A 57,671-nucleotide genomic window follows, 5' to 3' on the forward strand; every position below is an offset into this window, starting at 1 on the left:
GGGGGCGGCCCCGGGCCGGAGCGGCCCCAGCCCCGCCCCCGCCCGGCGGGGGGGGCCCCCGGGGGGGCCCCCCCCCCCCCCCGCCCCCCGGGGGGGGGGGCGGGCGGCCGGGGGGGGGGGGGGCGGGCGGGCCGCCGGCCCCGGCGGGGTGAGGTCCGCCGGCCCGTTCCCCGAGGGGGCGGGCCGGTCGTGGGCGGGAGCCACGCGGACCGGGGTGCCGACCGGGGTCATCCCACCCTCACCGACTTGGAGGTGGCGCTGCCGTTGGTGTAGCCCGACCGCTTCGCGGTGATCTTGAGCGCGACGCGGTGCCCGCGGTCGGCCTTGGTCAGCACGTACGTGGAGTGCGTGGCGCCGCGGATCGCCTTGCCGTCGCGCCGCCACTCGTAGCTGTAGGACGTGGCCGAGGGCTTCCAGCTGCCGGCCTTGGCGGTGAGCCGCTTGCCGGTCCTGGCGGTGCCGCTGATCGTCGGCAGCTTGGTGTTCTTCAGGGCCGGGCCGACGCCCACGGTCACCGCGGGGCTCGTCGCCGCGGTGCTGCCGGTGGTGTTCTTCGCGGTCACCCGGCAGGCGACCTTGTGCTTGTAGTCGCCGGAGGTCAGGCCCCGGGTCTTCGCGGTCGCGCCGCTGACGACCTTGTTGTCGCGCAACCAGGCGTACGCGTACGAGGTCGCCCCGCCGAACGTGGCGGAGCAGGTCACCGCCCCGGCGACCTTCACGGTGCCGGTCACCTTCGGGGCCGTGACGACGACCGGGGGCTTGACCTTGACGGTGTACGGGAGCGCCGCGGAGACCGACGGCTTGTACGCCGCCGCGTCGTCCGGGGTGAACGCCGCGCTCAGCGCGTGGGTGCCGACGCCCAGGGCGGTGGTGGTCAGCGACGCCGCACCGTTCGACACCGCGACCGGGGAGCCGATCTGGGTCGCGCCGTCCAGGAAGCGGACCGAACCCGCGGCCGCGGCGGGGGCCACCGTCGCGGTGAGCTTCACCGCGGCGCCCTGGACCACCGGGCTCGCCGGGGAGGCGGCGAGGGTGGTCGTGGTGGCGAGCTGGGTGGGGGGCGGGGTGCTCTGGTACGTGGTGTTGGAGGTGAACCAGATGGCAGAGGTGAAGTCGCCGAAAGTGTCCGCCCCGAAGGCCTTGCGGCAGGTCAGGGTGAAGTCGTAGCGGCCCTTCAGCTCGGTGAAGCCCGCGTCCTTCGCGTAGTCGCGCATCGTCTGCATCAGCGGCACGGTGAACCCGCCGCCGGGCACCGCCGGGTAGATGGCGATCTCCGAGTTGCCCACCACGTTCTGGCCCTCGGCCGGGAAGCCGGCGCCCTTCACCTTGACGATGAGGTTGGTCGCCTCCTCGGGGCAGGGCCCCGACGTCGTGAGCGACATCCCCGACACGTCCGTGCCGGTGGCCGGGGCGACCTCCATGGAGCCGATGACGTCGGCCCTGGCGGTCCCGGCGGCGGCGACGGCGATGCCGCCCGCGGCGATCGCCGAGGCGAGCACGAGCGACAGTCGCCGGCGTACGGTGGTGATCTTCATGGTCGTCTCCCGCCGTCTCAGTCGTTCGAGGAGTCGGTGAAGGACAGCAGACCGCGGCGGCGGGCCTGCCGGACGGCGATCGTGCCGGCCGCGACCAGGGCGGCCGCGAGGGCGGCGAGCCAGCCCGCGTCGGCGCCGGTGGCCGCCAGCGAGTCGTCGTCACCGCCCGAGGCGCCGCCGTCGACCTCGGTGGAGATGTCCTGCGAGTCGCCGCCCGTCGTGTCGTCACCCGTGTCACCACCGGTGGTGTCCGTGGGCCCGTCGGTGTCCGTCGGCTCGCCGGTGTCGGTCGGCTCGCCGGTGTCGGTCGGGTCCGTCGTCGGCGTGGGGCTGTCCGTCGGCGTGGTGGTGTTCGTCGGGGTGGTGCTCGGGGTCGGCGTGGGCGTCGGGGTGCCGCCCGCGGGGTCGGTGTCCTGGTAGGTGGTGTTGGTGGTGAACCAGATGGCGGTGGTGAAGTCGCCGTACGTGTCGGCCCCGAAGGCGTTGCGGCAGGTCAGGGTGAAGTCGTAACGGCCCTTCAGCTCCTTGAAGCCCGCGTCCTTCGCGTAGTCGCGCATCGTCTGCATCAGCGGCACGGAGAAGCCGCCGCCGGGCGCCGGCTGGTAGATGGCGATCTCCGAGTTGCCCACCACGTTCTGGCCCTCGGCCGGGAAGCCCTCGCCCTGCACCTTGAGGATGACGTTGGCCGCCGCCGCGGGGCACGGCCCCGAGGTGTCGAACGCCATCCCGACGGTGTCCGAGCCGGTGGCCGGGGTCACCTTCAGCGTGCCGATGGTGGCCGCGTGCGCGGAGGTCGCGGCCATGATGCCCACCGCCCCGCCGGCCAGGACGAGCGAGCCGAGTGCGGCCGCGGTCGAGCGGTGCAGGCGTGTGAAGGACACTGTCTTTCTCCTCTTGTCTTGCTTGGTGAATGGACGGGGTGGCGGGTGCTCAGGCGGACGTGTCCGCCCGCGCGGCACGTCCCCTGCGCCCCCGCACCCACTGGGCGGCGCCCGCCAGGAGCACCAGGAAGGCGACCGCGAAGCCGCCGAGCGACCAGGCGATGAGGGAGCCGTGCGCGTCCCCGGCCGGGTCGGCCGAGGCGGCGTTCACGACCCCGGTGACACCGCCCTGGGCGGGCGCACCGGAGGCGTCCGGGGAGGCCGGGGGCACGAGGCCCTGACCGCCCTGGCCGTCGGCCGGGGCCGTCCGGCCCAACCCGCCGGGGGCGGACGACCGCCCCGGACGTGCGGTGCCGCCCGGCTGAGCGGAGGTTCCCGCCGTGGGCTTCTCGGGGGTGGCCCGGGTGCCGTCCGTGTAGGTGGTGCCGGAGGTGAAGCGGAGCGAACCGGTGAGGTCCCGCAGGCTCTTGAGGCCGAAGGGGGCCTCCAGGCAGCTGACGGTGAAGGTGTAGGTGCCGCGCAGGGTGCTGAAGCCGGCGTCGTGGGCGTAGTCCTGCATCGTGTAGGTCAGCGGGATCACCAGCCCGCCGCCCGGTGCCGAAGGGTAGGCGCCGATCTCGGAGTTGCCGACGACGATCTTGCCGTCGCGGGGGAATCCGGCGCCCTTGACCCGGGCGATGACGTTCCGCGTCCCGTCGGGGCAGGGACCGGCGGCGGTCAGGGTGATGGGCTCGGCGGCGCTGCCGTGCCGCGGCGCGACCGTGAGGTCGCCGGGCGCCGCGGCGTGGGCCGCGGGCGCGGCCGCCCACAGCGAGAGGGCGGCCAGCACCATGGCGACGGGAGCGGAGGCGCGCGAGACGGGGGCCGGCTTCTTCGGCGCGGTCCCGGCGGTGCGAGCGGCGTCCGGACGCGGTCCGCGGCGGCGGCGCCTGCGGCGGATCCACCATGCGACGGCCACCGCGGCGACGGCCGCCAGGACGGCGAACAGGGACCAGGGCACCGCCCAGAAGCCCTGGGAGCGGGTCAGGCTCGGCAGGTCGGGGATCGCGACGTCACCGCGCACCGAGACCGCGTCGACCGAGACGGTGGTGGTGTCCCGCACCGTCGGCAGGACGCCGGTGGCCGTGACGCTGATCCTCAGCGCGTTGCCCGGGAGGACCTCGGCGAGGTCGCGCGAGCCCTTCACCGTGGCGATGCCCCCGAACGCGTCGCGGACGCGGACCGTCTGCTCGGCGGCCAGTCGGACGTTGCCGGTGTTGCGCACGGTGTACGACACCGTCGCGGTGCCGGTCCCGAAGGGGTTGGCCGTGCCGTGGTAGTCGGTGTGCAGGTCCTCGACGGCGAGCAGCGGCCTGAGTTGGCCGGCCACCCGCAGGTACATCCGGGCGCCGACGCGCTGGTCGACCTGGACCCGGTCGCCCTTGGCGCCGGTGCGCACCGCGGACAGCGACGCGACGATGCCGGCGGGGTGGTCGCCGGGGGTGACCGTGCGCGGCACGGTCAGCGTGAAGGGGACGATGACGCGGGAACGGGCGGCCACGGTCACCCGGGACCTGCCGAGCTTGATCCAGGTGCCGGCGTCGCTGGACCTGGCGGCCCGGGCGAGCAGGTCGAAGCCGCCCTCGGCGGAGTTGATGGCGTCGGCGGCGTAGACGCTCAGCGTCAGGGGCTTGGCGCTGTAGTTCCAGATGGCGATGTGGTCCCGGATGACGGCACCCGGGGTCACGCCGTAGGAGTAGTTGGGCCGGCCGTCGGGCTTGTCGGCCGTGGACGGCTGGACGCCGAAGGTGGTGCGCCCGTTCGGGCCCGCGCCGGGTCGTGCGGCGGCCGCGTGCGGGGCGGCGGCCTGCGGGGCGGCGGCCGACGCCGTTTCGGCGGCCGGGAGTACGGCGAGGACGCAGGCGGCCAGGACGGCGGCGATACGGCGGGCTGATCGTGTGATCATGTCAGGTCGTCCGATCGGGCGCGGGTGGGACGGGGTGGTGCGGGACGTGCTTGCCGGGACGGGCATCGCTGCCCGTCCCGGCCCGGGCCGGACCCGGGGGCGTCACCGCCCCCGGGCCGTCCGCCGGCTCAGATCGCCGTGAGGGTGAGGGTCGCGGTGTAGGTGCCGGCCGCGGTCGAGGTCGGCACGTTCAGGGAGAGGCCCGCACCCAGGTGCGCGGTACCGAGGCCGGTACCGGTGGCGAGGGAGCGGGAGGACTTCAGGCCGCCCTGGCCGGCGTCGCCGGGGGCGACGCCCTGCGTCGCGGGGACCGCGGAGCCGGCGGTGACGGTCTGCGCCGGGGCGTGGTCGACCACGTCCGGCGTCCAGCCCAGGTTCTGGCCGTTGATGGCGTGCGTGCCGCCGTCGGAGAAGTCGGTCACCTGGCCGCTGACGCTCCAGCCGGGGTTGCCGGCGCGGGCGTCGGTCAGGGTGACCGTGTTGATCCCGCCCGTGGTGGTCAGCAGGTCGCCGTCGGCGTTCAGCACCGGCGACGGCAGCGTGACGTGCGGGTTGTCGACGCTGATGACCAGGGCGCCGGACTCGACGGTCGTGGTGATGTCCTGCGAGGCGGAGACGCCGGCGAAGTCACCGATCAGGTACGGGACCGCACCGGAGCCGGAACCGGTGTAGGCCGCGCTGTTCGCCGGGACGAAGGTCGCGGAGAAGCTGTGCTCGCCCTTCGCCAGGCTGCTGGTGGTGTAGGAGGCCTGGCCGCCCGAGACGGGGACGGTGGCCAGCGTGGTGGTGGCGCCGCCCACGGTGTCCTGGAACTTCACGGAACCGGCCGCGGCGGCGGGGGTGACCGTGGCGTTCATGGTGACCGGGCTGAACTGCGGCGTGGTGTCCGACGGCGAGATGGCCAGCGAGGTGGTCGTCGCGGTCGCCTGCGGTGCGTTCACCTTGTACGCCACCGCGGTGGAGGCGGACGGGTTGTAGGCGGCGCCGGCCGGGGTGAACTCGGCGGTCAGGTCGTGGTCGCCCGCGGCCAGGGCGTTCGTGGTGAGGACCGCGGTGCCGCCGGAGACGGCGACCGGGGAGCCGAGCGCGGTGCCGTTGTCCTTGAACTGCACCTTGCCCTCGGCGGCCGCCGGGGCCACGTCCGCGGTCAGCGTGACGGTCTCGCCCTCGATGACCGGGCCGGCCGGGGAGACCGCGAGGGCGGTGGAGGTGTCGGTCTTCACGCTCGGGTCGGTGTTCTGGTACGTCTCGTTGGACGTGAACCAGATCGATCCGGTGAAGTCGCCGAAGTTCGAGGAGCCGAAGGCCAGCCGGCAGGTGACCTTGAAGGAGTACTCGCCCTTGAGCTCGTTGAAGCCGGCGTCCTTGGCGTAGTCGCGCATGGTCTGCGTCAGCGGGACGATCATCCCGCCGTCACCGGAGATCGGGTAGATGTCCTTCGACGCGTTGCCGACGACGGTCTGGCCCTCGGACGGGAAGCCCGAACCGGTCACGGACACGATGACGTTGGTCGCCTCGTCGGGACACACGTCCGAGGTGGTCAGTGCGATGCCCGTGGTGTCGGTGCCGGTGGCCGGGTTGAAGGTCACGGTGCCGATCTCGGCGGCGTGCGCGGCCGGGGCCGCGATCAGGCCCGCCGCGCAGGCGGCGACCAGGCTCGCGAGACCGCCCGCCAGGGCCCGCGAGAGCTTGTTCTTGAACACGTTCGTGTTCTCCCTCTTCGGAGGTTGCGGAAGTGACGGAGACAGCAGGGCGTGGATCAGGGGGTCTGCTTGCTGGTGTCACCGCAGTTGGCGTTGGCGGCGAAGCCGTAGGTGTTGATCACGTCGGTCTTCTGGCAGATCAGCGAGTTGGAGCCGACGAAGACCGTGCTCCACGGCGCGGTGCCGACCTTGCTGGTCGGGATCACGTTGTAGACGTCGCGCTTCACACCGAAGCTGCTGTTCAGCACGGTCGGCGCGATGCCGTCGATGGTGCCGAGGACCGCCTTGCCGCGCAGGTCCGCGATGGTCTGCGTGGACTGCGAGTTGTACTGGGCGATGGAGAACGGCACGATCGACTTGTCGTCGAGGATGCGGCCGTCGTGCTCCTGCACCGGGTTGCCGCCCTTGGCGTCCTTGATGCAGGGGTAGACGCCGTTCTTCACGTCGGTGTCCGAGATGCCGACGGTGGACTCCCAGAAGTTGCGCGTGCCGGAGCCCGCCTGCGGGAGGTAGGCCGTCATGGTGAAGTTGGGGGCGGTGCCCACGTAGTCCTTGTTGCAGGTGTAGATCTGCTTCAGGTCGTTCAGCGTGAGCTTGCGCGGGATCTGGCTGGAGCCGGTGATCGCGTAGGTCACGCCGTCCACGGCGAACGGGACGTAGGTGAGGTCCGGGTCGACGGCGCCCAGGCTGAGGCTGGAGGACCGGGCGAAGTCCAGGCAGTTGTCGCCGGCCTGCAGGGAGGCGACCAGCGCGTTGCGGCCGGCACCCGAGCCGTTGGGGCGGTCGATGGTGCAGGTCGTGCCGCTCTTGGTGGTGATCTTCGCCGAACCGGTGGCGTCGTAGGAGCCGATCACCTTCTGGCCGCCGATCGTGATCGACTGGGCCATGCCGTTCATGACGTCCTGGGTGGTGTCGGAGCCCACACCGGACAGCTGGCGGAAGGCCGGGGCGCCGGAAGGGTCGGCGACGGCGACGCTGCCGCAGACGGTGCCGGTGAGCAGACCGGCGGCACCGATGACGGCCACTGCGAACTTGCGCTTGTTCACTTGCGTTTACCTCTCGGATAGGCTTGCGCCGGGTGGTGCCCGGCACGGTTGTTTCAGACAGTTCGTTGGCGCGGACCTGTCGTGGTCTCGGGTTCGGGCATCACCCCCTCGGCTCTCGGCCGGACGTGCCCTTGGCGCGCCAGGTCCGGAGACCTGCCGCGAGCCGCGGCGCCACCCTCGGCAGGAGGGGGCCGCAGACGGCTGCGACGAGCCCGGCGACCAGGGCGATCAGGAGGACGTAGCGCACGGCGCCCAGCGCCCACTCCGGCGTGCGGGACAGCGGGACGTCGGCCGCGACGGGGACCGGCGGCGGCGAGGCGGTCACCTGGGCCGCCGGCGGGTCCGACGGGGACGGCGTGGAGGACGGTGCGGTGCCGACGGTCTGCCCGCCACCACCACCCGTGCCGCCCGACGCGTTCCCGGCCTCCTCTTCCCCCTCGGGTGCGGAGGGTCCCGACCGGGACACGATGGCGTCGGCGGCGGACTCGGCCCGCTCGCGCAGCGACGCCGGCAGCGGGGCGTAGCCGTCGGGGAGAGTGCCGGCGGTCACTCCGGGCGCCTGGCCCTTGCCGACGGCGTACCGCAGCAGCGCGGCGTAGTCCCGGCCCTCCTGTTTGCTGAGCCGCTCGGGGACGGTGGCCGCGTAGGTGAGGAGCGTGAGCGGGTAGGCGTCCTTGGCCGCGGCCCTGGGGTCGCTCACCAGGACCCCGCTCACCGGGCCCGGCTTCATGGCCTTCTGCGCGGCGAGCATGCTCGCGTCGGTGGGCGCCACGAAACCGCCGGAGGCGTTCTGCAGCTTCGCCGTGACCAGTCCGTACCGCCGGGCGGTCGCGGTGTCGGTCACCGCGAGGATGGCCCGCCGGCCCGCCGGCTGCGGAGGGTCCTTCTTGTAGGCGGGCGGCAGGCTGGTCGGGTCCCAGTTGCCGCGGGCCAGCGTGTCGCCGCGGGCGGCGGAGCGGGCCGCGTTGTGCAGGTCGGTCGCGTAGGGGTGCTTGTCCAGGACGCACAGCGGCTGGTCCGGGTGGTCCGTGAACTGCTGGCAGTACGGGTCGCTCTTCGGGAAGCCGTCGACGGGCAGGTCCACGCTCTTGTAGTGCGGGTTGACCGTCATCCCCGAGAAACCCGGATCGCCGTGGCTGCCCTGGTCGTCGGGCGTGCCGTCGAGGAACTCCCGCGCGGCGGGATCGCCGTCGACCCACTGCCACAACTGCGAGGTCGCGTCGGAGAGCGGCTGCGGCACCAGCGCGTCACCGAGGGAGCCGAGGAAGTCCAGGTCCTCGTAGCTGGGGTTGTACTTGATGAACTCCGGGTCGTGCCCCAGGTTGTACGGGTTCTTCGCGGTGCTCTCGGCGAAGCGCGAGTTGCCGTCCTGGTACGACTCGGTGAGGAGTTTGGCGACCAGCCGTGGGGTGAGGTTGAGCGAGCTCAGCCGGTTGCCGTTGCGCGCGCGGACCTCCTCGGAGGCGGAGGACTTCGCGCGGCTCTCGATGAAGAAGCCGAGGGTCAGCCCGGACAGGGTCACCGGCGCGTAGACGGGCTTGGCGTCCGGGGCGAACGTGGACGGATCCGCCGCCTCGTTGAGGAACACCATGCCCGGCTCCTCCGTGGCCAGGTTCTCCCGGGCGCCGGCGTCGCCCGCCTGCGAGAAGCCGTAGATGGTCTTGTTGCCGGTCCTGCACAGGGTGGGCTGCCAGCGGTGCACGGCCTCGGCGGCGAGCTCGGTACCCAGGGTGGGACGCTCGGCGGCCCCGATCGGGCAGTAGGTGCCGGCCCGCTCGAAGCGCAGCGGGAAGACCAGGCGCTCCTTCCAGTTCGTCGCCGACAGCGGCGAGGACTGCAGCAGGCCGTCCGACTGCGACCGGTACGCAGTCCCGTCGACCTCCGTCTCACCGCGCGGGACGACGACGAGCCAGCACGAGCGCGCGCCCGTCTTCCCCTTCGGGACGTCGCCGCAGCCGAGACCCGGGGCCTCCGCCGCGGTCTGGACCTCGAAGTACACCTCCCCGGTGCCGTTGGAGCCGGTGCGTGCGTAGGGCACCTCGTTGGTGGTGTTCGAGTCGAAGAACTCGTTGGTGTTGCCCTTGTCGAACACGTCCCCGCTCACGGCGCGGAAGGGCGCGAACGAGATGTTGCTGCCCGGAGCGGGCGCCGGCAGCGTCTGCGCGGGGTCCTTGAGGCGTCCGTAGCTGAGCTGCCGTGTGTTGGTCCACGCGCCGGCCGCCTGCCCGCCGGTGCCCGCGCCGAGGTCGGCCGAACCGCCGAACTGGCACTGCTCGGGGCTCGGTCCGGAGGGGTCGTCGCCCCAGCACTGCATGATCTGCAGGTAGTCGGCGGGGTACTTGCTGTCGTCGACGGTGGGGACCGCGCCCTTCCAGGTGATCTTCACGACCTGGTTGACCAGGCTGCTCGTCTGGTCGACGGTCACCTTGAGGCCGGCGAAGTCCCCCTTGCCGGAGACGGTCATCGCGGAGCCGGAATCGGCCTGCGGGACGGTGGCCGGCGCGGCCGCCGCGGCCATCATCAGGGCGCAGGCGACGAGCACGGCACGGTGTGCCGCCCGGCGGAAGCGCGAGGGGATCACGACCGCCTCCGCTTCGTGTTCAGCAGCGACGTGAGCAGCGGGGGCGCGACCGTCAGCGCCAGCAGCAGCACCGCGGCGAGCACCATCAGGGCGGTGCGCGTACCACCGCCGATGCTGCTGGAGGTGGTGACCGACGTGGCGTACGCCCCGTCGTCGCCGGTGGCCGGAGCGTCGTTCGCGATCACCTGTCCCGTGTCCGGGTCGACCGAGGGCGAGGCGCTCGCGTCGGCGCCGCCGGACGACGTGCCGCCCGGGCTCCCCCCGTTCGCGCCTGCGGAGGAACCGCCCCCGCTGCCGTTCGTGCCGCCGTCGGTACCGCTGCCAGAACCGCCGGACCCCGAGCCGCCCGAGGAACCGGAGCCCCCGTGGACCGTGGTCGGGGTCTTGTTGCCACCGGTGCCGGTGGCGCACTGGCCGGCGCCCTGCTTGTCGCAGTCCGCCGGGTAGGGCGCCTTCTTGGCCAGGGTGTTGGTGCCGTCGGTGGAGAAGGTGGGGTTCTGGCAGTTCTTGACGTCGATGGACTCGACGTCGACCCCGGGGATCCTGCGCACCTGGGCGAGACCGGCCTTCACCAGGTTGATCGGCAGTGGGGAGAACCCGAGCTTGCCGACGCTCTTCTGGCCTTCGCACAGGAAGTAGTACGCGAACGCGCCGAGGGTCCTGCCCTTCAGCTCGCTGAAGTTGTTCTCGGCCCTGGTGGGAATGATCATGTAGCTGTAGCTGGACAGCGGATAGGTCCGGCGGTCGGTGTCGTTGTAGACGCCGTCCAGCTTCTGGGTGAGCGTCTTGTCGTCGATCTGCGCCTTCAGCAGCGCCACCGCCACGTTCTTGTCGGTCGGCTCGACGTAGTAGCCCGCCTTGTTGAGCACCTTGACCACCGGGAAGTGCGTGGTGACCTTCGCGTAGGAGTACTCGACGTAGGTGATCGTGCCGACGTTGCGCTGCGCGGCGACGTAGCCGGAGACGCCGTTGGAGCCCGCCTGGGCGACGACGGGGGATCCGGAGATCTTGGGGTAGATGGACGTCGTGCCGCACGGCGTGGTGCGGCCGGCCTTGCGGCAGTAGTCGTCCCACAGCCCGCCGTACTGCTTGGCCATCCAGGTCGTGAACTGCGCGGTGGTGCCGGAGCCGTCCGAGCGGACCACGGGGATGACCGGACGTGCGGGCAGCGAAGCCGCGAGCGCCGGGTTGTCCTTCTTGATCGCCGGGTCGTTCCAGGTCTTGATGACACCGGTGAAGATCTTGGTGATGACCTCGCCGGACAGCCGCAGGTTGGTCACCTGCCGGTTGCCGATCTTGAGGTTGTACATGAACGAGGTGCCGCCGGCCACGATCGGCATGTACGCGTACTTGCGGCGCGGCGGGGTGTCGACGACACCCGAGTCCTTGATGCCGTAGGGGATCTCGGAGACGGCGAAGTCGACGGTGCCGTTGCGGAACTGGTTGCGGCCGTCGGAGGAGCCGGTCCCGTTGTAGGTGACCTTCATGTTGTACTGCTGGACGTTGGCCGTCCACTGGTCCATGGCGTTCTGGCTCCATGTGGAGCCGGCGCCCGCGATCGGGACGTACGTCGCGGCGGACGCCTCCTCGGCGACCGGCAGCGACGCGCCGAACAGCAGCGCCGCCAGCATCACGGCGAGGGCGGTCAGGACTCTGACGCGGGGACGTTCGGAAGATGCCGGACGTGCTCCGGGCATGACGGGTGGCTCCTGATCGGTGCGGTCGGTGCCCTGCGTGCGGGCGGGGTGGGCGGTCACGGCTGGGTCCCGGCTGCGGCTGCGGCCTGCGCGAGCGGATCCGGACGGCGGCTCATGCGTTCCGCGTCACGGCGGGAGGCCAGCACCCGCCGGTGCTGCTGGCCGCGGGACAGCTCGCCCGGGCCGCGGCCGCCGAGGACGCGGGCCAGCAGGAACAGCAGCAGCACGAGTGCCATCAGCAGCGCGGCGCATCCGAACCCGCGGGCGATCATGTTGGGCTGGGGAGAGGCCACCAACTGGAAGGTGGCCAGCGGCAGCGAGACCTGGGGTCCGCTCAGCGGGTCGGCGTTGAGCGAGGGGTTGGCTCCGGCGGTGAGCAGCACCGGGGAGGTCTCACCGATACCGCGGGCGGTGCCCAGGATGACCGCCGTCGTGAGCCCGGAGCGGGAGGTCGGCAGCACCACGGTCCAGATCGTGCGCCACTGTCCCGAACCGAGCGCGTAGGAGGCCTCGCGCAGGGAGCTCGGCACCAGGCGGATGACCACGTCGGCCGCGCGGATGATGATGGGCAGCATCATCACGCTCAGCGCGAGCCCGGCGGCGAGGCCGGACTTCTCGAAGTGGAGGATGAGGATCAAGGTGGCGTAGATGAACAGGCCCGCCACGATCGACGGCAGTGCGGTCATCGCCTCGACGACGGTCCGCACGAAGCGGGCGTAGGTGCCGGGAACCTCGTTGAGGAACACCGCGCACATCAGGCCCAGCGGCACGGTGATCGCCAGCGCGATGCCGATCTGCTCCAGGGTGCCGACCATCGCGTGCAGCACACCGCCCTCGCTGAGCGGTGCCAGAGGGCCCGTGCCCCCCATGTTCCGGGTGAAGAAGTTGAGGTGCGTCAGCGCGGGTCTGCCGCGGTACAGGGCGTATCCGACCACGAAGAGCAGGGCCAGCAGGAGCACCGTCGCCAGGCTCTGCCAGATCACGGCGGCGACCCGGTCGCGCACCGCGACGCGGTTCTGGTCGAGGGAGACCAGCACCGCGTACAGGCCGACGAACAGGACGTAGGCGACGACCACGAAGCCCAGCAGCGAGTCGAACGGGGCGATCCAGCCGAACAGCACGAACGCCAGGGCCACGGAACCGGCCAGTGCGCCGGCCAGTGCCAGCCGGTCCTCCGCCGTCACGGGCGAGGTGTTGCGGCGCACCTCCGGCACCGCGTCGTCCTCGCGGGTCGGCGTCGTCGTCCGCGGTGTCTTGAGGAGATCGGTCATTTCAGGCCTCCGCCCCCGCGCCCGAGCGGCTGCGCGCCACGATCGAGGAGGCGATGAAGTTGACGATGAGGGTCATGACGAAGAGGGCGAGACCCGCGGCCATGAGGGCCGACATGCCGAGTTCGCTCGCGGATCCGTAGCGGAGGGCGATCAGCGACGACACGGAGATGGCGCCGTTCTGCAGGATGTGCGGCTGGATCTCGAAGACCGGCGAGATGATCATGTAGACCGCGATGGTCTCGCCCAGTGCCCGGCCGAGGCCGAGCATCGTCCCGCCGATCACGCCGCCGAGCCCGAAGGGCAGGACGACGGAGCGGATCATGCCCCACTTGGTGGCGCCGAGGGCGAACGCGCCCTCGCGCTCGCCGGGCGGTGCCTGGGAGAACGCCTCACGCATGACCGAGCAGGCGATCGGGGTGACCATGAGCGCCACGACCATGGCGGCGATGAAGGTGGAGGACGTATAGACGGTCATGCTCGCGAGCGGGTTGTCGGGTTCGGCCCCGTTCACCTTGAAGATCGGGATCCAGCCGAAGTAGGTGGAGATCCAGCGGGAGAGTCCGACGACGTGCCCCTGCAGGAAGAACGCACCCCACAGGCCGTAGACCACGCTCGGCACCGCCGCCATGAGGTCGACGAGGCTGACCAGGAACCGCTTCAGCCGCCGCGGGGCGTACTCCGAGATGTACAGCGCCGTGCCCAGCGCCAGGGGCAGCGCGAAGCAGATGGCGACCAGGCCGATCAGCACCGTGCCGGTGAGCACCGCCGCGATGCCGAAGAGGTGGGAGTCGGGCTCCCAGGCGGTGGTGGTGAGGAACGAGAAGCCGGCGACGCTCAGCGCCTCCCAGGCGCGGTAGGTGAGGAAGAAGCCGACCAGCAGCATGATCGCGAGCACCGCGGCACCGCTGCCCCGGGCGACGGAGCGGAAGACGCGGTCGGCCGGCTCGGCGGACGACCGGATGTCGCGCGGCACGTCCTCGGTGGCGGGACCGGGCTCCGTACCGGTGAGACCGGGAACGAGGGAGGTCATCGCGCCACCGCCCCGACCCGGGGTCCGGCGGGTGCGGTGGCCGCGGAGGCCGCGGAGGGTGCGAACGGCGGAGCCTGCACGGCGGTCTCCCGCCGGGCCCGCCCGCTGCGGGGTTCGTCCGGCGCTTCTCGCGTAGACCGCGCGGGCGCCGATGCGCGCAGGCCGCGCAGCCGCGGGCGGTGGGCCGTGCCCTCGGTCATCTCGGCGACCGTGACCGCGGCCAGGAAGAGGCCGAGGTTCTGCTGGCACTCGCGCAGGCGGTGGTACGTCCGCCCGGACACGGCGACGTTCCTGCCGCCGAGTTCGACGCGCCACGTCCAGGTGCCGCCTGTGTCGGCCATGGACAGCTGTGCCCGGACCTGGCCGATCTGCTCGCGGAGCAGGAGCACGGCGGCCTGGCACTCCGCGAGGGAGGCGTAGGTGCCCGCGCTGCGGCCCAGTTCGCGGTTGTTGGCGCCGACCAGCCGCCAGCCGACCGCGGCGACCGGCGCCCCGGCCCGGTCGTGCCGGTCGTGCCGGTCACCGCGGTCGTGCCGGTCACCGCGGTGGTCACGACCGCGGCGGTCCTGGCCGTCGGGTCCGGCTCCCCTGTCGGGTCTCGCCGTACGCGACGAGCCCTCCGAGGAGGGCCCGGGGTCCTCCGGGCTCCCCGGTCCCGCTAGCGATGAGGCCTGTGGCAGGTACCTGCCACCAACATGAGCCGACATGTACAGAACGCGTGGCCGGACCATGGCGGCCGACCTCCCTCCCCTTCGCGCTGTTGCGCCCCAGGCCGAAAGACGTCCTCAGGCGGCACTGACAGTCGCGGCCCATGAGGGGGCTGCGCTCACGGAAGAGTGAAGGCCGAACGGAGAGAAGATGAACGAAACGTGCAGGTCCACGCGAGGTAATCGGGATCAGGGCATCGGTGACGCTCCGCACCGGAAAGGGGGCGCCAGGCGGGCGGTCCGACACGGAACGCCCCCGCGCAACCGCCCAGGGCGACCGGGACGGTCCGTCAGATGAGGGGACCCACCCGGGGTCACCGCACGTACGTGACGCTTTTCCGCCATTTCGCCGCTACCTGGCGGGTGTCGGGGGCGTATGCGGAACCTTCACGGAATCCACTCCCGCCCGCACGGCGACGGCCTCGGCGCGAAGCGCTCCCGGGTGCACCGTCGTTAGCCGGGTCGGCGGGCAGACCCGCCACCTGCCGCCACCGGTCCCGGCCGGGCGCCTGCGGGCACTGCGCGCCGTCCCGCCGGACGGACCCCGCGGTCGCATGCCGCGGGGTCCGGGGAAGGCGAAACGGAGTCACCGGTCGCCGGAGGGGAAGGCGGAGCGTGCCACGCGCTCACCCTCGGCGGCAGGGCGGGCCAGCGGTCAACTCGCCTTGCGCAGGACCTCGGTGACCTTGCAGTCGATCTCACCGGAGGCCGGGTCGCTCCCCTGCGCGCTCGTCTGCGCCTCGTCCCCTGCGGTCAGGCCGGTCGCGGTCGCGACGGCCTGGGCGATGCGCCGTCCGCCGCCGTCCACGAACTCGATGCGCACCTCGTAGTCGGAGGTCTGCGAGCTGTGGTTGGTGAGGGTCACCTCGGCAGTGGGCAACTTGCTGAAGTCGGCGAGGCCGCACGAGGTGACCTTCGCGTCACCCGGGGCCGGCTTCCCGCCGCCGCCCTCGACCGGGGACGCGCTGACCGCGGAGGAGTCACCCCCCGAACCGCCCTTGTCGTCCCCGGTCTTGAGGGCGAAGGCGACGCTGCCCCCCACGACGATGACGATGGCGATGATTCCGAAACCGATAATCTTCCCCGCCCCCGTCTTCTTCGGCGGCCGGCTCCAGTCCGGCTCCTGGGGCGGCGGGTAGTGGCCCGGTGGCGATGCGTGCGACGGCTGAGACATGGTGAACCCCCTGAGGCTCGGTTGTGAAGACACCGTGACAGAGCTTCACCATGCGCGCAGAGACAAAAGCTGTCTGTAATGTTGCCGTGACCGATCCGGTATAGATCATTCCTGATAGGTCTGCGCCAAGGGTCCGATCGGGCGGCCCGGAGCACCTCGGGGGTCCGCGGTCCCGCCCGGCCGGGCCCCACCGCCGGCTGGCCGACGAGGCGTTGGGCCTCGCCGGCCACCGGCTCGGTGGGAAGCGGCGGGAAGCGGCGGGACGACGGAACGGACGCCGTCGCCGTCCTTCGGCCAGGGAGGGACCCCGGAGAGGTCAGCCGGTCAGCCGGTCAGACCGCGGCGCGTCAACAGCGGCTCGATGCGCGGCGCACGGCCCCGGAAGCCCTCGAACGCGGCCATCGGGTCGACGCTGCCCCCGCGGGAGAGCAGTTCGCGGCGGAAGGTGTCGCCGTTCTCGCGCCGCAGGCCGCCGTTCTCCTTGAACCACTCCACGGTGTCCGCGTCGAGCACCTCGCTCCAGATGTACGAGTAGTACCCGGCGCTGTAGCCGTGGGCGAAGATGTGCGCGAAGTAGGTGCTGCGGTAGCGCGGCGGGATCGCGGGCAGCGCGAGCCCGGCCTCCTTCAGGGCGGCGGCCTCGAACTCCTCAGCGTCGCCGGGGTCGTGGCCGGCCGGGATGGTGTGCCAGGCCCAGTCGAGGACCGCGGCCGCCAGGTACTCCACCGTGCGGAAGCCCTGCCCGAACCGCTCCGCGGCCTCCATCCGGGCCACGAGTTCGGCGGGCATGGGCTCGCCGGTCTCGTGGTGGCGGGCGTAGTGGGCCAGCACCTGCGGCCAGCTCACCCACATCTCGTTGACCTGGGAGGGGTACTCGACGAAGTCGCGCGGGACGGCCGTGCCGGAGAAGAAGGGGTGCCGGACGTCGGAGAACAGGCCGTGCAGGGCGTGGCCGAACTCGTGGAAGAGGGTGTTGACCTCGTCGTAGGTGAGCAGCGCGGGCTCGCCGGCGGCGGGCTTGGCGACGTTGAGGTTGTTGACCACGACGGGCTTGCGGCCGTAGAGCGCGGACTGGTCGACCAGGCTGTTCATCCAGGCGCCGCCGCGCTTGGAGGCGCGGGCGAAGTAGTCGCCCAGGTAGAGGCCGAGGGGCGAGCCGTCGGCGTTGAAAACCTCGAAGACCCGGACGTCGGGGTGGTAGCCGGCGAGGTCGGCGCGCTCGGTGAAGCTCAGACCGTAGACCTGGCCGGCGGCGAAGAAGACGCCGTCCTTGAGGACCCGGTCCAGCTCGAAGTAGGGGCGCATGGCGGCGGTGTCGATGTCGTACTCCGCCTTGCGGACCTTCTCCGACCAGTACGTCCAGTCCCAGGCGGAGAAGTCCTCCAGCCCGGAGGCGGCGGTCAGGGCGGCGGCCTCGCGCTCGGCGTTGGCGACGGCGGGCGGGACCAGACGGGCGAGCAGCGAGGTCACGGCCTCGGGGGTGCCGGCGGTCTGGTCGGCGACGACGTACGCGGCGTGGTTCTCGTAGCCGAGCAGGGCGGCGCGCTCGGCGCGCAGCCGGGCGATGCGGGCGGTGAGTTCGCGGTTGGAGGTCAGGCCGCGGCCGAGCGAGGCCTCCAGCAGACGGCGGCGCAGGGCACGGTCGTCGAGCGAGGCCAGTTCGGACTGGTTGGAGAAGTTCTTCAGGCTGAGGACGTACCGGCCGTCGTGGCCGAGGGCCGTGGCGTTGGCGGCCGCGGCGGCGACGGCGTCGGCGGAGAGCCCGGCCAGTTCGTCGGCGCCGTCGAGGACGAGGGCGGCGGCCTTGGTGTCGGCGAACAGGTTCTGCTCGAAGGCGGTGGAGGCTTCCGCGATCTCCGCGTTGAGCGCCCTCAGGCGCTCGCGGCCCTCCTCGGTGAGTTCGGCGCCCGCGCGGACGAAACGGGTGTGGTAGCGCTCCAGCAGCCGCAGCGCCTCGGCGTCCAGGCCGAGTTCCCGGCGGCTCTCGTACAGCGCCTTGACGCGGCCGTAGAGGACGGGGTCGAGGTGGATGGCGTCGGCGTGGGCGGCGAGGGCGGGGTTGATCCTCGCCTCGATCTCCTGGATGCCAGGACCGGTGTCGGCGCTCGCGCGGTTGAAGAAGACCTTCGACACGCGGTCCAGCAGGTCTCCGGAGCGCTCCAGGGCGACGATCGTGTTCTCGAAGCCCGGTGGTTCGGGGTTCGCGGCGACGGCCTCGGTCTCGGCGAGCTGCTCGGCCATCCCCTGCTCGAAGGCGGGGAGGTAGTGCTCCTCGCGGATGTCGGCGAAGGGCGGCAGCTCGTACGGGAGGGTGCTCGGGCTGAGGAAGGGATTCGTCGAGGTCACGCCACCGACCTTACGCCCGGTGCCTGCCGCCCGGACGTGGCCTTCCCTAGGATGCCCGGATGGCAGCTACGCGTACGGACGGCCGGGTGGAGCGCGGCAACCAGACCCGCCGGCTGGTGCTGGACCGCACCATGGCGATCGCCTCGGTCGAGGGTCTGGAAGGTCTGTCGCTGGGCCGGCTGGCGACCGAACTCGGGCTCAGCAAGAGCGGGGTGTTCGCCCTGTTCGGGTCGAAGGAGGAGCTGCAGCTCGCCACCGTGCGGGCGGCCCGCGAGGTGTACATCCGGCAGGTGGTGGAGCCGTCGCGGGAGCTGCCGGCGGGGCTGGCCCGGGTGTGGCGGCTGTGCGAGTCGTGGCTGGACTACTCGCGGCGGCGGGTGTTCCCGGGCGGCTGCTTCCTGCTGGCGGTGTCGGCGGAGTACGACGCGCGCAGCGGGCCGGTGCACGACGTGGTCGCCCAAGCCCGGCTGGAGTGGACGACCTACGTCGAGATCACCCTCGAGAAGGCCCGGCGGACGGGACAGCTGTGCGCCGACGCCGACATCCCGTTGCTGGCCTTCGAGCTGATCGCGCTGCTGGACACCGGCAACCTGCAGTCGGTGATCTTCGACGACGTCGCGGCCTACACCCGGGCGGGCACCGCCATCCTCAACCGTCTGAGGGCGGTGGCCGACGCGGACGCGGCCGAGGGGGAAGTCCCCCCGCTGCCCGCCCGGTTCGAGGGCTGAGGGGCACAGCTTCCCGCACCCGGACGGTTCCTCCGACAATCGGGGAGGCCGGTCATGCATCCGCCACGTTTGTCACCGTTACGCGGGCTTCGCGTCACAGATGATCAACAGCCCCTTCCGCCCTTGATCGCATGTCGTTGTCCCGGCGAGGCCGGCCACCCCCCGAGGCCGGCGCATGGGAGGTGCGTGGGAGATGACGGACCGGACCCTCTGGTCGTACGCCGAGATCGCCGCTCACATCCGGGTGCAGGTCGACACCGTGCGCTCGTACCGCAAGCACGGGCACTTGCCGCCCCCCGACATCGTGGAGGGCGGCAAGCCGTTCTGGTACGCGGACACCATCCGCCTGTGGAGCTCCCGGCGCCCCGGGAACCGCGGACGCCAGGAGTTCGGCTGACGTCGGCCCGGCCGCCGCTCAGCCCGAGCGGGCCGGCTCCGGCTCCGGGTCCGGTACGGGCTCCTCCCGTACAGGGGCCCGGCCGGGGCCCTCGCCCTCGCTCAGCCCGAACCGGTCGTGCAGCGCCCTCAGCGGCCGCGGCGCCCACCAGGTGGCCCGTCCGCTCAGCCGCATCACGGCGGGCACGAGCAGGGTGCGCACCACCATCGCGTCCATGAGGACGGCGAGTGCGATCCCGAGGCCCAGCATCTTGGTGTTGGCGATCCGCGAGGTGCCGATGGCCACCATCACCACCGCCAGGATGACCGCGGCCGCCGTGATGAGCCCGCCGGTGCGGCGCACCCCGAAGACGACCGCCGCACGGTGGTCACCGGTCCGGTCGTGCTCCTCCTTGATGCGCGACAGGAGGAAGACGCCGTAGTCCATCGAGAGCCCGAAGGCGACGCAGAACATCAGCACCGGCAGTGTGGTCTCGATGCTGCCCGTCGCGGTGAAGTCGAGCAGACCGGACAGGTGACCGTCCTGGAACACCCACACCACCGCCCCGAACATGGCGGTGAGGCTCAGCGCGTTGAGCAGCACGGCCTGCAGCGGGATGACCGCGCTGCCGGTGAGGAGGAAGACCAGCACCAAGGTCACCGCGGCGATCAGGGCGGCCGCCCACGGCAGGCGGTCGGCTATGACGTCCTTGGTGTCGACCAGCTGGGCCGCGGTGCCGGTGGCAGAGACCTTGAAGGGGGCGTCGACCGCCCGGATCCTGCCGACGAGGTCCTGGCTCGCCTCGTCCACCGACTCCGCCTCGGGCAGCACGGTGAGGTACGCCGCGCCGTCGGTGGCCCTGGCCGCCTCGGCCGGGCCGGGCTCGGCGGTCCGCCGGCCCTGCGCGTACTGGCCGGCCGGGCCGTCGACGACGACCACTCCGGGCAGCGCGGACAGCCTGCCGCTGTAGTCGCCGAGCTGGGCCTCGGTGGGACGGCCCTCGGCGAGCACGGTGATCTCTCCGCCGGGGTTGCCGGGGAACCCGTCGCGTATGTGCTGCTGCACGACGTGCGCCTCGGCCGTCGCGGGCAGCTGGCGGTCGTCGGCGGTGCCGAACTGCACCTGCAGGAAGGGCAGCCCGAGCAGGACCAGACCGGCGACCGTGCCGATCGCGAACAGCGGGGCACGGCGCATCACCAGGCGGGCGAGCCGCGCGTAGCCCGCGCCCGGCTCCCGTCCGGCCTTCCCGCTCCGCCGGCGCGACAGGAGACGGCGCAGGTCGAGGGAGTTGACCCGGTGGCCGAGCACCACCAGCGCGGCCGGCAGGATCACCAGCGCGGCGGCGGCCGCCAGCAGCACCACGGCGATGCCCGCGTACGCGAACGAGCGCAGGAAGTACTGCGGGAACAGGAACATCGCGGAGAGCGCGGCGGCCACGGTGAGGGCCGAGAAGAGCACCGTGCGCCCGGCCGTGCGCAGCGTGGCGCCCACGGCGGTCAGCGGGTCGGCCCCGGTGTCCAGCTCCTCCCGGAAGCGCCGCACGATGAACAGGGCGTAGTCGATGGCGAGTCCGAGGCCGAGGGCCGTCGTGAGGTTCTGCGCGAAGATCGAGACGTCCGTGAACGTCGTGATGCCCCGCAGCACGGCGTTGGTGCCCAGGATCGCCACGACGCCGACGCCCAGCGGCAGTACCGCCGCGACGGCGCTGCCGAACACCATGATGAGCAGCAGGAGGGTGATCGGCAGCGCGATGAGCTCGGCGCGGGCCAGGTCCTCCTGGATCGTGGTCTGCAGGTCGTGCCGGAACGCGGCCATGCCGCCGACCGTGACCTCCACCGCGCCGTGCCGTCCCCGGTATTCGGGGGCGATGCGCTCGACTGCCGCGGCGACGGCGTCGTCGTCGCCGCCGATCCGCGCGACGATCATGGCCTCGCGGCCGTCCTCGGCGCGCAGCGCGGAGGCCCGGGTCGTCCAGTACGAGGTGACGCCGGCGATGTCCTCGTCCGCCGCGAGCCGGCGACCGAGCTCCCGTCCCTCGGCCGCCACCTCCGGGGAGTCCACACCGGCGCCACGGCCGTCGACGAGGAGGATCAGATTGGGCTGCGAGTCCGGGAAGTACCTCTCCAGCGCGTCCGCCGCGTAGGCCGACTCCGAGCCGGGGGCTTCCCATCCGCCGCTGCGCAGCCGGTCCGCGACGCCGCTGCCCGCGACCACGGCGAGGGCGGTGAACAGCAGCGCCAGCAGCAGGGTGAGGCGAGGACGGGCGGTCATCGCCCGGGTCCAGCCCCCCGGCGGGCGCTCACGGTTGACATCCGACATGACAGAGGTGTCCCCTCCCCTGAGGAGCCGCCGTAAAATGGCGAACACGAGCGATCACTCGCGTTTCTCCAGAATGTGAGCGACCACTCGCGTTTGTCAAACATGATTGGGGATTACACGTGCCTGAGGAGCAGAAGCCTCGACGCCGGCAGGCCCGCGGCGAACGGCGCGTGGCGCAGCTGCTGGAGGCGGCGGCCGGCGTGTTCTGCAAGGTGGGCTACACCGCGGCCACCACGAACGCGATCGCCCGCGAGGCGGGCGTGTCCCCGGGCACGCTCTACCAGTTCTTCCCGAACAAGGAGGCCATCGCCATCGAGCTGGGCGGCATCCTCAACCAGCGGATGCGCGAGGGGCACGGGGAGCTGTTCACCCCCGAGAACGCCTCGCTGCCGCTGCGCGAGATGCTCGAGGTCATCGTCGCCCCCATGATCGAGTTCAACTGCCAGAACCCCGCCTTCCTCGCCCTGGTCCACGACAGCGACATCCCCGGCACGGTCGTCATGGAGCACGACACCCTGCACACCTCCCTGCTGGAGCGCGTGGAGACCCTGCTCGGCCTGCGCGCGCCCACCCTTTCGGCCGCCGAGCGGGCGCGGGTGGCCGCGATGGCCTTCGGCCTGTTCAAGGCGGGCCTGGCCTTGGTCCTGGCGCACGAGGGCGCCGAGCGGGACGCGTACATCGGCGAGGTCAAGGCCGCGCTGTACGGCTACCTCGCCCCGCACGTCGGCACCGGGGCCGTCGCCATCACGGAAGCCGTCGGCACCCCCGCCGCGACCCCCTGAGACCGGGACCGTCACGGCCCCGCTCCCCCGGCGGCGCGCCTCAGCCCCGCAGCGCCCGGTCCGCCGGCTTCCCCTGCGGGGCGTCCCCCTCCGGTTCGTCCGCCCCGGGGGACGCGGAGCCGCCCGAGGCCACCACGCGTCCGGGGGACGTCGCACCCGCCAGGGCCGAACGGCGCCCGGAGAGCATCTGCGCCACGCTGCCGATTCCGGCCACGGCCAGGGAGACCCCGAGGCCCAGCGCGACGGCGTACAGCGAGTTGGACATGGCGAGGCCGCCGAAGTAACCCAGGCCCACCGAGTACGTCGCCCAGACCGCCTCCGCCACGCCCGCGCCGATCAGGTAACGGCGGGCCGGGTAGCGCACGATGCCCGCCGAGAGGCCGCCGACGACCCGCCCGCTGGGCAGGAAGCGGACGCCGATGACGAACGGGATCCCGTGCCGCTGTATCCGGACGCTGGCCCACTCCAGCAGCGCACGGCGCCGCGGCCGCCGGTAGAGCCGGGTCAGGACCCGGCCGCTGACGGCGCGGCCGGTGCGGTGGATCAGCAGGTCGCCCAGGAGCGCGCTGCCGGCGACGACCAGCAGGACCAGGGCGATGTCCAGCCGTCCCTGGGCGGCCAGCACGCCCCCGGTGACCAGGAGCGCCGCGTTGGGCACCAGCGGCGGCGCGGTGGTGGCAGCGAGCACCGCGTACGCCCAGATGACGTGGCCGTCCCGCAGGTACCCCTCGAGGCCCGCGGTGAAGTCCAGGGCCGACACGATCCGTGCAACGTCCATCCGGCCGCCCCTCTTCCCGCCCCGGCCCGTCCCCCGTCTCCCGTCCCAGGCCTCAACGCTGGCAGGGCCGCGATGGAGGGGGCAAGGCGATTTCGCCGGGATCGGGGCATTCCCAGGGTTTTCCCGGGGGCGCCTCATCCTCAGGTACGGGGCCGCAGCGACCGGCTGTGGCGCGGGGAGTACGCCCGGCGTACTCCCCGCGGGACGCACGTGCGCCAGCTCAGCGGCCGAGCAGTTCGCCGCCGTTGCACTGCAGGATCTCCCCGGTGATGAAACCCGCCCCGGGGGAGGCGAGGAAGACCACCGCGGAGGCGACGTCCTCGGGCGTCCCGACCCGGCCGACCAGGGTCCGGCCGGCCCTGCGGGTCAGCTCGGCGGCGTCGAGCCGGGCGCCGAAGAACTCGGTGCCCGCGACGGTGCCCGGAGCGACGATGTTGCAGGTCACGCCGCGCGGGCCGAGCTGGGCCGCCAGGGAGTGGTTCCAGGCGTGCAAGGCGGCCTTGGAGGCCCCGTAGGAGCCCCCGCCGCGCAGCGCGGCCACCGAGGTGACGGTGATGACCCGGCCGCCCTCAGGGAGCCGGTCGCGTACGGATTCGGTCACCAGGACGGCGGTGAGGACGTTGCGTTCGAAGTCGCCGCGCCAGCGGGCCAGCACCCCGTGCGGGCCCGCCCCGATCGCGAGTTCCCGGCTGCCCGCGTTGTTGACCAGGACGTCGATGCGCCGGGGCAGCCGCTCGAGGGTCGCCTCCACGTCGTCGGGGTCGGCGAGGTCGCAGACGACCGGGGTGACGTCATAACCGTGCTGGGAGCGCAGCTCGTCGGCGGTGGCGCGCAGCACCTCGCGGCGCCGGCCGACGATGGTCACATGGTCGCCGGCCTCGGCGAAGAGGGTGGCCACCGACCGGCCGATTCCCGTTCCCCCGCCGGTCACCACGACGTGCCGGCCCACACTTGCGTTCTGCGACATCACGCTCCGCTCCTCGAGGAGGAACAGCACGTTACGGGACGGGGGCTTCGCGACCGGCACGGGGGTCTGCCATGATGCGGATGGCGTAGGAGATGCGTAGCCGAGACCGAGATCACACTGGCTGGAACGTAACCTTTTGGTTTACGAGGGGGTCTAACCCGGCGAAGACACCGGGCTCCCGGCGGACTCGGTGAGATGATGAGCGGGTTGTCTTTGGGGGACAGCCCGGTCGCCATGCCGGGGCGAACTGCCCGGAGAGCTTTGAGCGGCCCTCCCGGGTGCTTGGTCCCGGCTGGGCGAGCGCACCCAAAGAACGCCCGGTACGGACCCGTGGGGGGATCCGCTCCGGGAAACAGGAGCGCCCCGTGCCGAACCCGTGGGGGGATTCGGCGCGGGGCGTTTCTCTGCGTGCGGGGCGCTCGCGTCAGCGGGCCTCGACCGGGACGTAGTCCCGCTCGACGATGCCCGTGTAGACCTGGCGCGGACGGCCGATCCGGGAACCCGGCTCGGTGATCATCTCGTGCCACTGGGCGATCCAGCCGGGGAGCCGGCCGAGCGCGAACAGCACCGTGAACATCGTGCTCGGGAAGCCCATGGCCCGGTAGATCAGACCGGTGTAGAAGTCGACGTTCGGGTAGAGGTTGCGCGAGACGAAGTAGTCGTCGCTGAGCGCGTGCTCCTCGAGCTTCAGCGCGATGTCCAGCAGCTCGTCGGACTTGCCGAGGGCGGAGAGCACGTCGTGCGCCGCGGACTTGATGATCTTGGCCCGGGGGTCGAAGCTCTTGTAGACCCGGTGGCCGAAGCCCATCAGACGGACGCCGTCCTCCTTGTTCTTCACCTTGCGGATGAAGGCGTCCACGTCGCCGCCGTCGGCCTGGATGGACTCCAGCATCTCCAGCACGCTCTGGTTGGCGCCGCCGTGCAGCGGGCCCCACAGGGCGTTGATGCCGGCGGAGATCGACGCGAACAGGTTGGCCTGCGAGGAGCCGACCAGGCGCACGGTGGAGGTGGAGCAGTTCTGCTCGTGGTCCGCGTGGAGGATGAGGAGCTTGTCCAGGGCGTCGACGACGACCGGGTTGAGCTCGTACTCCTCGGCGGGCACGGCGAAGGTCATCCGCAGGAAGTTCTCGACGTAGCCGAGGTCGTTGCGCGGGTAGACGAAGGGGTGGCCGACCGACTTCTTGAAGGCGTACGCGGCGATCGTCGGCAGCTTGGCGATGAGCCGGATCGTCGAGAGGTAGCGCTGCTTCTCGTCGAACGGGTTGTGGCTGTCCTGGTAGAAGGTCGACAGCGCGCTGACCACGGAGGACAGCATCGCCATCGGGTGGGCGTCCCGCGGGAAGCCCTGGAAGAACCGTTTGACGTCCTCGTGGAGGAGCGTGTGCTGCGTGATGTCGCCGCGGAAGGCGGCGAGCTCGTCGACGGTGGGGAGCTCACCGTTGATGAGAAGGTACGCGGTCTCCAGGAAGGTGCCGCGCTCGGCGATCTGCTCGATGGGGTAGCCGCGGTAGCGGAGGATTCCCTGCTCGCCGTCGAGGTAGGTGATCGCGGACTTGTAGGCCGCGGTGTTGCCGTAGCCGCTGTCCAGGGTGACCAGGCCGGTGTTGGCGCGCAGCTTGCCGATGTCGAAGCCGTTGTCCCCAACGGTGCCCTCGATCACCGGGTAGCTGTACTCGCTGTCCCCGTACCGCAGTACTACAGAGTTGTCGCTCACGTCATTCCCTCACCGACGTCGTGCCTCTTCTTCGAGGTTGGTAGGTGCCCTGACTACCCCTACTGTCCCCCATTTGGCGTGGCCACGTGCACTCGGGGTCGGTCGGGGAGCCGAATGATGGCACCCAGTGCCTATTTTGCCGCCCGCGCCAGCCGGTGGTCGAGTGCCGTGAAGCGTCTGCCTGCGGAGACGGTGCGCACCGCCTGGCCGATCGCCTTGCGCGAACCCACGAGCACGACCAATCGCTTTGCCCGGGTAACGGCGGTATACAGCAGGTTCCGCTGGAGCATCATCCACGCCCCGGTGGTGACAGGGATCACCACGGCGGGATACTCGCTGCCCTGTGACCGGTGGATCGTCACCGCGTAGGCGTGCGCCAGCTCGTCCAGCTCGTCGAAGTCGTAAGGAATCTCCTCGTCCTCGTCGGTCAGTACGGTGAGCCGCTGCTCCACGGCGTCCAGGGAGGTGACGACCCCCACCGTTCCATTGAAGACTCCGTTGGCGCCTTTTTCATAGTTGTTCCTGATCTGCGTCACCTTGTCGCCCACACGGAAGGTGCGGCCACCGAAGCGCCGCTCCGGCAGGTCGGGGCGGGCCGGGGTGACGGCCTGCTGCAGCAGGCCGTTCAGCACGCCGGCGCCCGCGGGGCCGCGGTGCATGGGGGCGAGCACCTGGACGTCACGGCGCGGGTCGAGGCCGAACCGGCGCGGGATGCGGCGGGCCGCCACGTCCACCGTGAGCCGGGCCGTCTCCTCGCCGTCCTCCTCCACGAAGAGGAAGAAGTCGTCCAGCCCCTGGGTGACCGGGTGCGCTCCGGAGTTGATCCGGTGCGCGTTGGTCACCACGCCGGACTCCTGGGCCTGCCGGAAGATGCGGGTCAGCCGGACCGACGGGACCGGGCCGCCCTCGGCCAGCAGATCGCGCAGCACCTCGCCGGCACCGACGCTGGGCAGCTGGTCGACGTCACCGACGAAGAGCAGGTGGGCCCCCGGAGGCACGGCCTTGACCAGCTTGTTCGCCAGCAGCAGGTCGAGCATCGAGGCCTCGTCGACGACGACCAGGTCGGCGTCCAGGGGCCGCTCCCGGTCGTACGCGGCGTCCCCGCCCGGCTTGAGCTCCAGCAGCCGGTGGACCGTCGAGGCCTCGGCCCCGGTGAGCTCGGCCAGCCGCTTGGCCGCCCTGCCGGTGGGCGCGGCCAGTACGACCTTGGCCTTCTTCGCCCGCGCCAGGGCCACCACGGACTTGACGGTGAAGGACTTGCCGCAGCCCGGGCCGCCGGTCAGCACGGCGACCTTCTCGGTGAGCGCCAGCCGCACCGCCAACTGCTGCTCGGGGGCGAGGTCCGCGCCCGTCCGCTCGGCGAGCCAGGTCAGCGCCTTGTCCCAGTCCACGTCACGGAAGCCGGGCATCCGGTCCTCCGTGCCGCGCAGCAGCCGCAGCAGCGAGCCGGCCAGGGAGATCTCCGCCCGGTGGAAGGGCACCAGGTAGACCGCGCGCACCGGGTCGCCACCGCCGTCGGGGGCGGGCACGGGCTCGATGACCACGCCCTCCTCGCCGGCCAGCTCCGCGAGGCAGTCGATGACCAGACCGGTGTCCACCTGGAGCAGCTTCACGGCGTCCGACAGCAGTTGCTCCTCGGGCAGGAAGCAGTTGCCGCTGTCGGTCGCCTGCGACAGGGCGTACTGGAGACCGGCCTTGACGCGCTCGGGGCTGTCGTGCGGGATGCCGACGGCCCGCGCGATGCGGTCGGCGGTGAGGAAGCCGATGCCCCAGACGTCGGCCGCCAGCCGGTAGGGCTGGTTCTTCACCACGGAGATCGAGGAGTCCCCGTACTCCTTGTAGATCCGCACCGCGATCGAGGTGGACACGCCGACGCCCTGGAGGAAGACCATGACCTCCTTGATCGCCTTCTGCTCCTCCCAGGCGGCGCCGATCAGCTTGGTGCGCTTGGGGCCCAGGCCCGGGACCTCCACCAGCCGCGCGGGCTCCCGCTCGATGACCTCCAGGGTGTCGGTGCCGAAGTGCTCGACGATCCGCTCGGCGATCCGCGGGCCGATGCCCTTGATCAGCCCGGAGCCGAGGTAGCGCCGTATGCCCTGGATCGTGGCCGGGAGGACGGTGGTGTAGTTCTCCACGGTGAACTGCTTGCCGTACTGCGGATGGGAGCCCCAACGGCCCTCCATGCGCAGCGACTCGCCCGGCTGGGCGCCGAGCAGCGAGCCGACCACGGTCAGCAGATCGTTGGCACCGCGGCCGGTGTCGACCCGGGCGACCGTGTACCCGTTCTCCTCGTTGGCGTACGTGATCCGTTCGAGGACGCCCTCGACGACGGCCAGTCTCAACTCCCCCACGGCGCGGGCCACCTCCCCGGATCTGCGATGTGATCCGACGGTACCGCCCGGCCCCGACAGGCCGCCGAGGGCTGTGGACAACTCCGCCCGACGGGGTCCCGGAATGTAACGATCCGGTTTCGTGCTCTTGCCCTGGAGCATGTAATCGATTCCAATCCTCTTTGTAATCGATTCCACGAGGAGGTGGGACGGGTGGCGAGCATCAAGGACGTGGCATCACGCGCGGGTGTCTCCGTCGCGACGGTCTCCCGCGTGCTCAACGACCACCCGGCGGTCCGCCCGGGCACCCGCACCCGGGTGCTGGAGGCCGTGGCCGAGCTCGGCTACCGGCCCAACGCGGTGGCGCGCTCGCTGCGCACCGACCAGACCCGGACCCTCGGCCTGGTCATCAGCGACGTGCTGAACCCCTTCTTCACCGAGCTCGCCCGCTCGGTGGAGGACGAGGCCAGGGCACTGGGCTACAGCGTGATCATCGGCAACGCCGACGAGCGGCCGGAGCAGCAGGACCACCACATCCGCACGCTGCTGGACCGCCGCATCGACGGGCTGCTGGTCAGCCCCACCGACGGCGGTTCCCCGCTGATCCTGGACGCGGTGCTCTCCGGCACCCCGATGGTCTTCGTCGACCGCTGGATCCCCGGTGTCGGCAACGACGTCCCGGTGATCCGCACCGACGGCTGCGACGCGGTACGCGACCTGGTGGCCCACCTCCACGGCCTGGGCCACCGCCGGCTGGCGATCATCGCGGGCCCCGCCGCGACCACGACGGGCCGCGAGCGGGTGCGGGCCTTCCGTGAGGCGCTTGCCGCCTTCGGTCTGGAGCTGCCCGACGAGTACATAGGCCAGGGCGACTTCCAGGCGGACAGCGGCCGCAGGGCCACCGCCCGCTTCCTGGACCTGCCGGTCCCGCCCGACGTGGTCTTCGCCGCGGACAACCTGATGGCGCTCGGCGCCATGGACGAGATCCGCGCCCGCGGCCTGCGCGTGCCCGACGACATCGCGCTCGCCGCGTTCGACGACATCCCGTGGTTCCTCCACACCGATCCGCCGATCACCGCCATCGCCCAGCCCACCGGCGAGCTCGGCCGGGCGGCCGTGCGCTCGCTGATCGACCGGGTGGAGGGCAGGCCGGCGCCGTCGGTCACCGTGTCCGCCCGTCTCGTTGTCCGCCGCTCCTGCGGCGCGTCCGAAGGGAGTTCCCGTTGAGCACGAGCAGCCCCGAGCTCCTCCGCATGGAGGGCGTCCGCAAGGTCTTCCCCGGTGTGGTGGCCCTCGACGGCGTCGACTTCGACCTGCGCGGAGGCGAGGTGCACGTCCTGCTCGGCGAGAACGGCGCGGGCAAGAGCACCCTGATCAAGATGCTCTCCGGCGCCAACCGCCCCGACGGGGGCCGGATCCTCGTCGACGGCGCGGAGGTGCGCATCCATGGTGCGCAGGACGCCGAGAAGCTGGGCATCGCGACCATCTACCAGGAGTTCAACCTCGTCCCGGCGCTGAGCGTCGCCGAGAACATCTTCCTGGGCCGCCAGCCGCGCCGACTCGGCCTGGTGAACCGCAAGCAGATGAACGCGGACGCCGCCGCCCTGCTGGCCCGGGTCGGCGTCGACGTCGACCCGCGCACCCCGGTCTCCGAACTGGGCATCGCCCGCCTGCAGATGGTGGAGATCGCCAAGGCGCTCAGCCTGGAGACGCGCGTCCTGATCATGGACGAGCCGACCGCGGTGCTCACCAGCGAGGAGGTCGACAAGCTCTTCCGGATCGTGCGCAAGCTGCGCGAGGACGGCGTCGGCATCGTCTTCATCACCCACCACCTGGAGGAGATCGCCGCGCTCGGCGACCGCGTGACCGTCCTGCGTGACGGCCGCAGCGTCTCCCAGGTGCCCGCGAGCACCCCCGAGGACGAGCTGGTCCGGCTGATGGTGGGCCGCAGCATCGAGCAGCAGTACCCGCGCGAGCGCGCCGAAGCGGGCGCGCCCCTGCTGCGGGTCGAGGGCCTCACCCGGGGCGGCGTCTTCCACGACGTGAGCTTCGAGGTGCGGGCCGGCGAGGTCGTCGGCCTGGCCGGGCTCGTCGGCGCCGGGCGCACCGAGGTCGTCCGCGCGGTCTTCGGCGCCGACCCGTACGACTCCGGGACGGTCGAGGTGCTGGGCAAGCGGCTGCGCCGCCACGACGTCAACGCCGCCATGGACGCGGGCATCGGCCTGGTGCCGGAGGACCGCAAGGGCCAGGGCCTGGTGCTGGACGCCACCATCCAGGAGAACCTGGGGCTGGTCACGCTCGCCCGGTCCACCCGCGCCGGGTTCGTCGACCGGGCCGGGCAGCGCAAGGCGGCCGACCGGATCTCGGGGCAGCTCAAGGTCCGCATGGCCGGGCTCCACCAGCACGTGCGCACCCTGTCGGGCGGCAACCAGCAGAAGATCGTCATCGGCAAATGGCTGCTGGCCGACACCAAGGTGCTCATCCTCGACGAGCCGACCCGGGGCATCGACGTCGGCGCCAAGGTCGAGATCTACCAACTCGTCAACCAGCTCACGGCCTCCGGCCACGCGGTGCTGATGATCTCCAGCGACCTCCCCGAGGTGCTGGGCATGAGCGACCGCGTCCTGGTGATGTCCCAGGGCCGGATCGCCGGTGAACTCCCCGCGCACGAGGCCACCCAGGACTCCGTCATGGCCCTGGCCGTCGGCACAGCGCCCGCCGAGGGCGGCAACACAACAGCAACGAAGGATGTGGAGGGCTCCCGTGGCCACTGACACGATCAAAAGCAGTACGGACACGGGCGGCGTCGCCGCGGCGCGCCGTGTGCTCCTCAACAACGGCGCGCTCAGCGCCCTGGTGGTCCTGCTGGTGGCACTGTCGTTCCTGTCGGGCGACTTCCTGTCCACGCAGAACCTGCTCAACGTCGGCGTCCAGGCGGCCGTCGTCGCCATCCTCGCCTTCGGCTCCACCTTCGTGATCGTGGCGGCCGGCATCGACCTGTCGGTGGGCTCGGTCGCGGCGCTCTCCGCGACGGTGCTGGCCTGGAGCGCGAGTTCGGCGGGCCTGCCGGTGTGGCTGGCGGTCGTGCTGTCCGTCGCCACGGGTGTGGCCAGCGGTCTGCTGAGCGGCCTGCTGATCTCCTTCGGCAAGCTGCCGCCGTTCATCGCGACCCTCGCCATGCTGTCGATCGGCCGCGGCCTCACCCTGGTCATCTCCCAGGGCAGCCCCATCGCCTTCCCCGACTCCGTCTCCCACCTGGGCGACACCATCGGCGGCTGGCTGCCCGTCCCGGTCCTGGTGATGATCGTCGCGGGCGCCGCCACGGCGATCATCCTCGGCCGCACCTACATAGGCCGCGCCATGTACGCGATCGGCGGCAACGAGGAGGCGGCCCGCCTCTCCGGCATCCGCGTCAAGCGCCAGAAGATCATCATCTACGCGCTGTCCGGCCTCTTCGCGGCGGTCGCGGGCATCGTGCTCGCCTCCCGTCTCGCCTCGGCCCAGCCGCAGGCCGCCTACGGCTACGAGCTGGACGCCATCGCGGCGGTCGTCATCGGCGGCGCCAGCCTCTCCGGCGGCGTCGGCAAGGCGTCCGGCACCCTGATCGGCGCGCTGATCCTCGCCGTCCTCCGCAACGGCCTCAACCTGCTGTCGGTATCCGCCTTCTGGCAGCAGGTCGTCATCGGCGCGGTCATCGCGCTGGCCGTCCTGCTCGACACCCTGCGCCGCCGCGCCTGACCGTGCCGCGCGCACCACAGACCCCCCTCCTCTTCTCCGCACCGCACCAGCAAGGAACCACCATGCGCACCAAGCTCATCTCCGCCACCACCGTCGCCGTCGCCGCCCTGGCGCTCACCGCGACCGCCTGCAACTCCGGCTCCGGCTCGTCCTCCGACGTGAAGGTGGGCCTGTCGGTCTCCACCCTCAACAACCCGTTCTTCGTGCAGCTGAAGGAGGGCGCGCAGGCCGAGGCGAAGAAGGAGGGCGTCGACCTGACCGTCACCGACGCGCAGAACGACGCGTCGCAGCAGGCCAACCAGCTGCAGAACTTCACCAGCCAGAACGTGAAGTCGATCATCGTCAACCCGGTGGACTCCGACGCGGCCGGTCCCTCGGTGAAGGCCGCCAACAAGGCCGGCATCCCCGTCGTCGCGGCCGACCGCGGCGTCAACAAGGCCGAGCTCGCCACCACCGTCGCCTCCGACAACGTCGAGGGCGGCCGGCTCGCCGCCAAGACCCTGGCCGATTCGCTGGGCGGCAAGGGCACCGTCGTGGTCCTCCAGGGCACCGCCGGCACCTCCGCGGCCAACGAGCGCGGCCAGGGCTTCAACGAGGGCATCAAGGCCTACCCGGGCATCAAGGTCGTGGCCCAGCAGGCCGCCGACTTCGACCGCACCAAGGGCCTGGACGTCATGACCAACCTGCTGCAGGCCCACTCCGACGTCACCGGCGTCTTCGCCCAGAACGACGAGATGGCCCTCGGTGCGATCAAGGCGCTCGGCGACAAGGCCGGCAAGTCGGTCAAGGTCGTCGGCTTCGACGGCACCCCCGACGGCCTCACCGCGGTCAAGGCCGGCACCCTGACCGCCTCCGTGGCACAGCAGCCGAAGGAGCTCGGCAAGCTGGCCGTGCAGAACGCGGTGAAGGCGGCCAAGGGCGAGAAGCTCGGCAGCCTGGTGAAGGTTCCGGTCAAGGTCGTCACCGAGAAGAACGTCGCCGACTTCTCCTCCTGACAGACCGCACCGGTACGGCAGGACCCCCGAAGGGAACACGCAGATGCACGGCTACGACCTGCTGGTCGTAGGGTCGGCCAACGCCGACCTGGTGATCCATGTCGACCGCCGCCCGGCGGCCGGCGAGACGGTCCTCGGCTCGGACCTCGCCACCCACCCCGGTGGCAAGGGGGCCAACCAGGCCGTCGCCGCGGCCCGCCTGGGCGCGCGCACGGCGCTCCTCGCGCGGGTCGGCGACGACGCCCACGGGCGGCTGCTCACCGGCTCGCTGAGATCGGCCGGCGTCGACACCACCGGCGTCCTCGGCGGCGACACCCCCACGGGGGTCGCGCTGATCACCGTGGACCCCTCGGGTGACAACAGCATCGTGGTGTCGCCGGGCGCCAACGCCCGGCTCACCGCGGCGGACGTGACCGGGGCGCGCGAGCTGCTGGCCGCCGCCCGGGTGATCTCGCTGCAACTGGAGATCCCCCTGGAGTCCGTGGCCGCCGCGGTGGCGACGGCCACGGAGGCCGGGACGCGGGTCGTACTGAACCCCTCGCCGCCCGCGGCACTGCCCCGGGAGGTGCTCGCCGGCTGCGACCCGCTCGTGGTCAACGAGCACGAGGCCCGCGTCCTGCTGGGCGCGGACGCCGGGGACACCCCTGAGGCGTGGGCGGCGGGGCTGCTCGCCCTCGGCCCGCGCTCGGTGGTCGTCACGCTCGGTGGGGCGGGCGCGCTCGCCGCGACGCCCGACGGCACCGTGCGCATACCGAGCCCGCGAGTGGTGGCCGTCGACACCACCGGCGCCGGCGACTCCTTCACGGGGGCGCTGGCCTGGCGGCTCGGCGCGGGCGACGACCTGGTGACCGCCGTGCGGTTCGCGGTGCGGGTGGGCGCCGCCGCCGTCACGAAGCCGGGTGCGCAGGAATCCTTCCCCACCCTCGAAGAAGTGGGTCAGCTGTGAAGAAGTCCGGAATCCTCAACCGCCATCTCGCGGGCGCCCTCGCCGTGCTGGGCCACACCGACCTGGTCGTGGTCTGCGACGCGGGGCTCCCGATCCCTCCCGGGCCGATCGTCGTCGACCTCGCCTTCCGGGCCGGCACGCCGTCCTTCTCCGAGGTCCTCGACGGCCTGCTGGAGGAGCTCGTGGTGGAGGGGGCGATCGCGGCCAAGGAGGTCCGCGAGCACAATCCCGAGGTGACCGCCCAGCTCGACGGTGCCTTCCCGGACCTGGAACTGGTGCCGCACGAGGAGTTCAAGGCCCGCACCCGGCAGGCCCGCCTGGTCGTCCGCACCGGCGAGTCCCGGCCGTACGCCAACGTCATCCTGCGCTGCGGCGTGCCCTTCTAGCGCGTACATCCGTCCGGCTGCGGTCGGCGGGCCGGGCGGGCGATTCGCGCGTAGCGTCCCGACCATGAGCGACCGACCGCTGAAGGACGAGGTGCTGGAGGAGCTGGGGGACGACCGGCTCCGGGAGATCACCGAGCTGCTCGGGACCGACGCCGGACAGGCGCAGCGGGTCGTGGGGAGCGCGGTGGCCTCGATCACGGGGGTGCTGACCGACGACGCGGTGACGCCCGGCGGCACCGCGGAGCTGTGCCAGGCCATGGAGCAGGCCGCGAACGAGCCCGAGCCGCTGCCCGCGGCCGCCGTCGGCTTCGCCGGGGTGCAGGGCGGTACGGGACCGGAACCGGGCCGTGGGGTGCTGGCGGCCGTCCTGGCCAAGGTGGCCGCCCCGGCGGCGCGGGCGGTGGCCAAGCGGACCGGCCTCCCGGTCGAGGCGGTCACGGCGGCGCTGGAGACGCTGATCCCCGTGATGGCGTCCGTGCTGGCCCGGCGCGCCCGCGAGAAACGCTGAACCGCGGCGGAGCGGCGGACCGGGCGAGCGACGGCAAGTGGTCGGACATGGCGAAAGGGGTCCGGCTGAGCCGGACCCCTTTGGCGTTCCCCTCCCTCTGCGCGAGACCCCGAGCCCCCTCCGGGTGCCGCGCTCTCCCCCACTCAAGACCCTTGCGAGGCCCCCCTCTGGGTCTTGACGCTACATAGACACACCGGCCCGGGGGATGGTTGCACGGCTTCCGGAAGAAATTTCCAGAGATTTCTCAAAGCACGTGCCGGCGGTACCTGTCGGCCGTCTCGGCCAGCACCTCGGCCCCGTCGCGCGCCCACAGCGCGGGGTTGAAGATCTCCACCTCGACGGCTCCCGCGTAGCCGGCGGCGTCCACCCGCTCGCGGAACCCGCGCAGGTCGACGCAGCCGTCGCCGAGCTGGCCGCGGCCCAGGAGCACCCCCTCGGGGAGCGGGGTGACCCAGTCGGCGAGCTGGAACGAGGCGATCCGGCCGCCGGCGCCGGCCCGGGCGATGCCGCCGGCCGCCCGGTCGTCCCACCACAGGTGGTAGGTGTCCACGACCACGCCGACCTGCTCCGCGGGGAAGCGCTCGGCGATGTCCAGTGCCTGGCCGAGGGTCGACACGACACAGCGGTCGGAGGCGTACATCGGGTGCAGCGGCTCGATCGCCAGGCGCACTCCGCGTTCCCGCGCGTACGGGGCGAGCTCGGCGACCGCGTCGGCGACGCGTTCACGGGCGCCGGCGATGTCGCGGTCCCCGGCCGGGAGGCCGCCGGAGACCAGGACGAGGGTGCCGGTGCCCAGGGCCGCCGCCTCGTCCAGGGCCGCCCGGTTGTCGGCGAGCGCTGCGGCGCGCTCGTGAGGGTCGGAGGCGGTGAAGAAGCCGCCACGACAGAGCGTGGTGACCGTGAGCCCGGCTCCGCGCACCAGCTTCGCGGTCGCCTCGACGCCATACTCCCGCACCGGCCCGCGCCACAGTCCGACGCCGGGGACACCGAGCGTCACCAGCCCCTCGACCAGCTCGGGGAGGGGCAGTTGCCGCACGGTCTCCTGGTTGATGCTGAGCCGGGCGAGGTCGCCGCAGGTCCGGTTGTCAGTACGCAATGTCACACTCCGTACACGGAGAGGAGCCGGCTCATACGGGACGCGGCGAGCGCCGGGTCGGGGAACAGCCCGATCCGGTCGGCCAGTTCGTAGGCGCGGGCCAGATGGGGGAGGGAGCGTGCCGAGTGGAGACCACCGACCATCGTGAAGTGCGACTGGTGGCCGGCCAGCCAGGCGAGGAGGACGACACCCGTCTTGTAGTGGCGGGTCGGGGCGCCGAAGAGGTGGCGGGACAGCTCGACGGTGGGGTCGAGCAGCGCCCGGAAGCCCGCCGTGCCACCGGTGCCAGCGGGGTCGCCGGGGTCGCCGTCGTCCAGCAGGCGCACGGCCCGGGCGGCGAGCGGCGCGAGCGGATCGAAGACGCCGAGCAGGGCGTGGCTGAAGCCCCGGTCGTCGCCGGCGATCAGCTCGGGATAGTGGAAGTCGTCGCCGGTGTAGCAGCGCACGCCGTCGGGGAGGCGGCGGCGCAGCTCGACCTCGCGCCCGGCGTCGAGCAGGGAGATCTTGACGCCGTCGACCTTGCCTGGGTGGGCGGCGACCACCTCGAGGAAGGTGCTCGTGGCCGCGTCCAGGTCCGTACTGCCCCAGTAACCCTCCAGTGCGGGGTCGAACATCGGGCCCAGCCAGTGCAGCACGACAGGCCCGGCGGCCTGGCGCAGGAGGTGGCCGTAGACCTCCAGGTAGTCGTCGGGCCCCTTGGCGACGGCGGCCAGCGCACGGGAGGCCATGAGGACGGCCCGCGAGCCGGCGTCCTCGACGACGGCGAGCTGCTCCTCGTAGGCGGCCCGGATCTCCGTGAGGCCGTAGGGGTGGCCGAACTCGGTGGACGCCAGTTGGTCGGTGCCCACGCCGCAGGCGATACGGCCGCCCTCGGCACGGGCCTCGGCCGAGGAGCGGCGGATCAGTTCGGCGGCCCCGGCCCAGTCCAGGCCCATGCCGCGCTGGGCGGTGTCCATGGCCTCGGCGACGCCGAGTCCGTGCGACCACAGGTGACGGCGGAAGGCCAGCGTGGCCTCCCAGTCCAGCGCGGCGGGCCGGTCGGCCGCGGTGCGGAAGGGGTCGGCGACGACGTGGGCCGCCGCATAGACGACGCGGCTGCGCGGCTCGTCCGCCGTCGCGGGGGCCCCGGCGTGGGCCGCGGGCTCGGTGCGCGGCCGGTAGGCGTACAGCTCGCCCGTCTCGGTGGGGAGGTGAAGGAGCGTCACGGTCACAGGGTCAGCTCCGGTACGTCGAGACGGCGGCCCTCGGCGGAGGACCTCAGGCCCAGTTCCGCGAGCTGTACGCCGCGGGCACCGGCCAGCAGGTCCCAGGAGTAGGGCTCGTCGAGGTGGACGTGGCGCAGGAACAGCTCCCACTGGGCCTTGAAGCCGTTGACGAACTCGCCGTTGTCCGGGACCTCCTGCCACTGGTCGCGGAAGACCTCGGTGGCGGGCAGGTCGGGGTTCCAGACCGGCTTGGGGGTGGCGGAGCGGTGCTGGGCACGGCAGGTGCGCAGCCCCGCGACGGCCGAGCCCTCGGTGCCGTCGACCTGGAACTCCACCAGCTCGTCCCGGTGGACACGCACGGCCCAGGAGGAGTTGACCTGGGCGACCACGCCGCCCTCGAGCTCGAAGATCCCGTATGCGGCGTCGTCGGCCGTGGCGTCGTAGGGCTTGTGCTGCTCGTCCCATCGCTGCGGCACGTGCGTGGTGGCGAGCGCCTGCACGGACAGCACGCGGCCGAACAGCTCGTGCAGGACGTACTCCCAGTGCGGGAACATGTCGACGACGATGCCGCCGCCGTCCTCGGCACGGTAGTTCCAGGAGGGGCGCTGGGCGGACTGCCAGTCGCCCTCGAAGACCCAGTAGCCGAACTCGCCGCGGACGGAGAGGATCCGCCCGAAGAAGCCGCCGTCGACCAGCCGCCGGAGCTTGATCAGGCCGGGGAGGAAGAGCTTGTCCTGGACGACGCCGTGGCGGACGCCGGCGGCGGTGGCCAGGCGGGCCAGCCGCAGCGCTCCGTCCAGACCGGTCGCGGTGGGCTTCTCGGTGTAGATGTGCTTGCCGGCGGCGATCGCCTTGGTGATCGCCTCCTCGCGGGCACCGGTGACCTGGGCGTCGAAGTAGATCTCGGTGGCGGGGTCGGCGAGCACGGCGTCCAGGTCGGTGGAGACCAGGGCGGGGTCCAGGCCGTGGCGGTCGGCGAGGGCGCGCAGCGCGTGCTCGCGGCGGCCGACGAGGACGGGCTCGGGCCACAGCACGGTGCCGTCGCCGAGGTCGATCCCGCCCTGTTCGCGCAGGGCGAGGATCGAGCGGACGAGGTGTTGGCGGTAGCCCATACGGCCGGTGACGCCGTTCATGGCGATCCGCACGGTCCTGCGTGTCACGTGAGGTTCCTCTCTCCGGCGGGGCGCCGAGCGGCAGCAAGCGCTTTCCTCGCTCTACGCTAACCGCCGCCGAACACCTTCGACAAGGGGAAAGACTTTGGGAAGAAAGCGCTTGCCCACCGCCTGACGTGGAGACATCGTCCCGGGTGCGGGGACGCCGCCACGTGCGGGGCACCCTCGCCCCGGCGGCCCCGCACACCCCGGCCCGCACGGTGGCCGGGGTGTGCGGAACCGCGACGGCGGGCGCCGGACGCCCCAGGAGGCCCTCGACGAGGGTCGCCGGCGGGGCGCCGCACGGGCGCTCGGCCGCGGCCACCGCCCCCGAGCGCCAACACGCCTCCCAGGCCGGGACCCTCGGCGCTACCGGATCGCGCGCGACGGGGAAGCCGGGACCGGGATCGCGACCGGGGCAGACCCCCGGCCCCGGTCGCACCTCTTGGCTCCCGAATGACGACAGAAAGCGCTTTCCCCTAGAGTGGCCCCAGGGCGGTGGAACGCCCTGCGCAAGGTGCTGTGCGACTCCGCTCCCCCACCGGCCCCCGAGGTGAGAGCATGTGCGGCTACGGGCGGACGGCCCGGGGAGGACCGACCCGGAGGAAACAGACAAGATGGCAGTGACCCTGGCCGACGTGGCGGCGCGCGCCGGAGTGTCCGCCGCAACCGTGTCGCGTGTCCTGAACGGCAACTACCCGGTCGCGGGCAGTACGCGCGAGCGGGTCCTGCGGGCCGTCGACGACCTCGACTACGTCGTGAACGGGCACGCCCGCGCACTGGCCGCCGCCACCTCCGACCTGGTCGGGGTACTCGTCAACGACGTCGCCGACCCCTTCTTCGGGCTCATTGCCAGCGCCGTGCAGAGCGAGATCAGCGGCGGCACCGAGCATCCGCCCGGGCTGCCCGCGGGCGCCGGGAAACTCGCCGTGGTCTGCAACACCGGGGGCTCCCCCGAGGCCGAGCTCAACTACCTGACCCTGCTGGAGCGGCAGCGTGCCGCGGGCGTGGTGCTCACCGGGGGCGCCGTGGAAGGCACCGGGCACAGCGCCGCCGTCGCCGCCCGCCTCGCCCGGCTCGCCGCCTCCGGCACCCGGATCGTCCTGTGCGGGCGCCCGCCCCTGCCGGAACTCGCCGAACTGGCCGGCCCCGCCGCGGACGCCGTGATGACCGTCGCCTTCGACAACCGCGGCGGCGCGCAGCGCCTCACCGAGCACCTGCTGGCCCTCGGCCACCGCACCATCGGCTACGTCGCGGGCCCCGCGGAGCGCAGCACCACCCGGCACCGCCTGGAGGGCCACCGTGCCGCCCTGACCGAGGCCGGGCTCGCGGGCTCCCCCGCCGAGCTCGACCGCCTCACCGTGCACGGCTACTACGACCGCTCCTCCGGGTACGACGCGGCGCTGGAACTGCTGCGCCGCGAGCGGGGGCTGACCGCGGTCGTCGCCGCCAACGACACGGTGGCGCTCGGCGTCTGCGCGGCGCTGCGCGAGCGCGGGCTGCGCATCCCCGAGGACGTCTCGGTCGCCGGCTTCGACGACCTGCCCTTCAGCGTGGACGCCGCGCCCGCGCTCACGACAGTGCGCATACCGCTGCAGGAGGCGGGCGCCCGCGCCGGCCGCCTGGTCATGGGCCGCCAGGCACCCCCTCCGGGCGGCCTCGCGACCGTACGGACGGAGCTGATGGTGCGGGCCTCGACCGCGGCACCGCGAAGCGGCACATAAGAGATCCCGGGCCGGGCGGGACACCCGGCGCGCCGGCGCCTGTCCAGAACGACGCCCCACGGATACCTTTGACGCAGTCAAAGAATTTCCGCGAGGGGAACCCGCCGTGGCCGTCCAGGAGATCCGGGCGTTCAACCGCTTCTACACCAACCTCATCGGCGCGCTCGACTACAGCCGCCACCTGCACACCCCGTACACCCTCACCGAGGCCCGCGTCCTGTACGAGCTCGCCCACGCCGCCGGCGGCGGGCTGGACGCCGCCGACCTGCGCACGGCCCTGTCCGTGGACGCCGGGCAGCTCAGCCGGATGCTGGCGGCCTTCGGGGAGCGGGGACTGGTGACCCGCGCGCCGTCACCACGGGACGCCCGACGGCAGCGCGTGGAGCTGACCCCCGACGGCCGCGAGGCCGCCCGGCTCCTGGAGGACCGGTCACGGGAAGCCGTCGCGACCATGGTCGGCGGGCTCGCCCCGGGCGACCGCGAACGCCTGACGGAGGCCATGCGCACCGTCCGCGACGTCCTCGGCGGTACCGCCGCGACAGGGACACCTCCCGGGCCGCGGGTCCGGCTGCGCGAGCCGCGGCCCGGTGACCTCGGCTGGGTGGTCCAGCGCAATGCCGAGGTCTACGCCGAGGAGTACGGCTGGAACGCCGAGTACGAGACCCTCGTCGCCCGGATCGTCGCGGACGGCCACGAGCGGGCGTGGATCGCCGAACTGGACGGCGAGCGCGCCGGCTGCGTCTTCTGCGTACGCACCGACGAGCCCGGCACGGCACGGCTGCGCCTGCTGCTGGTGGACCCGGCCGCCCGGGGCCACGGCATCGGCCGGCGGCTGGTCGACGCCTGCGTCGGGCACGCCCGCGCGACCGGCCGCCGCGAGCTGGTGCTGTGGACGAACGACGTGCTGGTCTCCGCCCGGCGGATCTACGAGGCGGCCGGTTTCGAGCTCGTCGGGGAGGAGCCGCACCGCAGTTTCGGCCGCGATCTCGTCGGGCAGGACTGGCGGCTGGTGCTGTAACGTCCGAAAAGTGAAGCTCGCGTTCTCGACCCTCGGCGTGCCGGGGCTCCCCGTGCCGGATGTGGTCCGGCTCGCCGCGGAGCACGGTTACCACGGCGTGGAGCTGCGGGCGGGCCACGAGGAGCCGGTGCACAGCGGCCTGACGGAGCGGCAGCGCGCGGACGTGGCCGGGGAGTTCCGGGGCTCCGGTGTCGCGGTGCTGGCGGTCGCCTCCTACGTGCAGGTGGCAGCGCCGGGTGAGGACGCTCCGGCGCTGCGCGGCCTGCGCGACCACGTACGCCTCGCCGCCGACCTCGGCGCCCCCTACGTACGGGTGTTCCCCGGCGCCGGTGACGACGACGGGGACGCCGCCGACACCCGGGCGGCCCGCCGGCTGGCGGCGGTGGCCGCGGAGGCGGCGGACGCGGGCGTGCGGGTGCTGCTGGAGACCCACGACTCGCACCGGACCGGCGCGGACGTCGCGCGGATCCTGGGCCTGGTGGGCCATCACCACGCGGGTGCGCTGTGGGACGTGATGCACCCCTGGCTGGGTGGCGAACAGCCCGAGCACACCTACCCGGTGCTCGCCCCCTACCTGGGCTACGTGCAGGTCAAGGACGTCTCCTCGGCGCAGGACACCACCCCGCTGCCGCTCGGCCACGGGGCGCTGCCGCTCGCCGGCACGGTGGAGGTGCTCAGCCGCGCGGGCTGGGACGGCTGGCTGTGCTGGGAGTACGAGAAGCTCTGGTACCCGCAGGTCCGGGCGCTGCCGGAGCTGCTGTCGCGGGGGCGTTCGCACCTGCTGCAGCTGCTCGGTGAGTCGGCCTGAGCCCGGCGCCCGCCCGGAGCGAGCCCAGCGACGTCACGGCGACGCCGCCCACCAGCAGCACGGCGGCCGCCCAGCGCAGCGGGCCGACGCCCTCGTCCAGCAGCAGGGCCGCCGAGGTCATGCCGAAGACCGGGACGAGCAGGGAGAACGGGGCCACCGCGGAGGCGTCGTACGTCCGCAGCAGGAAACCCCAGGCGCCGAAGCCGAAGACGGTGGTGACCCAGGCGACGTAGACGATCGCGCCTGCGCCGCTCCAGTCGAGGCCGCGCAGCGCGGCGGCGTCCGCGGCGGGGCCCTCGAAGACCAGGGAGAGGGCGAGCAGCGGCAGCGGCGGGACGAGGCTGACCCAGACCATCCAGCTCAGCGCGTCCGGCGGGGCGGCGCGCCGGGTGAGGACGTTGGACAGCCCCCAGAAGGCGGCGGCCGCGACGACCAGCACGAACGCGCCGAGCGGCCCCGAGGTGCCCTCGTCGTACGCGGCGACGCCGATCCCCGCGAACGCGACGCCCATGCCCGCGATCCGCAGCCGGCCGGGCCGCTCGCCCAGCAGGGCGACCGCGAGGAGGGCGGTGAAGACCGCCTGGACCTGCAGCACCAGGGAGGACAGCCCGGCGGGCATGCCCTGGTCCATGCCGATGAAGAGCAGGCCGAACTTGGCGACGCCGAGGACGAGCCCGACGGCCACGATCCAGCGCAGCGCGACGCCGGGCCGGCGGACGAAGAAGACCGCGGGCACGGCGGCGACGAGGAAGCGCAGGGCGCAGAAGAGCAGCGGCGGGAAGTGGCCCAGCCCGACCTCGATGACCACGAAGTTGACGCCCCAGACCGCGGCGACGAGGACCGCGAGGGCGAGGTGTACCGGTCGCATCGCTCCAGCATTGGGCACCGTACCCTTAAGCACCAGCGAGCATTACTGCACTGTCGGCTTCAGCGTTGCTGAACGGTGCGCCTCCGGCGCACGGGATGACGAGGTGAACGGATGCTGGACCTGGCCCGGCTGCGGGCGCTGCACGCCGTGCATGTGCACGGATCGGTGGGGGCGGCGGCCACGGCCCTCGGCTACACCGCGTCCGCGGTGTCCCAGCAGATCGCGAAGCTGGAGCGGGAGACCCGCACGACGCTCCTGGAGCGGCAGGGCCGCGGCGTGGCGCTCACCGAGGCGGCCCAGTTGCTGGCGGAGACCGCGCAGGAGCTGATGGCGATCGTGGAGCGGGCCGAGGTGGCGCTGGAGGAACGGCGCGGCCGCCCCACCGGGCGGCTGACCATGGCCGCCTTCCCGACCGCCGCGCGCGGTCTGCTCCCGCAGGTGCTGGCCGGGCTGACGGCCGCCCACCCGTCGCTGGAACTGCGGCTGGTGGAGGAGGGCGCGCACCTGTCGGTCGACCTGGTCTCCCGCGGCGTCGTCGACCTGGCCGTGGTGCACGACTGGGACATCGCCCCGCTGCCCGCGCCCGAGGGCCTGGAGCGGGTGGTGATCGGCGAGGACCGCTGCGACGTGCTCGTCCCCGCCGGGCATCCGCTGGCGACCCGCGCGGCGCTGGTCCGCGAGGACGTCGTCGACCAGCGGTGGATCTGCCAACCGCCCGGACACGTGTGCCACGACTGGCTGGTGCGGACCCTGCGGGAGGCGGGCACCGAGCCGGACCTGGCGTTCCAGGTCGCCGAGTACCAGACGCAACTGGCGCTGGTGGCGGCCGGGCTGGGGATCGCGCTGGTGCCGCGGCTGGGGCGCGGGCCGGTTCCGGACGGGGTGGTCGTGGTGCCGCTGGAGCCGGCGCCCGTGCGGCGGCTGTACGCCTTGTGGCGGACCGGGGCGTCGCGACGTCCGGCCATCACGGAGACGGTTCGGGCGTTGCGCGTCCACTACCCCCGGGTCGTTGCCTGACCATGGGCGGATGTCATCCACCCGCAGGGAACCGTTTCCGTACCGATCCCGTCCAACCGGCGTGCTGCTGGGAAGCTTCCGCAAAGCGGTGTCGGTCGCGCTGCTGGCTGCGTCACTGACGACGCTCTCCGCCGCATGCGGCCGGCAGCAGCCCGCCACCGGTCTGCCCCCCTCCGACAGCGCGGGTGGCGGCCCCGCCCCCTCCGCGATCACCACCGTGCCCGCCGGCCCGGGCACGGCGGCCTCCGCACCCGCGGACCCGGCACCGTCCACCGCGGCGTCCCCGCCTGGGAACGGGGCGGTCTCCACCCGGCGCGTGTACTTCACCGAGACCACGCGCGGGGTGCCCGCGGTGCACACGGTCCTCGACGGCGAGCGCGACCTGAGCCGGTTCCCCGGCTACTTCATGAAGTCGGCGCCGCAGATCGCCGACGCCATCGCCCAGCGCGCCGCACGGACCGACTTCTCGCGCTCGGTCCTGGTCGCCTGGAGCCGCACCACCGGCTGCAACAGCACGAAGGACGCGATCCTCTTCCGCAGCGGCGACCGGCTGGTGCTCGGTCTCGCGCAGACCCCGATGGGCCAGTGCCTGGTCGCCAACCAGGTGGTGGCCGTGTTCGAGGTGCCGCGCGACCGGATGCCGAAGCGGCCGCGCTTCGCGCAGGAGACGGACCCGCGGGCCGATCCGCCCGCCCCGGGGAGCACGCTGGCGTTCGGCGGTCTCGAGGACACCCGGGAGCCCGGCGGCCGCCGCAGCACCGAGGTCACCTCGTCCCGGCAGCTCGAGGCCTTCCTCGCCGGTCTGCCCCGCAAGGGGGCCGCCGCTCTGCGCGAGCAACTGGCACGGCATCCGCGGCGCGGTGACGAGCGGCGCTTCGGTTTCCTGCTGACGGGCTGCCGGCCCACCGGAGCCGTCCTGACCATCGGCCGGCGGGAGCTGTCGGCGTCCCCCACCGGGGACGAGACCATCCGCTGCATCCAGACCCAGCGCTACGCGGCGGTGCTCGCGGTGCCGTCCCGGCTCGTCCCGGCGCGTGCCCAACTCATTGACTGACAATAACTTTCCGGCTAAGCGTGTCTGCTTGAAGGTTTCTTTCAGCACGCCCCCCACCTCCTGCCGGAAGGAGTCCGTCATGCACAGCAGTCCCCATCCGTCCCGCCGTACGGTGCTCGGTGCCGCCGCGGCCGCCTCCACCGCCCTCGCCCTCGGCGTCCCGGGCACCGCGAACGCGGCCGCGACGGACCGCAGACGCGTCCGTGCGCTCATCGACCGCATGAGCATCGAGGAGAAGATCGGCCAGCTCTTCGTCATGCGCGTGTACGGCCATTCGGCCACCGCCCCCGATCCGGCCGACGTCGCCGCGAACCAGGCCGAGATCGGGGTCTCCAACGCGGCCGAGCTGATCGCCAAGTACCACGTCGGCGGCATCATCTACTTCGCGTGGGCCCACAACACCCGCGATCCGCACCAGATCGCCGACCTGTCCAACGGCATACAGCGGGCCTCCAGGATCCCCCTGCTGATCTCCACCGACCAGGAGCACGGCGCCGTCGCCCGGGTCGGCTCCCCCGCCACGCTCTTCCCCGGCGGGATGGCGCTCGGTGCGGGCGGCAGCACTGCGGACGCCCGGCGGGCCGCGGCCGTCGCCGGGGCCGAACTGGCGGCGATGGGCATCACCCAGGACTACGCGCCGGTCGCCGACGTCAACGTCAACCCCGCCAACCCCGTCATCGGGGTGCGCTCCTTCGGCGCCGACCCGAAGGCCGTCGCCGCGCTCGTCGCCGCCCAGGTGGAGGGTTACCAGCGGGCCGGGATCGTCGCCACCGCCAAGCACTTCCCCGGTCACGGTGACACCGGCACCGACAGCCACTTCGAACTGCCGGTCATCACGCACTCGCTCGAGGAGTGGCGGCGCCTGGACGCCCCGCCCTTCCGCGCGGCGATCGCCGCCGGCATCGACTCGATCATGACCGCGCACATCCTGGTGCCCGCACTCGACGACTCCGGTGACCCGGCCACGCTGTCCCGGCCCATCCTCACCGGCATCCTGCGCGAGGAACTCGGTTACGACGGCGTGGTCGTCACCGACTCCCTCGGCATGGAGGGCGTGCGCCAGAAGTACGGCGACGACCGGGTCCCGGTGCTCGCCCTGAAGGCCGGCGCCGACCAACTGCTCAACCCGCCGGTCCTGGAGACCGCCTGGCAGGGCGTCCTGGCCGCCGTGAAGTCCGGCGAGCTCACCGAGGAACGCCTCGACGAGTCCCTCACCCGGGTCCTCATGCTCAAGGCGCGGCGCGGGCTGCTCGACGACCCGTACGTCACCCACCGCGGCGTGGACCGGGTGGTCGGCACCCGCGGCCACCTGGCGGAGGCCGACCGGATCACCGGACGCACCGTCACCCTGCTGGCGAACCAGGGGGCGCTGCCGCTGCCCGCGCACCGCCGGCTGCTGGTCGTCGGCGCCGACCCCGCCGCGCCCTCGGGCACCGGCGGGCCGCCCACCGCGGTGCTCGGCGCGGCCCTGGCCGGCCTCGGGCACACCGCGCAGGTCCTGTCGACCGGGACCGCGCCGGGCCAGGCCGTGATCGACCAGGCGGTGGCCGCCGCGCGGGACAAGGACGCCGTGGTGGTGGCCACGTACAACGTCACCGGGGCGTCGACGGGTCAGATCGCGCTGGTGGCAGCGCTCGTCGCCACAGGTGTGCCGGTGGTGCAGATCGCGATCCGCAACCCCTACGACGTCGCCCGGCTGGACGGGGTGGCCGCCGCGCTGGCCACCTACGGCTGGACGGACGTGTCGATGCGTGCGGCCGCACGGGTACTGGCGGGCAAGGTACGGCCGAGCGGCAAGCTGCCAGTGGCCGTTCCGGCCGCGGACGACCCGGCGCGGACGCTCTACCCCGTCGGCTGGGGCCTGCGGTACTGAACCCGCCTCGCGCGGGGCGGCCCCTCCCGGGAACGGGTCACGCCACCTATCCTGCCGAAAACGGGCAACTCGCCCGGGGGGACGGGTGGGGGGCCGCCATGCGCGTGTTGTCCGGGCAACTCCTGGGTGCGGCATGGCTGGTCGCCGTGCTGCTCGTCGCCTGCTCGCCGGGCGCGGGCGGCACGGGCAGCAGCGCCGCCGGCCCGGACGTCCCGCCCGCCACGCACGCCGCGGTCTTCCTGGACCAGGGGGAGTGCGCGGCCGGCGACCCGGTGGGCTCCTACCGGGAGGTGGCGTGCTCGGACCCGGGCGCCCGGGCCCGGGTCGTCGGCCGGCTGTACGGGCTGCTGCCCGCCTCGCCGTCGCCCGCTCCCCCGCCCACCACACGGGCCGGCGACCGCTGCCCGCCGACCACGGACTTCCTGCTCACCGTCACCGCCGCCCGTCCCCAGGGGTACGCCTGCATGCGCAACCTGAAGGCCCCGCACCCAGGGGATCCCGGCGGGGGCGGCGGGCCCCGGACGATCGCGGGCGACTGCCTCTACAGCTCCCGGAAGGGACAGGTGAAGGAGACGCCCTGCGACGGGTCCGGGCCGCACGCCCCGCAGTTCCGGGTCGTGGAGCTGGCCCGCGAGCGCCGGTCCTGCCCCCGGGGGACGGCGCTGTACGTCGGGGTGGGCGGCGGGCCGGCGGGCGTGGGATGCGCCCGCCGGCTCTGACACCCGATCAGAAGGGCAGCCGGCCGGCGGCCTCGGTGCTCCGGTCGAGCTTGGCGTCGTAGGCCGCCAGCGGCTTGGCCGCCTCGGGGTCGGCACGTACGGCCGCGGGGGCGACACCGGCCCACTCCAGCACCTCGGCGGTGGCCTTCGCCTTGTCGGCCGCGCCCAGCGCGCCGATGACCGCACCGTGGTTGGCGCCGGGCGCCCACATCACGTACGAGTCGTGCGCCCCCCGCGAGAGGCGGAACGGCTCGGCCCCCCAGGGGTCGTTCTGCCCGTAGACGAAGAGCATGCGCTCGGCGTGGTGGCGCACCCAGGTGTCGACGTCGTGCATCGCGCGGGGCTGGAAGCGCATCGGGATGGAACGCGGCACGTAGGAACGCGGCTGGTAGATCCCGGGGTAGCGCAGCAGGCCCTTCAGGTGCGGGGTCGCGAAGGTCGGAGCGCCGAGCTGCGTGCCCGCCTGGTAGTAGTACGGCGTGTAGTACTCCAGGCCCTGGTCGGTGTAGAAGTCGAAGCCGGAGACGGAGTCGACGAAGGAGTAGAGGGCGTCCGTGGTGGCGGTCGCCGCGGGCACGTCCGCGCATTCCGACTGCTGGTGGTACTGCCAGAAGGCCCACACCAGGTCCAGCACCACGTTCTCGTACGCCTTGTCCGCGCTGCCGACGGTGGTGAAGGTCAGCCCGTTGTCGGCGGCGTACTGCTGGTAGCGGGCGACGATCTCGCCGCGGCGGACGAGTGCCTCGCGCTGCACGGCGTTCAGCCGCGCCCGGCAGTCGGCGGTGCCGACGGTGCGGAAGAAGCGGGTGTAGGCGGAGTCCTCGTCGTTGACCACGTCGTTGGGGGCGACGTAGGCGACGGTGCCGGCCATGTCGTGCGGGTAGAAACGGCGGTAGTACGTGGCCGTCATGCCGCCCTTGCTGGCGCCGGTGGCGAGCCAGTTCCCGGCGTAGATCCGGCTCAGCGCCCGGTGGATGCGGTGCTGGTCGCTGGCGGCCTGCCAGATGTCGAGCTTCGACCAGTCGGCGGGGGCGGGACGGGACGGGGTGAAGAAGCGGTACTCCATGGAGACCTGGTTGCCGTCCACGATCTGCGTCGGCTCGCGGCGGGAGGGGGTCGTGGAGAGGCCGTAGCCGGAGGTGTAGAACACGGTGGGCCGGTCGGTCCCCTTGTGTAGCACGGTGATCCGCTGCTGGAACGTCCCCTTGGACGGGTGCCGGTGGTCCACCGGCTGCGTGTAGTTGAGGACGAAGAAGCGGTATCCGGTGACCGGCTTCTCCTCGATCAGGCTCATCCCGGGTATCGCCAGGATGCGGTCCTTGATGTCCGGCTCGTCAGCGGTCGCGGTGGCGGCTCCACCGCCGGCGGTGCCTATGAGCAACACCAGCGCCAGCAGCCATCTGAGCGCGTTGCGCATGCCCCCTCCTTCGGGGTTCGACGGGCGTCGCCCGTGAACCTATGAGGAGGAAGTGGCTCGCCGCCAGGGGGCGTTGGGCAAAGACGGCGGCCCGGACCACCGGGGTCCGGGCCGCAATAGCGCGAAGGCGGTGCCTAGGCGACGGCCTCGCTGCTCTCGTCCTCGCCGACGAAGGTGCGCCACAGCTCGGCGTAGCGGCCGTCGGCGGCGAGGAGCTGCTCGTGCGTGCCGTCCTCGACGACCCGGCCGTGGTCGAGGAGGACGACCCGGTCGGCGCGGGCGGCGGTGGTCAGCCGGTGGGCGACGACCAGCGTGGTGCGGCGTACGGCGAGCCGGTCGGCGGCCCGGTTGACCAGGGCCTCGGTGGCCAGGTCCAGGGCGGCCGTCGCCTCGTCGAGCAGCAGGACGTCGGGGTCAACCAGCTCGGCGCGGGCCAGGGCGATCAACTGCCGCTGTCCGGCGGAGAGGTTGCGGCCCCGCTCGGAGACCGCGTGCAGGTAGCCGCCGTCCAGCGTCGCGATCATGTCGTGGGCGCCGACGGCCCGGGCCGCGGCCTCGACCTCGGCGTCGGTGGCGTCCATCCGCCCGTAGGCGATGGCGTCGCGGACCGTCCCCTCGAAGAGGTAGGCCTCCTGCGGGACGACGCCGAGCCGCTGACGGTAGCCGGTCAGGTCGAGCTCGCGGATGTCCTGGCCGTCGACGAGGACCGCACCCGAGGTCGGGTCGTAGAACCGGGCCACCATCTTGACCAGGGTCGACTTGCCCGCGCCCGTCTCGCCGACGAAGGCCACCGTCTGGCCCGCGGGGATCCGCAGGTCGATCCCGGACAGCGCCTCTGCGCCCTCCTCGGTGTAGCGGAAGTGCACGTCGCGGAAGGCGATCTCGCCGCGCAGCCGGCCGACGCCGCGCGGGGACCCGGCGGGCGGGGTGGCGGTCGGCGTGCGCAGCAGCTCGCGGATGCGGCCCAGGGACACCGACGCCTGCTGGTAGCCGTCGAAGACCTGCGAGAGCTGCTGCACGGGCGAGAAGAACAGGTCGATGTAGAGCAGGTAGGCCACCAGGGCGCCTGCGGTGAGCGTGCCCGCGCCGACGCGGTGGGCGCCGACGATCAGCACCAGGGCGGCGGCGACGCTGGACAGCAACTGCACGAAGGGGAAGTACACCGAGATCAGCCACTGCCCGCGCACACGCGCCCGCCGGTAGGCGTCGCTGCGGTCGGCGAAGCGCTCGGCGCCACCGCGCTCGCCCCGGAAGGCCTGCACGACGCGGAGCCCGGCGACGTGCTCCTGCAGGTCGGCGTTGACGACGCTGACCCGTTCCCGGGCCAGCTCGTAGGCCTTCACGGACTTGCGGCGGAAGACCCAGGTGGCGACGAAGAGCACCGGCAGGGTGGCGAAGACGATCAGCGCCAGCTGGACGTCGATCACCAGCAGCGCGACCAGGATGCCGAGGAAGGTCAGCACGCTGACCAGCGCGGTGACCAGTCCGGTCTGCAGGAACGTCGACAGCGCGTCGACGTCGGTCGTCATCCGGGTCATGATGCGGCCGCTCAGCTCGCGCTCGTAGTAGTCGAGCCCGAGCCGGTGCAGGTGGGAGAAGATCTTCACCCGGAGCGTGTAGAGCACGCGCTCGCCGGTACGGCCGGTCAGGCGCGTGGAGCCCCACTGCGCGCCCCACTGCGCGGCGACCACGGCCAGCCCCAGCAGCGAGGCGGCCCAGACGGCGCCGAGCGCGGCCTGCCGCACACCGGAGTCGATGCCGTGCCGGATCAGGACCGGCAGCAGCAGCCCGGCCAGCGCGTCGACGGCGACGAACAGCAGGCTGAGCAGCAGGGGCCCGCGGAAGCCGCGCAGCAGACTGCGCAGGCCGAAGTCCTTCTCGACGGAGGCCGCCTGGTCCTCGTCGACGTCCGGGGTGTCCAGGGCCGGGGGCAGCGCCGCCACCTGCGCGAGCAGCTCCGGGGTGGCGGGCATCCCGGCCATGGCCGAGGCCATGCCGCCCGGGCCGCCGCGCGCGGCGGCCGGGGAGGGCGCCGACTGCGTCCGCCCGGTGTCCTCGTCGCGGTGCCGGCGGTCCTGCGGCCACAGGGCCGCCGTCACGCCGCCCTCCGCGGACGCCTCGGCGGCGGGACGTGCCGCCGGGGCCGCGATCGCGCCCTCGCCGGGCCACTCGGTCAGCGGCACGACCTCGCCCGCGGGGTCATGGGTGACGACGTCCGAACCGAGCTCGTCGGGGTCCGTGAGCAGCCGCCGGTACAGCGGGCAGCGGGCCTCCAGCTCCTCGTGGGTGCCCACGTCGACCAGCCGGCCGGCCTCCAGCACGGCGATCCGGTCGGCGAGGGCGAGGGTGGAGCGGCGGTGGGCGATGAGCAGCGTCGTGCGGCCCGCCATCACCTCGCGCAGCGCGTCGTGGATCTCGGCCTCGACGCGGGCGTCCACGGCGGAGGTCGCGTCGTCGAGGACGAGCAGCCGCGGGTCGGTGAGGATGGCGCGGGCCAGGGCGACGCGCTGGCGCTGGCCGCCGGAGAGGGTCAGTCCCTGCTCGCCGACGACGGTCGCGTACCCCTCGGGCAGGGCGCTGATGAACTCGTCCGCCTGGGCGTGCCGGGTCGCGGTGAGGATCTGCTCGTCGGTGGCGTCGGGGTGGCCGTAGGCGATGTTGGCGCGGACGGTGTCGGAGAACAGGAAGCTGTCCTCCGGGACGAGCCCTATGGCGTCGCGCAGGGAGTCGAAGGTGAGCTCGCGCACGTCGCGGCCGCCGACGCGGACGGCGCCGCCGGTCACGTCGTAGAAGCGGGGCAGCAGCAGCGAGACGGTCGACTTGCCGCTGCCGGAGGCGCCGACGACGGCGACGGTCTCGCCGGGCTCGACGGTGAGCGAGAAGTCGTCCAGCACGGGACGGGTGCGGTCGTAGCCGAAGCTGACGTGGTCGAACTCGACGGTGGCCGGGGCCTCGCGGGGCAGCTGCCCGGCGCCCTCCTCCAGGCTGGGCCGGGTGTCGATGAGCTCGGTGACGCGCTCGACCCCGGCCCTGGCCTGCTGGCCGACGGTGAGCATCATCGTGAGCATGCGCACCGGGCCGGTCAGCTGGGCGAGGTAGGTCGAGAACGCGACGAAGGTGCCCAGGGTGATCTGGCCCTTCACGGCCATCCAGCCGCCGAGCGCCAGCATGCCGACCTGCCCGAGCGAGGGCACCGCCTGGAGCGCGGGACCGTAGCGCGCGTTGAACCTGATGGTGCGCAGCCGTCCGGCGAAGAGCCGCTCGCTGACCGAGCGCAGCTTGGACATCTCCTGCTGCTCCTGGCCGAAGCCCTTCACGACGCGGACGCCGGTCACCGAGCCGTCCACGATCCCGGCGACGGCGGCGGCCTGGCCCTGGGCGTACCAGGTGGCGGGGAAGAGCCGCTTGCGGCTGCGGTCGGCCAGGAACCACAGGGCGGGCGCGACGGCGAGGGCGATCAGGGTCAGCATCGGCGAGAGCACGAACATCACGACGATCGACAGGACGAAGAGCAGGACGTTGCCGATCATCATGGGCGCCATGAAGAGCAGGCCCTGGATGAGCTGCAGGTCACTGGTGGCCCGGCCGACGACCTGGCCGGTGTTGAGCTCGTCCTGGCGCGCGCCGTCCAGCCTGGTGAGCGAGTGGAACATGTCGGTGCGCATGTCGTGCTGCACGTCGAGGGCGAGCCTGCCGCCGTAGAAACGCCGCAGGAAGGTCATCAGGTAGACCACGACGGCGGCGGCGATCAGCACGGCCGCCCAGGGGGCGAGCGGCTTGTCGTGCTTGACGATGACGTCGTCGATGATCAGCTTGGGGACGAGCGGCACGAGGGCCATCACGGCCATGCCGGCGAGCGAGGAACCGAGCGCGAGGCCCACGTTCCCCCGGTAGCGCCAGCAGTACCCCATCAGCCGCCGCAGCCAGCCCTCGGCCCTCACGGCCTCGCCGGCCTTCGCTTCGTCGTCCTTCGCCGCCACCCGGTGTCCTCCCGTCCCGTCCTTTTCGCCGGAGGATCACAACGCCCTGGAGTGCGGATTTCATCCTCCCGCAACAAAACTACGACGAGGGTCCGACAGTGCTCGGGCGGAGGTCTCGGGACAAAGTCCGACGAAACGTTTCCCCCTTGGCCGGGACCGGGTGCCGGTTCATCCCAGGTGCGTCGGCGCGAACATCCGCAGCAGCGCGGGGAGCACAACCACGCAGGGGCCGGGCGCCGCGAGGGCGTCCGCGAGGTCGTCCCGGAGCCGCTCGGGGCTCGTGCGGACCGCCGGCACGCCGAAGGCGCCGGCGACTGCGACGAAGTCCGGCCGGGCCAGCTCGGTGCCGGTGGCCTCGCCGAAGGCGTCCGTCATGTACTCGCGCAGGATGCCGTAACCGCCGTCGTCGACGATCAGCCAGGTGACGGGCAGGCCGTACTGCCGGGCCGTGGCGAGCTCGGCGATCGAGTACATCGCGCCGCCGTCGCCCGAGACGGCCAGCACCGGCCGGGTGCGGTCCGCGGCGGCAGCGCCCAGCGCGGCGGGGAAGCCGTAGCCGAGACCGCCGGCGCCCTGGGCGGAGTGCATCGGGCCGGGCCAGGCGGACCAGGCCCAGTAGGCGAGGATCGTCATGTCCCAGAAGCTGGGGGCGTCCTCGGGGAGGGCGTCGCGGACGGCGGCGAGGACGCGCTGCTCCAGGCCGAGGTCCTGGCCGTCGAGACGCTCCCGGACCCGCTCCAGCAGTGCCGCCACCGCCTCGGGCGCGCCCGCGTCGCGGCGCTCGTCCACGGCCGCGGCGAGCGCGCCGAGGGCGAGCCGGGCGTCGGCGTGGATGCCGAGCGCCGGGTGGTTGGACTCCAGCTTGCCGAGGTCGGCCTCGACCTGGATCACCCGGCCGCGCGGGCGGAAGGTGTGGTAGTTCGAGGAGAGCTCGCCCAGCCCGGATCCGACGACCAGCAGGACGTCGGCCTCCTCCAGGAAGTCCGTGGTGTGCCGGTCCTCCAGCCAGCTCCGCAGCGACAGCGGGTGCTCCCACGGGAAGGCCCCCTTGCCGCCGAAGGTGCAGGCGACCGGGGCGTCGAGCCGCTCGGCGAGGGCGCGCAGCTCGGCCTCGGCCCCCGCGCGCACGACGCCGCCGCCGGCCAGCACGACCGGCCGCTCGGCGCGGGACAGCAGCGCCGCCGCCTCGGCGATCAGCTCGGCGCGAGGACGCAGCGGCCGGGGCCCGGCCGCCAGTTCCCCGACCGGCGGCACCGTGACGGGGGCGAGCAGCACGTCCTGCGGGATCTCCACCCAGACCGGCCCGTACGGCGCGGTCAGCGCCGACTCCCAGGCGGCGGCGAGGGCCGAGGGGATCTGGGAGGCGGTGCGGACGGTGTGCACCGACTTGACGATGTCGCGGAACGACGCCTTCTGGTCGGCGAGCTCGTGCAGGTAGCCGTGGCGGCCGCCGCCGAGCCCGGCGACCGGCACCTGGCTGCCGATGGCGACGACCGGCGCCGAGGCGGCGGCCGACTCCTGCAGGGCGGCGAGCGTCATCAGCGCGCCGGGGCCGGTGGAGACCAGCAGCGGCGCGGCGCCGCCCGTGACGCGGGCGTACGCGTCCGCGGCGAAGCCCGCGTTGTTCTCCACGCGCAGGCCCACGTACTCCAGCTTCGAGCGCCGCAGCGCGTCGAAGGCGCCCAGCGCGTGCTGCCCGGGCAGGCCGAAGACCGTCGTCGCGCCGAGCGCCGTCAGGGATTCGACGACCAGGTCGCCGCCGTTGCGCCCGCTCATGCGCGGCCGGCCGCGATCTGCCGGGTCATGATCGTGGTCAGCTCGTACGCGGTGTGGGAAGCCGCGACGCTGGTGATCTCGGCGTGGTCGTAGGCGGGGGCGACCTCGACGACGTCGGCGGAGATCAGGTGGCAGGAGGCCAGGCCCCGCAGGATCTCCAGCAGCTCGCGGGAGGTGATGCCGCCGGCCTCGGGGGTACCGGTGCCGGGGGCGTGGGCCGGGTCGAGGACGTCAATGTCGATGGAGATGTACAGCGGGCGGTCGCCGATGCGCTCGCGCAGCTGCTGGGCGACCTCGTCGGCGCCGCGCCGGTAGACGTCGGCGGAGGTGACGATGCCGAAGCCCATCTTCTCGTCGTCGGTGAGGTCCTGCTTGCCGTACAGCGGGCCGCGGGTGCCGACGTGGGAGAGCGCGGAGGTGTCGAGGATGCCCTCCTCGACGGCCCGGCGGAACGGGGTGCCGTGGGTGTACTCGGCGCCGAAGTAGGTGTCCCAGGTGTCGAGGTGGGCGTCGAAGTGGAGCAGGGCGACCGGGCCGTGCTTGCGGGCCATGGCGCGCAGCAGGGGCAGCGAGATGGTGTGGTCGCCGCCGAGGGTCATCAGCCGGGCACCGGTGTCGAGCAGGTCGTCGGCGGCGGCCTGGATCGTCTCGACGGCCTCGTTGATGTTGAACGGGTTGGCGGCGATGTCACCGGCGTCCGCGACCTGGGCGAGCGCGAACGGCGAGGCGTCCTGCGCCGGGTTGTACGGGCGCAGCAGACGGGAGGCCTCGCGGATCGCGTTGCCGCCGAAGCGGGCGCCGGGGCGGTAGGAGACGCCCGCGTCGAAGGGCACGCCGACCACGGCGACGTCGGTGGTGCCGACCTCGTCGAGGCGCGGGAGCCGCGCGAACGTGGCGGGACCGGCGTACCGCGGGGTGCGGGAGGAGTCGATGGGGCCGCGCGGTTCGGTGCTGCTCATGGGTAACTGCCTTCTTTCGTACGCTTCGTTGCGCTCTGCTCGCTTTGTGACTTTATCCGACCGGAACGGTCCCCTCGGCGGCCGGGACGGGGGTCCGTCCGGCCAGCCGCTCCCGCCAGGCCGCCAGCACGGCGGCGTCGGTCGGCTTGGTGGCGAGGCTCACCACGACGTAGACGACGAGGGAGGCCAGCAGGCCGTAGTAGACCGGCTCGTTGGCCAGGATGCCCTTCCAGACCATCAGGCCCACGACGGCCAGGCCGCCGACGGCCACCGAGGCGAGGGCGCCCGCCGCGGTGCCGCGCCGCCACAGCAGACCGCCGAGGATCGGTACCAGCAGCCCGCCGACGAGCAGGTTGTACGCCACGGTCAGCGCCTCGACGACGTTGTTCAGCGCGATGGCGGTGACGATGACGACCACGCCCATGATCAGGATGAAGACGCGGTTGCCCGAGACCTCGTCGTGCGCGCCCTCTTCGTCGTCCCGCCCGCGGCCGACCACGCCGCGCAGCCGCGACCAGATGTCGTTGTTGGCCACGGTGGCGCAGGCGATCAGCGCGCCGGAGGAGGTGGACATCACCGCGGAGAGCGCGGCGGCCAGCACCAGGCCGCGCACGCCCACCGGCAGCGCGTCCTTGACGATGGTGGCGAAGGCGTCGTCGGCCGCGGCCAGGTTCGGGTACAGCACCTTGGCGGCGGTGCCGATGACGGCGCCGGCGATCGCGTAGACGAGGCAGTAGACACCGGCGACGGTGCCGCCGAGCTTGGCGATCCTGTCGCTGCGGGCGGTGAACACGCGCTGCCAGATGTCCTGGCCGATGAGCATGCCGAAGGTGTAGATCAGCACGTAGGTGAAGATCGTCTGCCCGCCGATGCCCAGGGGCGCGAAGTACTCGCTCGGCAGCTGCGCCTTCATCTCCGCGAAGCCGCCCGCCTTGATCACCGCGATCGGCAGCAGCAGGACCAGCACGCCGAGGGTCTTGACCACGAACTGCACCATGTCGGTGAGCGTGATCGACCACATGCCGCCCAGCGTGGAGTACGCCACCACGACGGCGCCGCCCAGGATGATCGCCAGGGTGCGGTCCATCCCGAACAGGACGTCGAAGATCGTCGCGTAGGCGATCGTCGAGGTCACCGCGAGCATCAGCGTGTACGCCCACATGACGATGCCGGAGATGACGCCGGCCGAGCCGCCGTAGCGCAGGTCGAGCATCTCGGAGACGGTGTAGACCTTCAGGCGGGCGATGCGGGCCGAGAAGAAGACGCTCAGCGCCAGCAGGCCGAGGCCGATGGTGAAGACCATCCAGGCGCCGGACAGGCCGTACTGGTAGCCGAGGCCGACGCCGCCGATGGTGGAGGCGCCGCCGAGGACGATCGCGGCCATGGTGCCGGAGTACATCGACGGGCCCAGCCTGCGGCCGGCGACCAGGAACTCGCTCTTGGACCTGGCGCGGCGCATGCCCCACCAGCCCACGGCGAGCATGCCGGCCAGATAGCCGATGATCACGGCGTAGTCGACGGCCATGAACCCTCCTCCATCGGTCGCGCGGGCGGAGCCGCGGGCTTTCCTTTGCGGCGACGATAGGCGGCCGGGAAGAAGCGCTGAAGTGTACGTTTCATCCATCGCACCCGGTCTGGATGGAGGAAACGCACATGACTCCCCCGCGTCAGGACCTGGCGCCGCCCACGCCGCCGATCCCGCTCGCCACCCTGCTCGCCCTGCCCGACCTCGGGCTGCGCCAGGTCGCGGGACCGTCCGCGGCCGACCGGGACGTCCGCGTCCAGTGGGTGCACACCAGTGAGATGGAGGACCCCTTCCCGTACCTGCTCGGCGGGGAGCTGCTGCTGACCGCGGGGGTGCACTTCGCGTCGGCGGCGGGCGCCGGCGCCTACCTGGACCGCTACGTGGCCCGCACGGTCGAGGCGGGGGCGGCGGCGCTCGGATTCGGTCTCGCCCCGGTGCACGACGAGACCCCGGCGGCGCTGGTCGCCGCCTGTGACCGGCACGGCCTGCCGCTGGTGGAGGTGCCGCCGCGGACCCCCTTCACCGCCGTCGCGCGGGCCGTCTGGCAGGCCATGGGCGAGGCCCGGGTCCGTGAGCTGCGGCACGTCACCGAGGCACAGCAGGCCCTCGCCGCGGCCGCCGGGCGCCCGGACCCCGTGCCCTCGGTGCTGCGCAGGCTCGCCGGCCGCCTGGGCGCGTGGGCCGCGCTGATCGCCCCGGACGGTTCCGAGGTGTACGCGGCGGGGACCGCCCCGGACCCGCAGGCGCGTGCGGCGGCGGCACGGCTGGCCGGGGTGGTCCTGCCGGCGACGGACGCGCACGCGCCCTCCTCGGCGACCGACACCCACGGCGGGACGCGCCTGTCGGCGTACGCGCTGGCCGGCGGCCCCCCGAGCGAGCGGCCGGCGCTCGTCCTGGTCACGGGCCGCCCCGATCCGGGCGACCACGCGGTCGCCAACGTCGCCGCGGTCCTGCTCTCCCTGCTCACCGGCCCGCACCTGGGCAGCAGCGCGGAGGCG

The 57,671-nt window shown here is 72.8% G+C and carries 41 protein-coding genes and 3 pseudogenes (1 of these 44 running past the window's edge); 18 read left to right on the top strand and 26 right to left on the bottom strand.

Annotated features, from left to right (window positions below; genetic code table 11):
- Positions 1–227 precede the first annotated feature (227 nt).
- The 12 genes from ACFYYN_RS38735 to ACFYYN_RS38790 all read right to left on the bottom strand — a co-directional run bounded on the left by ACFYYN_RS38735 (position 228) and on the right by ACFYYN_RS38790 (position 17,916).
- Positions 228–1,535 carry an Ig-like domain-containing protein gene (locus ACFYYN_RS38735; protein ID WP_500549514.1) on the bottom strand — a complete coding sequence of 436 codons (1,308 nt, stop codon included), beginning with the start codon at positions 1,533–1,535 and terminating at the stop codon, positions 228–230.
- Positions 1,536–1,552: 17 nt separating this feature from the next.
- Entirely contained in the window at positions 1,553–2,416 is an 864-nt protein-coding gene (locus ACFYYN_RS38740; RefSeq protein ID WP_500549515.1) for a hypothetical protein, read from the bottom strand.
- 49 nt (positions 2,417–2,465) lie between these two features.
- Entirely contained in the window at positions 2,466–4,361 is a 1,896-nt protein-coding gene (locus ACFYYN_RS38745; RefSeq protein ID WP_500549516.1) for a hypothetical protein, read from the bottom strand.
- Between the two features lie 128 nt (positions 4,362–4,489).
- The gene (locus ACFYYN_RS38750) at positions 4,490–6,064 is read right to left on the bottom strand and encodes an Ig-like domain-containing protein (RefSeq protein ID WP_500549517.1); all 1,575 of its coding nucleotides are present in this window, start codon (positions 6,062–6,064) and stop codon (positions 4,490–4,492) included.
- Positions 6,065–6,120: 56 nt separating this feature from the next.
- Positions 6,121–7,110, bottom strand: coding sequence for a hypothetical protein (locus tag ACFYYN_RS38755; RefSeq protein WP_500549518.1), 990 nt, complete (start codon positions 7,108–7,110; stop codon positions 6,121–6,123).
- Between the two features lie 100 nt (positions 7,111–7,210).
- Positions 7,211–9,691, bottom strand: a complete 2,481-nt coding sequence (locus ACFYYN_RS38760) for a hypothetical protein (protein WP_500549519.1) — start codon at positions 9,689–9,691, stop codon at positions 7,211–7,213.
- Complete coding sequence (gene pstS / locus ACFYYN_RS38765; protein ID WP_500549520.1) at positions 9,688–11,388, bottom strand: phosphate ABC transporter substrate-binding protein PstS; 1,701 nt, start codon at positions 11,386–11,388, stop codon at positions 9,688–9,690. The genes ACFYYN_RS38760 and pstS overlap by 4 nt, the downstream gene beginning before the upstream one ends.
- A 56-nt stretch (positions 11,389–11,444) precedes the next feature.
- Positions 11,445–12,659 carry a phosphate ABC transporter permease PstA gene (gene pstA, locus ACFYYN_RS38770; RefSeq protein WP_500549521.1) on the bottom strand — a complete coding sequence of 405 codons (1,215 nt, stop codon included), beginning with the start codon at positions 12,657–12,659 and terminating at the stop codon, positions 11,445–11,447.
- A 1-nt stretch (position 12,660) separates the two neighbouring features.
- Entirely contained in the window at positions 12,661–13,689 is a 1,029-nt protein-coding gene (gene pstC / locus ACFYYN_RS38775; RefSeq protein ID WP_500549522.1) for a phosphate ABC transporter permease subunit PstC, read from the bottom strand.
- The gene (locus tag ACFYYN_RS38780; RefSeq protein ID WP_500549523.1) at positions 13,686–14,396 is read right to left on the bottom strand and encodes a hypothetical protein; all 711 of its coding nucleotides are present in this window, start codon (positions 14,394–14,396) and stop codon (positions 13,686–13,688) included. The genes pstC and ACFYYN_RS38780 overlap by 4 nt, the downstream gene beginning before the upstream one ends.
- A 655-nt stretch (positions 14,397–15,051) precedes the next feature.
- The gene (locus ACFYYN_RS38785) at positions 15,052–15,570 is read right to left on the bottom strand and encodes an FxLYD domain-containing protein (RefSeq protein ID WP_500549524.1); all 519 of its coding nucleotides are present in this window, start codon (positions 15,568–15,570) and stop codon (positions 15,052–15,054) included.
- A 324-nt stretch (positions 15,571–15,894) separates the two neighbouring features.
- On the bottom strand, positions 15,895–17,916 hold the full coding sequence (locus ACFYYN_RS38790; protein ID WP_500549525.1) for a M3 family metallopeptidase: 2,022 nt from the start codon (positions 17,914–17,916) through the stop codon (positions 15,895–15,897).
- Between the two features lie 59 nt (positions 17,917–17,975).
- Between ACFYYN_RS38790 and ACFYYN_RS38795 the strand changes: the two genes are divergently transcribed.
- Together ACFYYN_RS38795 and ACFYYN_RS38800 are read left to right on the top strand one after the other, a co-directional pair.
- A complete protein-coding gene (locus ACFYYN_RS38795; RefSeq protein WP_500549526.1) occupies positions 17,976–18,644 on the top strand; it encodes a TetR/AcrR family transcriptional regulator in 669 nt (222 codons plus the stop codon).
- Between the two features lie 193 nt (positions 18,645–18,837).
- Positions 18,838–19,041 carry a MarR family transcriptional regulator gene (locus ACFYYN_RS38800; protein WP_499511963.1) on the top strand — a complete coding sequence of 68 codons (204 nt, stop codon included), beginning with the start codon at positions 18,838–18,840 and terminating at the stop codon, positions 19,039–19,041.
- An 18-nt stretch (positions 19,042–19,059) separates the two neighbouring features.
- On the opposite strand, the gene ACFYYN_RS38805 is transcribed toward ACFYYN_RS38800, so the two are convergent.
- Positions 19,060–21,339, bottom strand: a complete 2,280-nt coding sequence (locus ACFYYN_RS38805) for an MMPL family transporter (protein ID WP_500549527.1) — start codon at positions 21,337–21,339, stop codon at positions 19,060–19,062.
- A gap of 119 nt (positions 21,340–21,458) precedes the next feature.
- Here ACFYYN_RS38805 and ACFYYN_RS38810 point away from each other — a divergent pair, with 119 nt between their 5' ends.
- The gene (locus ACFYYN_RS38810; RefSeq protein WP_500549528.1) at positions 21,459–22,121 is read left to right on the top strand and encodes a TetR/AcrR family transcriptional regulator; all 663 of its coding nucleotides are present in this window, start codon (positions 21,459–21,461) and stop codon (positions 22,119–22,121) included.
- 40 nt (positions 22,122–22,161) lie between these two features.
- On the opposite strand, the gene ACFYYN_RS38815 is transcribed toward ACFYYN_RS38810, so the two are convergent.
- The 4 genes from ACFYYN_RS38815 to recD2 all read right to left on the bottom strand — a co-directional run bounded on the left by ACFYYN_RS38815 (position 22,162) and on the right by recD2 (position 28,072).
- A complete protein-coding gene (locus ACFYYN_RS38815) occupies positions 22,162–22,899 on the bottom strand; it encodes a DedA family protein (RefSeq protein ID WP_500549529.1) in 738 nt (245 codons plus the stop codon).
- A 220-nt stretch (positions 22,900–23,119) separates the two neighbouring features.
- Positions 23,120–23,866, bottom strand: a complete 747-nt coding sequence (locus ACFYYN_RS38820) for an SDR family NAD(P)-dependent oxidoreductase (RefSeq protein ID WP_499511967.1) — start codon at positions 23,864–23,866, stop codon at positions 23,120–23,122.
- Between the two features lie 424 nt (positions 23,867–24,290).
- A complete protein-coding gene (locus tag ACFYYN_RS38825) occupies positions 24,291–25,580 on the bottom strand; it encodes a citrate synthase (RefSeq protein ID WP_499511968.1) in 1,290 nt (429 codons plus the stop codon).
- 131 nt (positions 25,581–25,711) lie between these two features.
- On the bottom strand, positions 25,712–28,072 hold the full coding sequence (gene recD2 / locus ACFYYN_RS38830; protein WP_500549530.1) for an SF1B family DNA helicase RecD2: 2,361 nt from the start codon (positions 28,070–28,072) through the stop codon (positions 25,712–25,714).
- Between the two features lie 51 nt (positions 28,073–28,123).
- Between recD2 and ACFYYN_RS38835 the strand changes: the two genes are divergently transcribed.
- The 7 genes and pseudogenes from ACFYYN_RS38835 (at position 28,124) to ACFYYN_RS38865 (ending at position 34,483) form a co-directional block, all read left to right on the top strand.
- Positions 28,124–29,137, top strand: a complete 1,014-nt coding sequence (locus ACFYYN_RS38835; protein ID WP_500549531.1) for a LacI family DNA-binding transcriptional regulator — start codon at positions 28,124–28,126, stop codon at positions 29,135–29,137.
- A 26-nt stretch (positions 29,138–29,163) separates the two neighbouring features.
- Positions 29,164–30,684: a sugar ABC transporter ATP-binding protein gene (locus ACFYYN_RS38840; RefSeq protein ID WP_500549558.1), complete on the top strand. Its 1,521-nt coding sequence runs from the start codon at positions 29,164–29,166 to the stop codon at positions 30,682–30,684.
- Positions 30,674–31,645 (top strand): annotated as a pseudogene (locus tag ACFYYN_RS38845) (ABC transporter permease); the annotation flags it as partial. The gene ACFYYN_RS38840 and the pseudogene ACFYYN_RS38845, both read left to right, overlap by 11 nt.
- Before the next feature lie 134 nt (positions 31,646–31,779).
- Positions 31,780–32,643 (top strand): annotated as a pseudogene (locus ACFYYN_RS38850) (D-ribose ABC transporter substrate-binding protein); the annotation flags it as partial.
- A 43-nt stretch (positions 32,644–32,686) separates the two neighbouring features.
- The gene (gene rbsK / locus ACFYYN_RS38855) at positions 32,687–33,589 is read left to right on the top strand and encodes a ribokinase (protein WP_500356916.1); all 903 of its coding nucleotides are present in this window, start codon (positions 32,687–32,689) and stop codon (positions 33,587–33,589) included.
- A complete protein-coding gene (gene rbsD / locus ACFYYN_RS38860) occupies positions 33,586–33,975 on the top strand; it encodes a D-ribose pyranase (protein WP_499511972.1) in 390 nt (129 codons plus the stop codon). The genes rbsK and rbsD overlap by 4 nt, the downstream gene beginning before the upstream one ends.
- Before the next feature lie 64 nt (positions 33,976–34,039).
- Positions 34,040–34,483 (top strand): DUF937 domain-containing protein, encoded by a 444-nt coding sequence (locus ACFYYN_RS38865; RefSeq protein WP_499511973.1) that lies wholly within the window; start codon positions 34,040–34,042, stop codon positions 34,481–34,483.
- A gap of 244 nt (positions 34,484–34,727) precedes the next feature.
- Here ACFYYN_RS38865 and ACFYYN_RS38870 read toward each other — a convergent pair whose 3' ends face one another.
- From ACFYYN_RS38870 to ACFYYN_RS38880, 3 genes are read right to left on the bottom strand one after another with little or no spacing between them, the layout of a single operon-like run.
- Positions 34,728–35,579: a sugar phosphate isomerase/epimerase family protein gene (locus ACFYYN_RS38870; RefSeq protein WP_500549532.1), complete on the bottom strand. Its 852-nt coding sequence runs from the start codon at positions 35,577–35,579 to the stop codon at positions 34,728–34,730.
- 2 nt (positions 35,580–35,581) lie between these two features.
- Complete coding sequence (locus ACFYYN_RS38875; protein WP_500549533.1) at positions 35,582–36,784, bottom strand: dihydrodipicolinate synthase family protein; 1,203 nt, start codon at positions 36,782–36,784, stop codon at positions 35,582–35,584.
- A 2-nt stretch (positions 36,785–36,786) separates the two neighbouring features.
- Positions 36,787–37,944, bottom strand: coding sequence for a Gfo/Idh/MocA family protein (locus ACFYYN_RS38880; RefSeq protein ID WP_500549534.1), 1,158 nt, complete (start codon positions 37,942–37,944; stop codon positions 36,787–36,789).
- 608 nt (positions 37,945–38,552) lie between these two features.
- Here ACFYYN_RS38880 and ACFYYN_RS38885 point away from each other — a divergent pair.
- From ACFYYN_RS38885 to ACFYYN_RS38895, 3 genes and pseudogenes are all read left to right on the top strand, one after another.
- The gene (locus ACFYYN_RS38885; RefSeq protein ID WP_500549535.1) at positions 38,553–39,659 is read left to right on the top strand and encodes a LacI family DNA-binding transcriptional regulator; all 1,107 of its coding nucleotides are present in this window, start codon (positions 38,553–38,555) and stop codon (positions 39,657–39,659) included.
- Between the two features lie 106 nt (positions 39,660–39,765).
- Positions 39,766–40,677 (top strand): bifunctional helix-turn-helix transcriptional regulator/GNAT family N-acetyltransferase, encoded by a 912-nt coding sequence (locus ACFYYN_RS38890; protein ID WP_500437634.1) that lies wholly within the window; start codon positions 39,766–39,768, stop codon positions 40,675–40,677.
- A 97-nt stretch (positions 40,678–40,774) separates the two neighbouring features.
- A pseudogene (locus ACFYYN_RS38895) lies at positions 40,775–41,341 on the top strand (sugar phosphate isomerase/epimerase family protein); the annotation flags it as partial.
- Between the two features lie 10 nt (positions 41,342–41,351).
- Here ACFYYN_RS38895 and ACFYYN_RS38900 read toward each other — a convergent pair.
- On the bottom strand, positions 41,352–42,353 hold the full coding sequence (locus ACFYYN_RS38900) for an EamA family transporter (RefSeq protein WP_500549536.1): 1,002 nt from the start codon (positions 42,351–42,353) through the stop codon (positions 41,352–41,354).
- A gap of 111 nt (positions 42,354–42,464) precedes the next feature.
- Here ACFYYN_RS38900 and ACFYYN_RS38905 point away from each other — a divergent pair, with 111 nt between their 5' ends.
- The 4 genes from ACFYYN_RS38905 (at position 42,465) to ACFYYN_RS38920 (ending at position 47,016) form a co-directional block, all read left to right on the top strand.
- Positions 42,465–43,370, top strand: a complete 906-nt coding sequence (locus tag ACFYYN_RS38905) for a LysR family transcriptional regulator (protein ID WP_500549537.1) — start codon at positions 42,465–42,467, stop codon at positions 43,368–43,370.
- 61 nt (positions 43,371–43,431) lie between these two features.
- Entirely contained in the window at positions 43,432–44,424 is a 993-nt protein-coding gene (locus ACFYYN_RS38910) for a hypothetical protein (RefSeq protein WP_500322812.1), read from the top strand.
- Positions 44,425–44,503: 79 nt separating this feature from the next.
- Positions 44,504–46,297, top strand: coding sequence for a glycoside hydrolase family 3 protein (locus tag ACFYYN_RS38915; protein WP_500356911.1), 1,794 nt, complete (start codon positions 44,504–44,506; stop codon positions 46,295–46,297).
- Between the two features lie 98 nt (positions 46,298–46,395).
- On the top strand, positions 46,396–47,016 hold the full coding sequence (locus ACFYYN_RS38920) for a hypothetical protein (protein WP_500549538.1): 621 nt from the start codon (positions 46,396–46,398) through the stop codon (positions 47,014–47,016).
- Between the two features lie 7 nt (positions 47,017–47,023).
- Here the strand turns inward: ACFYYN_RS38920 and ACFYYN_RS38925 are convergent, their stop codons facing one another.
- From ACFYYN_RS38925 to ACFYYN_RS38945, 5 genes are all read right to left on the bottom strand, one after another.
- Positions 47,024–48,433: a S28 family serine protease gene (locus tag ACFYYN_RS38925; RefSeq protein WP_500549539.1), complete on the bottom strand. Its 1,410-nt coding sequence runs from the start codon at positions 48,431–48,433 to the stop codon at positions 47,024–47,026.
- Between the two features lie 134 nt (positions 48,434–48,567).
- A complete protein-coding gene (locus ACFYYN_RS38930) occupies positions 48,568–52,344 on the bottom strand; it encodes an ABC transporter ATP-binding protein (RefSeq protein ID WP_500549559.1) in 3,777 nt (1,258 codons plus the stop codon).
- 237 nt (positions 52,345–52,581) lie between these two features.
- Positions 52,582–54,189, bottom strand: coding sequence for a thiamine pyrophosphate-binding protein (locus tag ACFYYN_RS38935; RefSeq protein ID WP_500549540.1), 1,608 nt, complete (start codon positions 54,187–54,189; stop codon positions 52,582–52,584).
- A complete protein-coding gene (gene speB / locus ACFYYN_RS38940; RefSeq protein ID WP_500549541.1) occupies positions 54,186–55,148 on the bottom strand; it encodes an agmatinase in 963 nt (320 codons plus the stop codon). Before speB ends, ACFYYN_RS38935 begins: the two co-directional genes overlap by 4 nt.
- A 52-nt stretch (positions 55,149–55,200) precedes the next feature.
- Positions 55,201–56,673: a sodium:solute symporter family protein gene (locus ACFYYN_RS38945; RefSeq protein ID WP_500549542.1), complete on the bottom strand. Its 1,473-nt coding sequence runs from the start codon at positions 56,671–56,673 to the stop codon at positions 55,201–55,203.
- A gap of 128 nt (positions 56,674–56,801) precedes the next feature.
- On the opposite strand from ACFYYN_RS38945, the gene ACFYYN_RS38950 reads away from it, so the two are divergent.
- Positions 56,802–57,671, top strand: the 5' portion of a protein-coding gene (locus ACFYYN_RS38950) for a PucR family transcriptional regulator (RefSeq protein WP_500549543.1). It continues 630 nt past the right edge of the window; only the first 870 of its 1,500 coding nucleotides appear in the window; the start codon lies at positions 56,802–56,804; its stop codon lies beyond the right edge, outside the window.

Source organism: Streptomyces sp. NPDC001902 (assembly GCF_042891295.1).
Taxonomy (GTDB): domain Bacteria; phylum Actinomycetota; class Actinomycetes; order Streptomycetales; family Streptomycetaceae; genus Actinacidiphila.

Excerpts from the sequence above, each read along its gene's own strand:
- ACFYYN_RS38735 (WP_500549514.1), bottom strand. The coding sequence starts at position 1,535 with ATGAAGATCACCACCGTACGCCGGCGACTGTCGCTCGTGCTCGCCTCG.
- ACFYYN_RS38745 (WP_500549516.1), bottom strand. The coding sequence starts at position 4,361 with ATGATCACACGATCAGCCCGCCGTATCGCCGCCGTCCTGGCCGCCTGC.
- pstS (WP_500549520.1), bottom strand. The coding sequence starts at position 11,388 with ATGCCCGGAGCACGTCCGGCATCTTCCGAACGTCCCCGCGTCAGAGTC.
- pstA (WP_500549521.1), bottom strand. The coding sequence starts at position 12,659 with ATGACCGATCTCCTCAAGACACCGCGGACGACGACGCCGACCCGCGAG.
- pstC (WP_500549522.1), bottom strand. The coding sequence starts at position 13,689 with ATGACCTCCCTCGTTCCCGGTCTCACCGGTACGGAGCCCGGTCCCGCC.
- ACFYYN_RS38780 (WP_500549523.1), bottom strand. The coding sequence starts at position 14,396 with ATGTCGGCTCATGTTGGTGGCAGGTACCTGCCACAGGCCTCATCGCTA.
- ACFYYN_RS38785 (WP_500549524.1), bottom strand. The coding sequence starts at position 15,570 with ATGTCTCAGCCGTCGCACGCATCGCCACCGGGCCACTACCCGCCGCCC.
- ACFYYN_RS38795 (WP_500549526.1), top strand. The coding sequence starts at position 17,976 with ATGGCAGCTACGCGTACGGACGGCCGGGTGGAGCGCGGCAACCAGACC.
- ACFYYN_RS38800 (WP_499511963.1), top strand. The coding sequence starts at position 18,838 with ATGACGGACCGGACCCTCTGGTCGTACGCCGAGATCGCCGCTCACATC.
- ACFYYN_RS38805 (WP_500549527.1), bottom strand. The coding sequence starts at position 21,339 with ATGTCGGATGTCAACCGTGAGCGCCCGCCGGGGGGCTGGACCCGGGCG.
- ACFYYN_RS38815 (WP_500549529.1), bottom strand. The coding sequence starts at position 22,899 with ATGGACGTTGCACGGATCGTGTCGGCCCTGGACTTCACCGCGGGCCTC.
- ACFYYN_RS38820 (WP_499511967.1), bottom strand. The coding sequence starts at position 23,866 with ATGTCGCAGAACGCAAGTGTGGGCCGGCACGTCGTGGTGACCGGCGGG.
- recD2 (WP_500549530.1), bottom strand. The coding sequence starts at position 28,072 with ATGCTCCAGGGCAAGAGCACGAAACCGGATCGTTACATTCCGGGACCC.
- ACFYYN_RS38840 (WP_500549558.1), top strand. The coding sequence starts at position 29,164 with ATGGAGGGCGTCCGCAAGGTCTTCCCCGGTGTGGTGGCCCTCGACGGC.
- rbsK (WP_500356916.1), top strand. The coding sequence starts at position 32,687 with ATGCACGGCTACGACCTGCTGGTCGTAGGGTCGGCCAACGCCGACCTG.
- ACFYYN_RS38865 (WP_499511973.1), top strand. The coding sequence starts at position 34,040 with ATGAGCGACCGACCGCTGAAGGACGAGGTGCTGGAGGAGCTGGGGGAC.
- ACFYYN_RS38885 (WP_500549535.1), top strand. The coding sequence starts at position 38,553 with ATGGCAGTGACCCTGGCCGACGTGGCGGCGCGCGCCGGAGTGTCCGCC.
- ACFYYN_RS38900 (WP_500549536.1), bottom strand. The coding sequence starts at position 42,353 with ATGCGACCGGTACACCTCGCCCTCGCGGTCCTCGTCGCCGCGGTCTGG.
- ACFYYN_RS38905 (WP_500549537.1), top strand. The coding sequence starts at position 42,465 with ATGCTGGACCTGGCCCGGCTGCGGGCGCTGCACGCCGTGCATGTGCAC.
- ACFYYN_RS38915 (WP_500356911.1), top strand. The coding sequence starts at position 44,504 with ATGCACAGCAGTCCCCATCCGTCCCGCCGTACGGTGCTCGGTGCCGCC.
- ACFYYN_RS38920 (WP_500549538.1), top strand. The coding sequence starts at position 46,396 with ATGCGCGTGTTGTCCGGGCAACTCCTGGGTGCGGCATGGCTGGTCGCC.
- ACFYYN_RS38925 (WP_500549539.1), bottom strand. The coding sequence starts at position 48,433 with ATGCGCAACGCGCTCAGATGGCTGCTGGCGCTGGTGTTGCTCATAGGC.
- ACFYYN_RS38930 (WP_500549559.1), bottom strand. The coding sequence starts at position 52,344 with ATGGGGTACTGCTGGCGCTACCGGGGGAACGTGGGCCTCGCGCTCGGT.
- ACFYYN_RS38935 (WP_500549540.1), bottom strand. The coding sequence starts at position 54,189 with ATGAGCGGGCGCAACGGCGGCGACCTGGTCGTCGAATCCCTGACGGCG.
- speB (WP_500549541.1), bottom strand. The coding sequence starts at position 55,148 with ATGAGCAGCACCGAACCGCGCGGCCCCATCGACTCCTCCCGCACCCCG.
- ACFYYN_RS38945 (WP_500549542.1), bottom strand. The coding sequence starts at position 56,673 with ATGGCCGTCGACTACGCCGTGATCATCGGCTATCTGGCCGGCATGCTC.